At 70.8% G+C, this 57,671-nt stretch carries 41 protein-coding genes (1 of these 41 running past the window's edge); 22 read left to right on the top strand and 19 right to left on the bottom strand.

Annotated elements, in window-relative coordinates:
* From ACFFRH_RS08040 to ACFFRH_RS08020, 5 genes are all read left to right on the top strand, one after another.
* Window positions 1-1,037: the 3' portion of a sensor histidine kinase gene (locus tag ACFFRH_RS08040; protein ID WP_344749288.1), read on the top strand. Its footprint begins 91 nt before the window's first position; 1,037 of the gene's 1,128 nt are visible here — the last part of the coding sequence; its start codon lies off the left edge, out of view; its stop codon occupies window positions 1,035-1,037.
* Complete coding sequence (locus ACFFRH_RS08035) at window positions 1,034-1,681, top strand: response regulator transcription factor (RefSeq protein WP_344749287.1); 648 nt, start codon at window positions 1,034-1,036, stop codon at window positions 1,679-1,681. Before ACFFRH_RS08040 ends, ACFFRH_RS08035 begins: the two co-directional genes overlap by 4 nt.
* A gap of 102 nt (window positions 1,682-1,783) precedes the next feature.
* A complete protein-coding gene (locus tag ACFFRH_RS08030) occupies window positions 1,784-2,413 on the top strand; it encodes a Uma2 family endonuclease (protein WP_344749286.1) in 630 nt (209 codons plus the stop codon).
* Window positions 2,414-2,559: 146 nt separating this feature from the next.
* Entirely contained in the window at window positions 2,560-3,711 is a 1,152-nt protein-coding gene (locus ACFFRH_RS08025) for a sulfite exporter TauE/SafE family protein (protein WP_344749291.1), read from the top strand.
* Window positions 3,712-3,877: 166 nt separating this feature from the next.
* Window positions 3,878-5,290, top strand: coding sequence for a tetratricopeptide repeat protein (locus tag ACFFRH_RS08020; protein WP_386155330.1), 1,413 nt, complete (start codon window positions 3,878-3,880; stop codon window positions 5,288-5,290).
* A 68-nt stretch (window positions 5,291-5,358) separates the two neighbouring features.
* On the opposite strand, the gene ald is transcribed toward ACFFRH_RS08020, so the two are convergent.
* Together ald and ACFFRH_RS08010 are read right to left on the bottom strand one after the other, a co-directional pair.
* Complete coding sequence (ald, locus tag ACFFRH_RS08015) at window positions 5,359-6,474, bottom strand: alanine dehydrogenase (RefSeq protein WP_344749283.1); 1,116 nt, start codon at window positions 6,472-6,474, stop codon at window positions 5,359-5,361.
* A 313-nt stretch (window positions 6,475-6,787) separates the two neighbouring features.
* Window positions 6,788-8,182, bottom strand: a complete 1,395-nt coding sequence (locus ACFFRH_RS08010) for an aspartate aminotransferase family protein (RefSeq protein ID WP_386155327.1) — start codon at window positions 8,180-8,182, stop codon at window positions 6,788-6,790.
* A gap of 281 nt (window positions 8,183-8,463) precedes the next feature.
* On the opposite strand from ACFFRH_RS08010, the gene ACFFRH_RS08005 reads away from it, so the two are divergent.
* The 4 genes from ACFFRH_RS08005 (at window position 8,464) to ACFFRH_RS07990 (ending at window position 13,387) form a co-directional block, all read left to right on the top strand.
* Window positions 8,464-9,810, top strand: a complete 1,347-nt coding sequence (locus ACFFRH_RS08005; protein WP_344749282.1) for a M20/M25/M40 family metallo-hydrolase — start codon at window positions 8,464-8,466, stop codon at window positions 9,808-9,810.
* A gap of 257 nt (window positions 9,811-10,067) precedes the next feature.
* Entirely contained in the window at window positions 10,068-11,891 is a 1,824-nt protein-coding gene (locus tag ACFFRH_RS08000; protein WP_344749280.1) for an extracellular solute-binding protein, read from the top strand.
* On the top strand, window positions 11,891-12,631 hold the full coding sequence (locus tag ACFFRH_RS07995; protein ID WP_344749279.1) for a hypothetical protein: 741 nt from the start codon (window positions 11,891-11,893) through the stop codon (window positions 12,629-12,631). Before ACFFRH_RS08000 ends, ACFFRH_RS07995 begins: the two co-directional genes overlap by 1 nt.
* 9 nt (window positions 12,632-12,640) lie before the next feature.
* Window positions 12,641-13,387, top strand: a complete 747-nt coding sequence (locus ACFFRH_RS07990) for a PspA/IM30 family protein (RefSeq protein ID WP_344749278.1) — start codon at window positions 12,641-12,643, stop codon at window positions 13,385-13,387.
* Window positions 13,388-13,414: 27 nt separating this feature from the next.
* Here ACFFRH_RS07990 and ACFFRH_RS07985 read toward each other — a convergent pair whose 3' ends face one another.
* On the bottom strand, window positions 13,415-13,939 hold the full coding sequence (locus tag ACFFRH_RS07985) for a cysteine dioxygenase family protein (RefSeq protein ID WP_344749277.1): 525 nt from the start codon (window positions 13,937-13,939) through the stop codon (window positions 13,415-13,417).
* 75 nt (window positions 13,940-14,014) lie between these two features.
* Between ACFFRH_RS07985 and ACFFRH_RS07980 the strand changes: the two genes are divergently transcribed.
* The 4 genes from ACFFRH_RS07980 to ACFFRH_RS07965 all read left to right on the top strand — a co-directional run bounded on the left by ACFFRH_RS07980 (window position 14,015) and on the right by ACFFRH_RS07965 (window position 17,939).
* Entirely contained in the window at window positions 14,015-14,902 is an 888-nt protein-coding gene (locus tag ACFFRH_RS07980) for a LysR family transcriptional regulator (protein WP_344749276.1), read from the top strand.
* 89 nt (window positions 14,903-14,991) lie between these two features.
* Complete coding sequence (ccmA, locus tag ACFFRH_RS07975; RefSeq protein WP_344749275.1) at window positions 14,992-15,651, top strand: heme ABC exporter ATP-binding protein CcmA; 660 nt, start codon at window positions 14,992-14,994, stop codon at window positions 15,649-15,651.
* A gap of 55 nt (window positions 15,652-15,706) precedes the next feature.
* Window positions 15,707-17,251 (top strand): DUF6297 family protein, encoded by a 1,545-nt coding sequence (locus tag ACFFRH_RS07970; protein WP_344749274.1) that lies wholly within the window; start codon window positions 15,707-15,709, stop codon window positions 17,249-17,251.
* A 43-nt stretch (window positions 17,252-17,294) separates the two neighbouring features.
* Entirely contained in the window at window positions 17,295-17,939 is a 645-nt protein-coding gene (locus ACFFRH_RS07965; protein WP_344749273.1) for a LysE family translocator, read from the top strand.
* 216 nt (window positions 17,940-18,155) lie between these two features.
* Here ACFFRH_RS07965 and ACFFRH_RS07960 read toward each other — a convergent pair whose 3' ends face one another.
* Window positions 18,156-19,109, bottom strand: coding sequence for an aldose epimerase family protein (locus tag ACFFRH_RS07960; protein ID WP_344749272.1), 954 nt, complete (start codon window positions 19,107-19,109; stop codon window positions 18,156-18,158).
* Entirely contained in the window at window positions 19,106-20,077 is a 972-nt protein-coding gene (locus ACFFRH_RS07955; protein WP_344749271.1) for a LacI family DNA-binding transcriptional regulator, read from the bottom strand. The genes ACFFRH_RS07960 and ACFFRH_RS07955 overlap by 4 nt, the downstream gene beginning before the upstream one ends.
* A gap of 399 nt (window positions 20,078-20,476) precedes the next feature.
* Here ACFFRH_RS07955 and ACFFRH_RS07950 point away from each other — a divergent pair, with 399 nt between their 5' ends.
* Together ACFFRH_RS07950 and ACFFRH_RS07945 are read left to right on the top strand one after the other, a co-directional pair.
* Window positions 20,477-21,568 carry a Gfo/Idh/MocA family protein gene (locus tag ACFFRH_RS07950; protein WP_386155321.1) on the top strand — a complete coding sequence of 364 codons (1,092 nt, stop codon included), beginning with the start codon at window positions 20,477-20,479 and terminating at the stop codon, window positions 21,566-21,568.
* A 207-nt stretch (window positions 21,569-21,775) separates the two neighbouring features.
* Window positions 21,776-23,113, top strand: coding sequence for a pectate lyase family protein (locus ACFFRH_RS07945; protein ID WP_386155319.1), 1,338 nt, complete (start codon window positions 21,776-21,778; stop codon window positions 23,111-23,113).
* A 55-nt stretch (window positions 23,114-23,168) separates the two neighbouring features.
* Here the strand turns inward: ACFFRH_RS07945 and ACFFRH_RS07940 are convergent, their stop codons facing one another.
* From ACFFRH_RS07940 to ACFFRH_RS07930, 3 genes are all read right to left on the bottom strand, one after another.
* On the bottom strand, window positions 23,169-26,912 hold the full coding sequence (locus ACFFRH_RS07940) for a family 78 glycoside hydrolase catalytic domain (RefSeq protein ID WP_386155317.1): 3,744 nt from the start codon (window positions 26,910-26,912) through the stop codon (window positions 23,169-23,171).
* A 291-nt stretch (window positions 26,913-27,203) separates the two neighbouring features.
* Complete coding sequence (locus tag ACFFRH_RS07935) at window positions 27,204-28,691, bottom strand: FAD-dependent monooxygenase (RefSeq protein WP_344745284.1); 1,488 nt, start codon at window positions 28,689-28,691, stop codon at window positions 27,204-27,206.
* Between the two features lie 434 nt (window positions 28,692-29,125).
* A complete protein-coding gene (locus ACFFRH_RS07930) occupies window positions 29,126-30,592 on the bottom strand; it encodes an aldehyde dehydrogenase (NADP(+)) (RefSeq protein ID WP_386155315.1) in 1,467 nt (488 codons plus the stop codon).
* Between the two features lie 497 nt (window positions 30,593-31,089).
* Here ACFFRH_RS07930 and ACFFRH_RS07925 point away from each other — a divergent pair, with 497 nt between their 5' ends.
* On the top strand, window positions 31,090-31,644 hold the full coding sequence (locus ACFFRH_RS07925; protein WP_344745282.1) for a hypothetical protein: 555 nt from the start codon (window positions 31,090-31,092) through the stop codon (window positions 31,642-31,644).
* A 58-nt stretch (window positions 31,645-31,702) separates the two neighbouring features.
* On the opposite strand, the gene ACFFRH_RS07920 is transcribed toward ACFFRH_RS07925, so the two are convergent.
* Complete coding sequence (locus ACFFRH_RS07920; protein ID WP_386155312.1) at window positions 31,703-38,530, bottom strand: DNRLRE domain-containing protein; 6,828 nt, start codon at window positions 38,528-38,530, stop codon at window positions 31,703-31,705.
* A 316-nt stretch (window positions 38,531-38,846) separates the two neighbouring features.
* Between ACFFRH_RS07920 and ACFFRH_RS07915 the strand changes: the two genes are divergently transcribed.
* On the top strand, window positions 38,847-39,032 hold the full coding sequence (locus tag ACFFRH_RS07915; protein WP_344745280.1) for a hypothetical protein: 186 nt from the start codon (window positions 38,847-38,849) through the stop codon (window positions 39,030-39,032).
* Window positions 39,033-39,188: 156 nt separating this feature from the next.
* Here the strand turns inward: ACFFRH_RS07915 and ACFFRH_RS07910 are convergent, their stop codons facing one another.
* Window positions 39,189-40,490, bottom strand: coding sequence for a hypothetical protein (locus ACFFRH_RS07910; protein ID WP_386155310.1), 1,302 nt, complete (start codon window positions 40,488-40,490; stop codon window positions 39,189-39,191).
* 172 nt (window positions 40,491-40,662) lie between these two features.
* Between ACFFRH_RS07910 and ACFFRH_RS07905 the strand changes: the two genes are divergently transcribed.
* The 3 genes from ACFFRH_RS07905 (at window position 40,663) to ACFFRH_RS07895 (ending at window position 41,918) form a co-directional block, all read left to right on the top strand.
* The gene (locus ACFFRH_RS07905; protein WP_386155308.1) at window positions 40,663-41,097 is read left to right on the top strand and encodes a hypothetical protein; all 435 of its coding nucleotides are present in this window, start codon (window positions 40,663-40,665) and stop codon (window positions 41,095-41,097) included.
* Window positions 41,098-41,113: 16 nt separating this feature from the next.
* Complete coding sequence (locus tag ACFFRH_RS07900; RefSeq protein ID WP_344745277.1) at window positions 41,114-41,446, top strand: hypothetical protein; 333 nt, start codon at window positions 41,114-41,116, stop codon at window positions 41,444-41,446.
* 148 nt (window positions 41,447-41,594) lie between these two features.
* Window positions 41,595-41,918: a hypothetical protein gene (locus ACFFRH_RS07895; RefSeq protein WP_344745276.1), complete on the top strand. Its 324-nt coding sequence runs from the start codon at window positions 41,595-41,597 to the stop codon at window positions 41,916-41,918.
* 103 nt (window positions 41,919-42,021) lie between these two features.
* On the opposite strand, the gene ACFFRH_RS07890 is transcribed toward ACFFRH_RS07895, so the two are convergent.
* The 6 genes from ACFFRH_RS07890 to ACFFRH_RS07865 all read right to left on the bottom strand — a co-directional run bounded on the left by ACFFRH_RS07890 (window position 42,022) and on the right by ACFFRH_RS07865 (window position 49,175).
* On the bottom strand, window positions 42,022-42,753 hold the full coding sequence (locus ACFFRH_RS07890; RefSeq protein ID WP_344745275.1) for a hypothetical protein: 732 nt from the start codon (window positions 42,751-42,753) through the stop codon (window positions 42,022-42,024).
* 167 nt (window positions 42,754-42,920) lie between these two features.
* Window positions 42,921-44,507 (bottom strand): acyl-CoA synthetase, encoded by a 1,587-nt coding sequence (locus tag ACFFRH_RS07885; RefSeq protein WP_344745274.1) that lies wholly within the window; start codon window positions 44,505-44,507, stop codon window positions 42,921-42,923.
* A gap of 19 nt (window positions 44,508-44,526) precedes the next feature.
* Complete coding sequence (locus ACFFRH_RS07880; RefSeq protein WP_344745273.1) at window positions 44,527-45,678, bottom strand: thiolase family protein; 1,152 nt, start codon at window positions 45,676-45,678, stop codon at window positions 44,527-44,529.
* 1 nt (window position 45,679) lies between these two features.
* Window positions 45,680-46,699, bottom strand: a complete 1,020-nt coding sequence (locus ACFFRH_RS07875) for a thiolase family protein (protein ID WP_386155304.1) — start codon at window positions 46,697-46,699, stop codon at window positions 45,680-45,682.
* Window positions 46,700-47,611, bottom strand: coding sequence for a Zn-ribbon domain-containing OB-fold protein (locus tag ACFFRH_RS07870; protein WP_386155302.1), 912 nt, complete (start codon window positions 47,609-47,611; stop codon window positions 46,700-46,702).
* Window positions 47,601-49,175, bottom strand: coding sequence for an acyl-CoA synthetase (locus ACFFRH_RS07865; protein WP_344745271.1), 1,575 nt, complete (start codon window positions 49,173-49,175; stop codon window positions 47,601-47,603). The genes ACFFRH_RS07870 and ACFFRH_RS07865 overlap by 11 nt, the downstream gene beginning before the upstream one ends.
* A gap of 344 nt (window positions 49,176-49,519) precedes the next feature.
* Here ACFFRH_RS07865 and ACFFRH_RS07860 point away from each other — a divergent pair, with 344 nt between their 5' ends.
* A complete protein-coding gene (locus tag ACFFRH_RS07860) occupies window positions 49,520-50,335 on the top strand; it encodes a crotonase/enoyl-CoA hydratase family protein (protein WP_344745270.1) in 816 nt (271 codons plus the stop codon).
* Window positions 50,336-50,448: 113 nt separating this feature from the next.
* Here the strand turns inward: ACFFRH_RS07860 and ACFFRH_RS07855 are convergent, their stop codons facing one another.
* Together ACFFRH_RS07855 and ACFFRH_RS07850 are read right to left on the bottom strand one after the other, a co-directional pair.
* Window positions 50,449-51,291: a hypothetical protein gene (locus ACFFRH_RS07855; protein ID WP_344745269.1), complete on the bottom strand. Its 843-nt coding sequence runs from the start codon at window positions 51,289-51,291 to the stop codon at window positions 50,449-50,451.
* Entirely contained in the window at window positions 51,269-52,312 is a 1,044-nt protein-coding gene (locus ACFFRH_RS07850; protein WP_344745267.1) for a hypothetical protein, read from the bottom strand. Before ACFFRH_RS07850 ends, ACFFRH_RS07855 begins: the two co-directional genes overlap by 23 nt.
* A gap of 392 nt (window positions 52,313-52,704) precedes the next feature.
* On the opposite strand from ACFFRH_RS07850, the gene ACFFRH_RS07845 reads away from it, so the two are divergent.
* The gene (locus ACFFRH_RS07845) at window positions 52,705-53,916 is read left to right on the top strand and encodes a cysteine desulfurase-like protein (protein ID WP_344745266.1); all 1,212 of its coding nucleotides are present in this window, start codon (window positions 52,705-52,707) and stop codon (window positions 53,914-53,916) included.
* Between the two features lie 119 nt (window positions 53,917-54,035).
* Here ACFFRH_RS07845 and ACFFRH_RS07840 read toward each other — a convergent pair whose 3' ends face one another.
* Window positions 54,036-57,377, bottom strand: coding sequence for a 3-keto-alpha-glucoside-1,2-lyase-like domain-containing protein (locus tag ACFFRH_RS07840; RefSeq protein ID WP_344745265.1), 3,342 nt, complete (start codon window positions 57,375-57,377; stop codon window positions 54,036-54,038).
* Between the last annotated feature and the right edge of the window lie 294 nt (window positions 57,378-57,671).

Raw genomic sequence — 57,671 nt, 5'->3', positions numbered from 1 at the left:
AGGTCCACGACTCCGGCATGCTCAGGGTCCCGCTCGACCCGCTGGGCTGGGCGCTCGTGCTGGCCGGGCCCCTGGCCCTGATCGTACGCCGCCGCCATCCGGTGCTCTGCCTGGCGGTCGCGGTGGGCTCGACCTTGATCTTCATCGGCCTCGGCCACCCCTACGGCCCGGTCTTCCTCAGCCCGGTCGTCGCGCTGCACACCGCCGTGGTGAGCGGCCACCGGCGGGCGGCCTGGTCGATGTGGGGCCTGGCCTACGTGTTCCTCGGGGTCTACACGTCCTGGCTCGCCCCCGTCCGTACGCCCGGCTGGTTCCACGACCTCACGGTGGGCGCGCTGATGGGCCTGGTCGTGGTGGTGGCGGAGTTCTCGCGGGCGAGGAGGGAACGGCAGGCCGAGCGCGAACGGGTGGAGCAGGAGGAGCTGCGGCGGCAGGCCAGCGAGGAGCGGCTGACCATGGCGCAGGAGCTGCACGACGTGCTCGCGCACAACATCTCCCTCATCCACGTGCAGGCGTCCACCGCGCTGCACCTCATCGACGACCAGCCCGAGCAGGCGCGGACCGCGCTCACCACGATCAAGCAGGCGTCCAAGGACGTGCTGACCGAGATGCGGTCGGTGCTCAACGTCCTGCGCGACGGCGCCCCCCGCTCCCCCACCGCCGGGCTGGACCGGCTCGACGAGCTCATCGAGCGCAGCGGGCTGCCGGTCACCAAGGAGATCGTCGGCGCGGCCGGGCCGCTGCCTCCGGAGATCGACCGTGCCGGATACCGCATCGTGCAGGAGGCCCTCACCAACGTCACCCGGCACGCCCCCGGCGCGTCGGTCACCGTCGTGCTCGGCTACGATCCCCGAGCGCTGACCGTCCAGGTCACCGACACCGGCGGCGACGCCCCCGGGGAGAGCCTGGGCAGCGGGAACGGCGTCCCCGGCATGCGGGAGCGGGCCGTCGCCCTCGGGGGGGCGCTCACCGCCACGCACCACGGCCGGGGCTTCCGCGTCGAGGCCCGGCTGCCGATCCCGGAGGAATCCCGATGATCAAGATTGTCCTCGCCGACGACCAGGCCCTCGTCAGGGCCGGGTTCCGCGCCCTGCTGGACGCGCAGCCGGGGATGACCGTGGTGGCCGAGGCCGCCGACGGGGCGCAGGCCCTGCGGCTGGTCGCCGAGCACGAGCCGGACGTGGTCCTGATGGACATCCGCATGCCCGGCATGGACGGCCTGACCGCCACCCGCGAGATGCCCCCCGGGCCGAAGGTCATCATCCTGACGACCTTCGAGCTGGACGAGTACGTCTTCGAGGCCCTGCGCGGCGGCGCCAGCGGCTTCCTGGTCAAGGACACCGAACCGGCCGAGCTCATCCAGGCCGTCCGGGTGGTGGCCGAAGGCGACGCCCTGCTCTCCCCCGGCGTGACCCGCCGCCTGATCGCCGAGTACGCGAGCCGAGCCAAGGAGCCGCGCCACACCCGCGACCTCGGCCTGCTCACCGACCGCGAGCGCGAGGTCCTCGCCCTGGTCGGGACCGGCATGACCAACGACGAGATCGCGGGCGAGCTCTTCATGAGCCCCGCCACCGCCAAGACCCACGTCAGCCGGACCATGATGAAACTCCACGCCCGCGACCGCGCCCAGCTGGTCGTCATCGCCTACGAATCCGGCCTCGTCCGCCCCGGCTGGGTCTGACCTTCCCCTTTTTCCGTGAACACCTTTCCGTGAACATCGCGCGCTTCGACCTCTCCCCCGGGAAACTCTCCGTGTCCACACGCATACGAAGGGACGCAGGTCATGGAAACGGTGCCCCATCGACGCCACGCGGATCTGAGTCCCCCTCCCGGGACCGCCTCCTGGCGTCTGCCGCACACGCCACGCGAACTCTTCGACGCGCTTCCGCCCCTTCCGGGGCTCCGAGCCGAGGTGATCGACGGAAGGCTGGTCGTGAGCCCGCTGGGCACCCCGGAATACGCCCGGGCGGCGATGCTCCTCTTCGCCGCACTCCGTCAGCCGATCGCGGACGGCGACCTCAACGCGTACACCGGTAACGTCGTGGTCCGCGTCGACGGGTCCCGTGACCCGGTCGTTCCCGACTTCGTCCTGGCGCCCGCCGACTGCCCGCGCCGGGGCGCCCGCGAGTTGCCCTCCTCCGGCCTCCTCATGGTCGCCGAGATCGTGTCACCGGGGAGCACCGTCGACGACCGCGACCGCAAGCCCGCCATCTACGCCTCCGGCGGTGTCCCCGTGATGCTCCTGATCGACCCCGTGGCCGCGCCCGCCACCGTGACGGTCCTCAGCGACCCCAAGGAGGGCGGGTACCGGACCTCCGCCCGGGTCGAGATGGGGTCTCGCCTCCACCTCCCCGAGCCGGTCGGCTTCACCCTCGACACCTCGATCTTCGCGGGTATCCCGACCACTCCGTGACGGGCGACGAGCGAGGCAGCGTGCGGCCCGGAGCGCGACCCGGGCCCCGGGGCACCTGGACGTCCGGTAAGGACAGCGTGCGCGCTCGGTAAGGAAATATCACCTTCGGTCACCCTTCGATGAGATTACGTTAAGCCCGTGGGGATCTGGATGGTCACCGGGGACGTCCGCTGAGCGCGGGACCGGCCGCGCTGTTCGCCGGAGGACTCGCCGCGGGACTGGTCGCGGGTACGGCCTCGTGCACGGCCGTGCAGGGCGGCCTGCTCACCGGCCTCACCTCCCGCGCCGCCCCCCGCGACCGTCCGGCCCGCTCCGGCGGGCACGACGGGCACGACAGGGCCGACAGGACCGGGGCGGGGCCGTCGGGTCCCACGGTCGTCGCACTGTTCCTCGCCGGGCGCCTCGGCTCCCACATGGCGGCCGGAGCCCTGCTCGGGCTCGCCGGCTCCGCCGTGCGGCTGGGTCCTCAGGTCAGGGCCGCGCTGCTCGTCGCGGCCGGGATCGCGGTCGTGTGCTTCGGAATCCGCATGTTCGGGAGCGAGCCGGAGAGTGGATGCCACCCGGTTACCGCGTCGGGCGGGCGCACGTCCTGGCGTGGCCGCGTGTCCGGGATCGCCGCACCCGTGCCCAGGGCGCTGGCGCTCGGCGCCGTGACGGTCCTGCTGCCGTGCGGGGTGACGCTCAGCACCGAGATGGTGGCGGTCTCCAGCGGGTCGGCTCTGGGCGGGAGCGCGGTGATGGCGGGGTTCGTGGTGGGGACGGCGCCCGCGTTCGCGCTTCTCGGGCTGGTTCTGCGGCGGGCCGCGACCACCAGGCTGGCGGCGCTGGCGGGGGTCGTCGCACTGGCGGCGGGCCTGTGGACGATTTCCTCGGGGCTGAGCCTCGGAGGGTGGCTCCCCGGATCCGGCGGCCCCGCGATGGCGGCGGGCGGCCCGGCAGGGCCGATGGGCACCCCGGGGAACCCTGCGGGGAGGACCGCGGGGAGGACGGCGGACGGCCAGGGGGGCGGCACCACGACCGCTCCGGCGGGAGCCGCCGCACGTGCCGGCGGCGTCCAGCGGGTCGAGGTCTGGGCCACCGACCGGGGCTACCGGCCGGGCGTGGTGACCGTCCGCGCGGGAACTCCCATCGACCTCGTCTTCCACCTCGAGGGCATCCCCGGCTGCACCCGGACGCTCACGATCGACGGCCGCGACGTGACACTGCCCGCCACCGTACGGCTGGGCGCGCGGGAGGCCGGTTCCCTGCGCTACGTCTGCTCGATGGGCATGTACGTGGGGTTCGTGCGCTTCGTCTGAGCATCCGGCCGCCCGCCGGGATCCGGGCACCGGGACATCGGACCGGACACGACGAGCGGATCGACGAACAGACCGGCGGCCGTAAGTCATGATTACCCTCCGCGACAGAACCGTTACATGGCACCCTGTGGTCTGTCGGCTGCGCGACGTCGGCGAGGAGGGTGACATGGGGTGGTGGCCTGACGACCCGGAGGCGGTCCCGGGGCTGATACCCACCCCCCGGAGCACCGAGCACGAGAACGACACGGACGGCGAGACGGCGCTGCTGCTCGCCGCGCACGGCGGTGACGTGCAGGCCGCCCACCAATTGGGCCGCCACTTCGCGCAGCGGGGCGACCGCTCGGCGGCACGGCACTGGTGGGAGCGCGCGGCGGCCGCGGGAAACCTCGACAGCGCCTACAACCTGGGGATCTGGCACGAGAAGCACGGCACTCCCGCGGAGGCCGCGCGGTGGTACGAGCTGGCGGCGAACGCCGGGGACGTCGAGGCCGCGGTGAACCTGGCGACCCTCCTGCTGGACCAGCACGGCGACGTCCCCGCCGCCCGGCACTGGTTCGAGACGGCGGCCAGGGCGGGCTCCCGCACGGCGACCAGGCGGCTCGCGCTGCTCTGCGAGGACGGCGGCGAGGCGGAGGCGGCCGGGGAGTGGCACCGCAGGGCCGCGATGGACGGCGACCTGGCCTCGGCCCACGACCTCGGGTTCCTCGCCTACGCCTCCGGCGAGGAGGACGAGACGCTGCGCTGGTGGGAGCTGGCCGCCCGGAGCGGCCATGCCGACGCGGCCTACCACCTCGGGCTGTTCCTGCGGGCCAACCGCGATCCCGAGGGGGCGGAGGCGTTCTTCAGGCTCGCCGCCAGGAACGAGCACCCCGGCGCCGCGTCCCAGCTCGGCGGGATCGCGCTCTCCCTCGGCGACCTGCGGACCGCGCGCGCCTGGTTCGAGCGGGCGGCCTGCACCGGCAGGATCGACGACCAGCGGACGGCCGGGTTCGTGTGCGTGGAGATGAGCGACGCGCGGGGGGCCGGGCACTGGTTCAGCCGGGCCGCGGCGGGCGGCGACCCGGAGGCCGCGTTCAATTTCGGTCTGCTGCTCATCGCCGAGCACAGCGACCTGCGGGGCGGGCAGCACTGGTTCCGCCAGGCGGCACAGGCCGGGCACCACCGGGCCGCGGTCGAGCTGGCCGCGCTGCTGTCGGCCGCGGGATTCTCCCGCGAGGCGGAGCGGTGGCTTTCCGACCCGCCCATTCCCCCGTGGGACCGGACCACCGAGCCCGAGCTCGTCGCCCGCGCCGAACTCGCCGCGGCCGCCGTCGCCCGGCGGGGCGGCACCCCCCTGAGGGTCGCCGACCTGACCGAGATCCTCGGCACCTGGGACCTCGTCACCCGGCCGCTGCGTGACCACACCGACGTCACGGCGTGGCTGACCGAGCGGAGCGGGCTGTCGTCGGGCGCGATCGAGCACCTGGCGTCCGTACGGGCCACGCTGTTGCGTCCCGGCGGCGCCCCCTGGCCGACCCCGGTGGAGATCGAGCACGTCCTGGTCACCGCCCGCGCCCTGCGCTCCGGCCGGTCGTCGTGACCGGCACCGCCCGCCGGAAGCCGTCCGCGTCCCGCGCCGGCGGGGCGCGGGACGGGCGAAACCCCGGCTCAGGCCGCGATGACCTCGGAGACCGGCACGTACGGCAGGCTGAGGGCGATGGCGACCTGCTCGTTGGTGAGGCGTCCCGCGTGGGTGTTGAGGCCCAGCGCGAGGGAGGCGTCCCCCTGGAGGGCGGCCTTCCAGCCGAGGCCGGCCAGCTTGACCGCGTAGGGCAGCGTGGCGTTGGTCAGCGCGTAGGTGGAGGTGTTGGCGACGGACCCCGGCATGTTGGCCACGCAGTAGAAGATCGAGTTGTGGACCTGGTAGGTCGGCTCGGCGTGCGTGGTCGGGCGGGAGTCCTCGAAGCAGCCGCCCTGGTCGATCGCGATGTCGACGAGCACGGAGCCCGGCTTCATGCGGGAGACCAGCTCGTTGGAGACGAGGGTCGGGGCCTTCGCCCCGGGGATCAGCACGGCGCCGATGACCAGGTCGGCCTCCAGGACCTCCTTCTCGATCGCGTACGAGGTCGAGACGAGGGTCTTGAGACGGCCCTGGTAGATGGCGTCGACGAAGCGCAGGCGGTCGATGTTGAGGTCGAGGACGGTGACGTCCGCGCCCATGCCGACCGCGATCTGGGCGGCGTTGAGCCCGGAGACGCCCGCGCCGATGACGACGACCTTGGCGGGGGCCACGCCGGGCACGCCGCCGGGCAGCACGCCGCGCCCGCCGTTGAAGCGCATGAGGTTGTAGGCGCCGACCTGCGGGGCGAGCCGTCCGGCGACCTCGGACATCGGGGCGAGCAGCGGCAGGGTGTTGCCGACCTGGACGGTCTCGTACGCGATGCCGGTGACCCGGCGGTCGAGGAGGGCCTCGGTGCACTCGCGGCCGGCCGCGAGGTGCAGGTAGGTGAAGAGCACCTGGCCGGGGCGCATGCGGTGGTACTCCTCCGCGACGGGCTCCTTCACCTTGAGGATCATCTCGGCCTGGTCCCACACCTCGTCGGCGCTGTCGAGGATCTTGGCCCCGGCGAAGAGGTACTCCTCGTCGGTGAGGTGCGAGCCGAGGCCCGCGTCGCGCTGGATGTAGACGTCGTGGCCGTGACGGACGAGTTCGTGCACGCCCGCCGGGGTCGCGGCGACGCGGTACTCGTGGTTCTTGACCTCGGCAGGCACGCCGATCTTCATGGGATTTCCTTTCGTTGTTTCGACGGAGTGGCACGGCGAGGTTTTCGCGGGTGCGGCGCGGTCCCGCTTCGGGGGACACGGCGCCGGGAGGGCACGAGGGCGGGGGTACCGCGAGGGCGCGGCGAGGGACACGGTGCCGCGCCGGCCCGGTGGGCGGCCCGGTGGTGAACCGGCCGGTGGGCGGAGGCGCGGCGGCGGGAGGGCACGAGGGGCGCGGCGGGCCGGGAGGGCCCGGACGGCGCGATCGCCAGAGGGGGCGGCGCGTCTCTCCGGGCCGCGCGTGGCGGTCCGGAGGGGGCGCGGCCGTGCGCGCTCAGAGGCGGCTCCATGCCTCCGTCAGCACCGAGTGGAGGATGGACTCGATCTCGTCGAACTCCTTGGGGCCGCAGATGAGCGGCGGGGCGAGCTGGATGACCGGGTCGCCCCGGTCGTCGGCGCGGCAGTACAGGCCCGCCTCGTAGAGGGCTCCGGACAGGAAGCCCCTGATGAGGCGCTCGGACTCCTCGGTGTTGAAGGTCTCCTTGGTGACCTTGTCCTTGACGAGCTCGATGCCCCAGAAGTAGCCGGAGCCGCGCACGTCGCCGACGATCGGCAGGTCGCGGAGCCGCTCCAGGGTGGAGCGGAAGACCGGCTCGTTGCGGGTGACGTGGCCGAGCAGGTCCTCCCGCTCGAACAGGTCGAGGTTGGCCAGCGCGACGGCCGAGGACACCGGGTGGCCGCCGAAGGTGTAGCCGTGGGCGAACATCTCGGTGCCGTTCTTGAACGGCTCGAAGAGGCGCTCGGAGGCGATCATGGCGCCGATCGGCGAGTAGCCGCTGGTCATGCCCTTGGCACAGGTGATGATGTCGGGGACGTAGTCGAACTTCTGCCCGCCGAACATGGTGCCGAGGCGGCCGAAGGCGCAGATGACCTCGTCCGAGACGAGCAGGACGTCGTACTCGTCGCAGATCTCGCGCAGGCGCTTGAAGTATCCGGGGGGCGGCGGGAAGCAGCCGCCCGCGTTCTGCACCGGCTCGACGAAGACGGCGGCCACGGTGTCGGGGCCCTCCATCTCGATGGCGCGGGCGACGCGCTCGGCGGCCCAGTAGCCGTACTGCTCGGGCGTCATGCCGGGCACGCCGGTGATCTCGTCGGCGCGGTAGTGGTTGGTGTTGGGCACCCTGACGGAACCCGGGACCAGCGGCTCGAACATCTGCTTGAAGGCCGGGATGCCGGTGATCGACAGGGCGCCCTGCGGGGTGCCGTGGTAGGCGATCTGGCGGCTGATGACCTTGTGCTTGAGCGGCCTGCCGGTGATCTTGAAGTACTGCTTGGCGAGTTTCCACGCGCTCTCGACGGCCTCGCCGCCGCCGGTGGTGAAGAAGACGCGGTTGAGGTCGCCGGGGGTCTCGGCGGCGAGACGCTGGGCCAGCTCGACGGCCTTGGGGTGCGCGTACGACCACAGCGGGAAGAACGCCAGCTCCTGGGCCTGCTTGGCGGCGGCCTCGGCCAGCTCGCTGCGGCCGTGACCCGCCTGGACCACGAAGAGCCCGGCGAGGCCGTCGAGGTAGCGCTTGCCGTGCACGTCGTAGATGTAGGAGCCCTCACCCCGCACGATCATCGGCACCTCGGCACCCTCGTACGAGCTGTGCCGGGTGAAGTGCATCCACAGGTTGTCCTGCGCGGCCTTCATGAGCGAGGTCACGTCGGTGTTTTCAGGGTGCGTCATCGCGATCTTCCCTCGTTGAGCTGAGCTTCCAACAGTCTGCCTGCCAGAACAGCTCTTGCCAAGTGAAAACGTGGCATTAAAGTGCGAGAACCTCGGAATCCGCAAAACGCCTATGTAACAACGACGAAATCCGCGATCAGACGAGAAGAGTGTCGGATCATTGCCCAAACCCCGGTTCCACTTGGCGGAACCCTGGTGTGCGGGAACCGTGCGCGAGAGCGGCCGTACCTGCGGTTGTGATCCAATAGGACGCACCAGATATTGAGATGCGAGGGAAAGTCGTGACTCCTGACGAGATCGAGAACGCCGTCACCGCCGGCATGCCCCAGGCGATAGCGGACCTCAAAAGGCTCGTCGCCATCCCGTCGGTGGCCTTCCCCGGCCACCCCGTGGAGCCCGTGCACGCGGCCGCCGCGACGGTCGAGGAGCTGCTGCGGAGCACCGGCCTGCCGAGCGTCCGGCAGATCCCCGTCGAGGGCAGTTTCCCCGCCGTCTACGCCGAGGCCCCCGCCCCGCCCGGCACGCCGACCGTCCTCCTGTACGCGCACTACGACGTGCAGCCCACCGGCGACCTCGCGCTCTGGCGCACCCCGCCCTTCGAGCCGACGGAGATCGACGGCGCGATCCACGGCCGCGGCGCGGCCGACGACAAGTCGGGCGTCATCTCCCACGTCGCGGCGCTCCGCGCCTTCCAGGGGCGCTTCCCGGTCGGCGTCAAGGTCATCGTCGAGGGCCAGGAGGAGTACGCGGGCGAGCGCCTGGAGTCCTTCGTCGAGCACAACCCCGAGCTGTTCCGCGCCGACGCGATCGTGGTCGCCGACACCGGCAACCCCCGGGTGGGCGACCCGGCGGTGACGACCTCGCTGCGCGGCATGGGCGCCTTCACCATCGAGGTGCGCACCCTCAAGGAGTCGCTGCACAGCGGCTCGTTCGGCGGCGCCGCCCCCGACGCCCTCGCGGCGCTGATCCGGATGCTCGCCGCCCTGCACGACGACCACGGCGACATCCGCGTCCCCGGCCTGCCGCGCGGCAGCTTCCTCGGCTCCGGCCCGTCGGAGGAGGACTTCCGCTCCACCGCGGGCATACTCGACGGCGTCTCCACGGTCGGCTCCGGCTCGCTGGCCGACCGCCTGTGGGCCTCGTACGCGATCACGGTCACCGGCCTGGACGTGCCGACGGTCTCCGGCGCGATCAACGCCGTCCAGGCCGTCGCCAGGGCCCGGGTGACCGTGCGGGTGCCCCCGGCCGGCGACCCGAAGACCACCGTCGAGGCCGTCGTCGACTTCCTGCGGCAGGTCGCCCCCTGGGGCGTCCAGGTGGACGTCGGCGACTACACCATGGGGTCCGGCTACCTCGCCGACACCGGCGGCGCGGCCCGCTCCGCGCTGAACCGGGCGATGGAACGCGCGTTCGGCCGTCCGCCGCGCGACGTCGGCGCCGGCGGCTCGATCCCGCTCGTCTCCACCTTCGTCCGGCAGTTCCCCGCCGCCACGATCCTGCTCTTCGGCGCCGAGGACGACGACGCGGCGATCCACGCCCCCAACGAGCGGGTGAACATCGAGGAGCTCCGCCGCACCGCCACCGCCGAGGCGCTCTTCCTCCAGGAGTACGGCTCAGCGGCGTTCTGACGCCCGAGGTCCGGCACCGGGCCCTTCCCGCGGTCGCGGGGAGGGCCCTTCGCGTGCGCTCACCCGAGACGCTCACCGGGCCGTGTAACCGCGAGGCGGACGACAGGAACGCCCGGGGCGCCGGGGCGCCGCGAGGCGGGTTACGGGAAGGCCTTGGAGCACGCCGGTTCCGACACCCGAGACGATCTCCGGTCGCGGAGAACTCTCGGGGCGATTCGTTCGTCGGATAAGTACAGACATCCCCCCGGGAGGCAGGGTTGTACCAGCAACCACAGCGACGACGGAGAAACTTCGCCCCGTTCATCGTCGCCATCATTCTCGCCGGAGCCCTGATCGTCGCCCTGCGGATCCTCGTCGGCGCGGGTGAGCCCGGAACCGGGGCCGCGCAGAAGGCCACCGGACAGACCAAGGTCTGCGAGGGAGGCGTCACCCTGACCATCGCCGCCTCCTCGGAGAAGGCCGAGCTGCTCAGGACGATCGCCTCCGGCTACAACGGCAGGCAGGTGGACGGGCACTGCGCCGACGTCATCGTCGAGACCAAGGCGAGCGGCGGCGCGATGCAGGCGCTGGCCAGGGGCTGGGACGAGCGCCAGGACGGCCCCCGCCCCGACGTGTGGTCACCCGCCAGCAGCGGCTGGATCACCCTCCTCCAGCAGCGCGCCTCGGCGAACGACTCCGCCTCCCTGGTCGCCGCCGACAACCCGTCGATCGCCAAGACTCCGCTCGTCGTCGCGATGCCGCTGCCGATGGCCCAGGCACTGGGCTGGCCGGGCAAGAAGCTCGGCTGGTCCGACGTGCTCGCCGTGTCGGCCGGGTCGTGGGCGAAGTACGGGCACCCCGAATGGGGACGGTTCAAACTCGGCAAGACCAACCCCAACTTCTCCACCAGCGGCCTGAACGCCACCGTCGGCACCTACTTCGCGGCGACCGGCCTGTCCGGCGACCTGTCGGAGAAGAACGTGGCCGACGCGAAGGCCAGGGACTTCGTGCGGGGCGTGGAACGTTCGATCGTGCACTACGGCGACACCACGCTGACGTTCCTGTCGAACCTCCAGCGGGCCGACGACGCGGGCGCGGGCCTGAGCTACATCTCCGCGGTGGCCGTGGAGGAGAAGTCGGTCTGGGACTACAACCAGGGCAACCCGACCGGCGACCCCGCGACGCTGGGCAAGCACGCCAAGCCCAAGGTGCCGCTCGCGGCGATCTATCCCAAAGAGGGCACGCTCATGTCCGACAACCCGTACGCGGTGCTGACCGCCCCGTGGGTCGACGACGCGAAGCGGGCGGTGGCGGCCGACTTCCTGGCGCACCTCCAGGCTCCCGAGCAGCAGGCCAGGTTCGCCGAGTTCGCGTTCCGCTCGTACGAGGGCAAGGCCGGCGAGCTGATCACCCAGGCGAACGGGCTGCTGCCCGCCGAGCCGAAGACGACGCTGAGCCCGCCCGCCCCGAACGTGCTCGACAAGATACTCACCGGCTGGGCCGACCTGCGCAAACCCGCGAACGTCCTCCTGGTCCTCGACGTCTCCGGCTCGATGGGCGCCCCCGTGCCCGACACCGGCAAGAGCAAGCTCGACCTGGCCAAGCAGGCCGCGATCAACGCGCTGCCCCAGTTCGGCCCGCACGACAGGGTCGGGCTGTGGATGTTCTCCACCAAGCGCGACGGCGCGAAGGACCACCTGGAACTGGCCCCGCTGGCCACCGTCGACGCCGCCCAGCGCGAGAAGCTGCGCGCCAGGCTCGACGGCCTCACCCCCGACGGCGGCACCGGCCTGTACGACACCGCGCTCGCGGCCCACGAGCAGGTGCGCAGGCTGCGGAACGATGACTCGATCAACGCGGTGGTCTTCCTGACCGACGGCAAGAACGAGGACCCCGACAGCCTCTCCCTGGAGAACCTGCTGCCCGACCTGCGTACCGAACCCGGCCAGGAGACGGTGCGGATGTTCACGATCGCCTACGGCCAGGACGCCGACCTCGGCGTGCTGAGGCAGATCTCCGAGGCGACCACCGCCGCCGCGTACGACTCTCGCGAATCCGGAAGTATCGACCAGGTGTTCACCGCGGTGGTATCCAACTTCTGATGGCCCGCCTCGCCGACGAACTCAGGGACCCGTGGGGCCTGCTGCTGGGCGCGACCGCCGGCGGCGCCGCGTGGGCCGTCAGCGTGCACCCGGCGGCCGCCGCGTTCGTGGGCGTGGTCGTCTGGCTGTCCAAGGCGGGCGTCGCGACCTTGCAGGACCGCGACCGGCACGGGTACCACGACGGGCTCGTCGTCACCCCCGGCAGCCGGGAGGAGTACTGGCTCGAACGGGCCGGATCCGCCGCGTACGGCTTCGGCGAGCTGAGCGCCTCGATGGAGCGCGGCCCGCTGGCGGAGCGGATCGCGCTGATGCGGCCCCGGATCGACGACTCGACGGCCACGCTGCGGCGGCTCGCCGAGCAGGCCTCGCTCACCGGCGTCGCGCTGGCCAGGTTCGACCTCGGCGCCCTCGGGAACGAGCAGGCCAGGCTGGCGCGGGCCCGCGAGGAGGCGGGGCAGGCCCTGACCCAGGACATCGACCGCGCCCTCGCCTCGCTCGCCTCCCAGCGGGCCGTGGTCGAGCGGCTCTCCGCGACCCGGGAGCGGGTGCTCGCCCGGATGGAGTCGAGCGCCATCGGCATCGAAGGGCTCCTCGCCCGCCTGGTGGAGCTGTCGGCGGTGTCGGCGAACGGCCCGCTGGAGCCGGTCCGGGCGCTGGACGAGCTCGCCGACATCCTCGAAGGGGTCCGCCAGGGCCTCCACGAAACCGAGCAGATCACGCGCGACGCGCTGGATCGATAAGGAGTCCTCATGTTCAAGGTCATCCGTCGGGCCTGGCGCTATCTGGTCTTCGCCCTCTCCGGGCGGCTGGACGAGCTGTCGGACCCCCGGGTCCAGATCGAGCAGGCCATCGAGGAGGCGAAGGAACGACACCGGCGGCTGAGCCGGCAGGCCGCGGCGGTGATCGGCAACGAGCGCGAGCTGGAGATGAGGCTCGCCCGCTCCGTGGAGGAGACAGAGAGGCTCCAGGCCAACGCCCGCCAGGCCCTCCTGCTGGCCGAGCGGAGCCGGGCCGCGGGTGACGAGCGCAAGGCCCTGTCGTACGAGGACTCGGCCCGCGCCTTCGCCTCGCGTCTGGTGGCGGCGGAGAGCGCGCAGCAGGAGTCGCGGCTGGCGCACGAGCGGGCCGCGCAGGCCTCGGCCCAGGCGCGGGCCGCGGTCGAGACCAACGCGATGGCCCTGCAGAAGAAGATCGCCGAGCGGATGCGCCTGCTCTCCCAGCTCGACCAGGCCAAGGTGCAGGAGGAGCTCAACCGGGCGATGAGCGACCTGTCCGGCCTCACCCCCGCCGGCGAGACGCCCACCATGGACGAGGTCCGCGACAAGATCGAGAAGCGCTACGCCCGCGCCCTGGGCGAGGCCGAGCTGACCTCCGGTTCCGTCGAGGCCCGGATGATCGAGGTCGAGCGCGCCGCCGTCGACGCCGAGGGCGCCGCCCGCCTGGAGGCCATCAGGGAGAGCCTGAACGCGGACAGGAAACCCGAAGTGGAGAAGTAGCGAGCTTCGGCGGAGCGGGACGATCCTTCAGCGGACGGGCAGCTCGTAGACGCGGCGGACGCTGGTGGGGGCGGCGCTGAGGTCGGCCCCGTAGATGTGCAGCGAGATGGCCGTCTCGTCGCCCGTGTTGTGGACGCGGTGGATGTCACCGGGCGGGGCGAACCCGCTCACCTCACCGGTCTGGTTGGCGGCCCTGCCGATCTCGGTCAGGTGGTCGCCGTGGTCGCGGTAGAGGGTCTCGTACTCGACACCCTGCAGCACGCCGAACACGCACCACGCGATGTGGTCGTGGATCACGGTCTTCTGTCCGGGCCGCCAGACCACGGCCACGATCGAGAAGCTCTCCTCGGCGTGGAGGGTGTGGCCGACATAGTGGTCGGGGTCGCCGAGGCGCTCCTCCTCGGTGAGGATCTCGGGCGACGGCAGCCGTTCACGCAGCAGCCCGGCCACGGCGAAGGCCGTGGTCCGAGCGTCGGCGGACGGGTCGACGAGGTCCCGGACCCCGGCGACCAGCTCGGCCAGGCCCGGGCGGGTGAGCGTCAAGGTTGTCATGTCTCAAGAATGCGACGAGGAGATCCATAGCGTCCAATGCCTATCTTCCCGCTCATCCATAGATAAAGTTAATACATGCTCGATATCGTGCGTCTTCGCGTCCTCGCCTCGGTGTCCCGGCACGGCTCGGTGACCGCGGCGGCCAGGGAGCTGCACTACTCCCAGCCCTCGGTGAGCCACCATCTCGCGAAGCTGGAGGCCGAGACCGGGGCCAAGCTGATCCAGCGGGTCGGCCGGGGCATCCGGCTGACCGAGGCGGGCCGGCTGCTCGCCGAGCGGGCCACCGAGATCATCGGCCGCCTCGACTCCGCGTCCGCGGAACTGTCGGCGCACGTGGGCCTGCGCGCCGGGCGGGTCAGGCTGGCCGCCTTCCCCTCGGCCCTGGGGACGTTCGTGCCGGAGGCCGCCGCCGTCCTCGCCGAGGGGCACCCCGGCCTGGAGCTGCGGCTGACCGAGACGGAGCCCCCCGACGCGCTGCGCATGCTCAAGGCCGGTTACGTGGACGTGGCGGTCATCTTCCGCTACGACGAAACCGCTCCCGAGGCCGACGGGATCCGGCTGCTCCACCTGCTGGACGACCCCAGCTACCTGGTCACCTCCGGCCCGGTCGGCGAGCTGACCTCGTACCGCGACTCCCGGTGGATCGGCGGCTGCGACCGGTGCCGGACCCACCTGCTGGAGCTGTGCGCCAAGGCCGGCTTCGAGCCGGAGATCGCCTTCACCACCGATGACGTCGTCGCCGTCCAGGCCCTCGTCGCCGCCGGGGTGGGAGTGAGTGCCCTGCCGGGGCTCGCCCTGCACGCCCACCGGCATCCGAAGGTCAACACGACCGAGCTGCCCCACTCGACCCGCCACGTCTACGCCGCCACCTACGGCGAGCCGCCCGACCCGCCGGCCACCACCGCCCTGCTGAGCGCCCTGACCTCGGTGACGGCCCAGCGGATCCCGGTGGGACACCCGTGATCGGTCCCCGTCGAACGTCCAGGCAGGCAGACGTCTGCCAGGGCGACCGCCATGGTCCGGGCCGGGTCGACGGTGGTTAGGCTCGAACGGTGTCCACAGCGATCATCACGGTCAGCGGTCTCAGCGTGGAGCTCGGCGGCAACCCCGTGCTCCGCGACGTCGGCCTGACGGCGGACCCCGGCGAGATCGTCGCCGTGGTCGGCGCGAACGGCGCGGGAAAATCGACGCTGTTGCGCTGCCTGGCCGGACTGCACCCCCCGCGCTCCGGCGCGTTGCGCGTCCTGGACGGTCCTCCGAGGGACGACGCCGGCTTCTGGCGTGATGTCGCCCTGGTCGGGGACGAACCGGCCTGGTATCCGGGTCTGACGGCACGCGAGCACCTGGAACTGACGCACGCCGTCCACGCTCCGGCCCGGCTGGAGGTCGGGGCGGCGCTGGAGTCGTTCGACCTCCTGGAGCGCGCCGACGCGTCGCCGCAGGCACTCTCCACCGGCCAGCGGCAGCGGCTCTCGCTCGCGGCCGCTCTGCTCAGGCCGAGCAGGCTGCTGCTCCTGGACGAGCCGGAGCGCGGGCTCGACGAGATGTTCCGCGAGCGCCTGGCCACGATTCTCACCGGCTACGCGGACGCCGGCGGCACGGTGGTCATGGCGACCCACGACCACCGGCTCGCCGAGAGCACCCGTGCCCGCCAGGTCGTGCTGGAGGCCGGGCAGGCGACGAGCCGATCACGAACGCGGAACGGGGCGTGAACACGGTTGTGAACGTCGTTGTGAACGCGGCACCGGAGACGGGCACGAAGCGGGCATGGGCACGGTGGTGAACACCGAGCCGGGTGCGAACGTGGAGCAGGGCGTGGACACGGTCCGGAGCGTCCGCGCCTTCGTCGGAGCGCGCCGCGGCGTCCCCGCGAGCTGGCTGGACCGCTACGTGTGGCTGTTCGGGCTCGCGATGCTGCTCGTGGTGCTGGCCCAACCGGTCTCCTCCGCGCTCGCCTCGCTCTCCCGGCCGGTGGACCCGTGGCGAACGGGAGCCGGCCTCGCCCTGGTCATGCTCGCCTACGCCGGCCTTCTCCTCGCCGCCCGCGCGATCGGTCCCGTCGCGCTGCCGGCCGCCGACGCCGCCTGGCTGCTGCTGTCCCCGTTGCGTCGCCGTGGCGTGCTGGGCCGGACGGCGACGGTTCTCCTGGCGGGGTCCGTCCTGGCGGGAGCGGCGCTCGGGGTGGGTGCGCTCGCCGTCCTCGGCGCGCCGGACCTGCCGGCGCTGCGGCTGGCCACCGCCGTGATCCTGGGTGTCTCGGTGAGTGTGGGCGGCATGGCGCTCACCGTTCTCGCCCAGTCGTCGCAGAGCTGGCAACCGTGGCTGAACGCGGCCGTCGTCGTGACCGCCCTGCTGGCCGTGGTGGCGGCGCTGTCGACGGCGAGCGGCCCGGCGCGGCGCTTCGCGGCCGAGATCGCGAACGCGCCCGCGTCGCACGGCGCGCCGGTGGCCGCCCTCGCCGCCGCGGCGGCCTCCCTGCTCGGGTGGAGGGCGTGGTCGGCCCTGGCCGGGATTCCGGCGCGGACCGTGCTCTCCGCCTCCACCCGGGCGGGCCGCGTGGGCACCGCCGCCGTCGGCATGGACCCGGCGGCCCTGACCTGGATCGCCGAGGACAACCACTGGCGGGGGCGCACCCTGCGCTCGCGCCCCTGGCCGTCGCTGCCCGCACCGCTCGCCCTGGCCTGGCAGGACTGGCGTCGCCTGGGACGGCGCCCAGGCCGCCTGGCCGCCCTGCTCGGGGGCGCGGCGCTGCCCGCGCTGGCGGCGCTCGCGGCCGGCGGGGTCGGCGCGGTCGTGACGGGAGTCGTGTTCGCCGGGGCGCTGACCGCCGCGACGGCGGGCATCTCGGGCGCGCGCCGCGACGCCGACAACCCGGCTCTGGCCCGGCTCCTCGGGGTCGGCGCCCGCGCGGCGCTGGCCGCCAGATCGCTGCTGCCGACGCTGCTGGGCGGTGCCTGGCTGGCCGTCGCCCTCGCCTTCATGTCCCTGACGGGCGTGCTCGGGACGGGCCCGTGGTGGCTGTTCGGACCGCTCGCCGCCCCCGCACTGGCCGCCGGAGGGTTGCGGATGGCCCGCCGGAACCCGATCGACCACTCCATGCCGATCATCGAGACGATGGGAGGGTCGATACCGACGGGCCCGCTCATCTGGGGTTCGACCGGTGTGGATCTCGCGGTGCTCGGATGCCTCCCGCTGGCGCTCGCCCTGGGCCTCCGGCCGCCCTCCCTCACCGCCTTCCTCGCCGTCCAGGCTCTGGCCGGTACGACCGTCCTGCTGGGCTACCTGCTCCGGGCGGGAGCCGTACGGCGGTGAAAATGTGAGGCGCCGGGGAGAGCGGTGACCCTACGATCCGGACATGCCAGATCTGCCCACGCTCGCGCTCTTCGCCGCCGCGACCCTCGCCCTGCTGCTCGTCCCGGGGCCCGCGGTCCTCTACATCGTGACCCGCAGCGTCGCCCAGGGCCGCTCCGCCGGGCTGGTGTCGGTGCTCGGCATCCACCTCGGTTCGCTGGTCCACGTGGCCGCCGCCGCCCTGGGCATCAGCGCCCTGCTCGCGGCCTCGGCGACCGGATTCACGATCGTGAAGTATCTCGGCGCCGCCTACCTGGTCTGGCTGGGCGTGCGCAAGCTCATGACCCGCTCCGACGGGGGCGGCTCCTTCGAGCCGCGGATCGCGACCAGATCCCGGATGTTCTGGGAGGGCTTCGTGGTCAACGTGCTCAACCCGAAGACCGCGATCTTCTTCCTCGCCTTCCTGCCGCAGTTCGCCGATCCGGAGGCCGGGCCGATCGCCCCGCAGATCGTGCTGCTCGGCCTGATCTGGACGGCGCTCGGGATGGCCAGCGACGGCGCCTTCGCCCTGCTCGCCTCGGCCCTGGCGGGCCGCCTGCGCCGCTCGGCCCGCGCCCGCCGCCGCCTGGACGTCACCAGCGGTGTCGTCTATCTCGGCCTGGGAGCCGTCGCGGCCTTCGGCGGCGAGAACTCCACGGTCAGGGCCTGAGGCGGATCAGGCCCCGCGTCGCGAGCCTCGGCACCTCCGCCCCCCTCCCCTCCCCTCCCCTTTCCGGGCCGCGGGGAGCCTGACCGGACGCGAGAGCCGGAACCTCCGGGGAGCCTGACCGGACATGACCCCGAAACCTTCGGGAGGGCCTCCCCGCCGGCGGGACCTCCGGGAGACCTCTGGGGAAGGTGGGCTCCCCGGAGGTCCCGGTGCCCGTCAGGTGAAGCGGTAGGTGGTGGTGGAGGCGAACCGCTCGCCGGGACGCAGGGTGACCGAGGGGAAGTGCGGCTGGTTCGGCGAGTCGGGGAAGTGCTGGGTCTCCAGGCACAGGCCCGCGTGCTTGCCGTACGCGGTGGCGACGCCGTCCAGGAAGTTGCCCGTGTAGAACTGCACGCCCGGCTCGGTGGTGGTGACCTCCATGGTGAGCCCTCCGGCCGGCTCGCGGACCTCGATGCCGCCGCGCAGGACGTAGCAGTGGTCGTAGCCGCCCCCCAGCGCGGGGTCGGCGATCCGCTCGCCGATCTCGTGCGGCGCGGTGAAGTCGAACGGGGTGCCGGCGACCGGGGCGATCTCCCCGGTGGGGATCTGCGTGGCGTCGACCGGCAGATAGTGGTCGGCGTCGATGCGGACCACGTGCTTGAGGACGTCGCCGCCCCCGGCGAGGTTGAAGTAGGAGTGGTTGGTGAGGTTCAGCACGGTCGGCGCGTCGGTGACCGCGTGGTAGTCGAGCCGGATCGCGTCGCCGGTCAGCGTGTAGGTGACCGACGCGGTGAGCGTGCCGGGGTAGCCCTGCTCGCCGTCCCGGCTCACGTACTCCAGGGTCACGGCGGTGTCGGAGGCGTCGGTGATCCGCCAGACCCGGGTGTCGAAGCCCTGCGGCCCGCCGTGCAGGCTGTTGGGGCCGTTGTTGACCGGCAGTTCGTGGTCGCGGCCGTCGAGGGTGAACCGCCCGCCCGCGACGCGGTTGCCGTACCGGCCGACCACGGCGCCGAAGTAGCGGCTGCGCGTCAGATAGTCGCCGAGGTTGTCGTAGCCGAGGACCACGTCGACGCCGGAGACCTCCAGCGACTGCAGGATCGCCCCGTAGCTGAGGACCGCGGCGCGCATCCGCCCGTTCGACAGCACGTGCCGTTCGACCTGCTCGCCCGACGGGGTGGTTCCGAAGCTCATGTGCGCACCTCTCCGGTGGATTCACGGACGACCAGGCTGGTGTCCAGGGTGGCGAGGGTGGGGGTGGCACCCTCGCCGAACGACTGCAGCAGCAGGTCCACCGCCATTCTCCCGGCGGCGGCCGTGGGCATGGCCACGGTGGTCAGCTTGGGCCGGTTCAGCCGTCCCGACACGATGTCGTCGACGCCGACCACGCTGATGTCGTCGGGGACGCGCACGCCGCGCTCGTACAGGCCCTCGATGAGCCCGATGGCCACCAGGTCGTTGTAGGCGAGCACGCCCGTCACCCCGGAGGCGACCACCTCGCCGGCGACGGCGAGGCCGCCCTGCTCGGTGGGCGCGTTCGGGCCGAGGATGACCAGCTCGACGCCGTCCGTCGCGGTGGCGGCGGCGCGCATCTCGCCGCTGGTCCACGAGCCGACCGGACCGGAGAGCAGGGCGATCCTGCGGTGGCCGAGACCGGTGAGGTGCTCGATCGCGAGGCGGGCGCCCTCGCCGACGTCCATCAGTATCGTCGGCAGGCCCTTCATCCGCCGGTTGACCACCACGAACGGCACGTCGGCGTGGAGGCGCTCGATGGCCCGGTTGGACAGCCGGGGGCTGCAGAGCAGGACCCCGTCGACCTGCTTGGCGAGGGTCTGGATCAGCTCCTCCTCGACCTGCGGGTCCTCGTCGGTGTCGGCCACGAACACGTGGTAGTCGCGGGCCCTGGCGTGCGCCTGGGCGGCCTTGATCAGCGGCGGGAAGAACGGGTTGGAGATGTCGGCGACGATGAGGCCGATGTTGTGGGTCCTGCCGGTGGTGAGGGCCCGCGCGGCGCGGTTGGGGCGGTAGCCGAGGTCCTCGGCGACGGCGAGCACCCGGTTGCGGGTCTCGGTGTTCACCAGGTGGGGCGCGGAGAAGGTGCGGGACACCGTCGAGACGTGCACTCCCGACGCCCGCGCCACATCTCTGATCGTCGCTGCCACCGTGCTCCTTCGCCCTGACCCCATATCGGGCCCTGAAGCACATTAGTGCAAGCGGTTGCGTCACTGTCAACGCCGGAACCGGATGCTTTGCGAAGCGGTACGAGATCGGTTGTGTACCCCTGGCTATCAGAAATACCGAAAAATCCGCAGATGGCGAGTGGTTTACCAAATTGGGCCCTTGACGTTGCCGGTAGATGTCCTCAATGTTTCTTGCAACCGGTTGCAGCCCGTGACACCGATTCGGAGGGAGTTACCGGCGATGGCGATCACCACGGCCGATCCCCGGACACGCCGTCGGCCAGGTCGCGCCGCGCCGCCCGGCCCCGGCCGGGCCGGACGGCCGACGACGGTACGGCGAGCCCGGCCCGGTGAGCGGGGACCGCGATGGGAGGTGGCGTGATGGAACCGGTTCGCGTGGTGCTCGCCGGGGCGCACGGTCACGGCTGGTGGCACCTGTCGAACGTCCGGCGGCTGGCCGAGGCCGGGCTGGTGGACCTGGTCGGGGTGTGCGACGTGCGGCCCGTCGACGACCTGCCGGAGGGACCTGAGTTCTCCGGCGACCTGGTCGAGCTGGTCGGGCGCACCGGCGCCGAGGTGACGATCCTGTGCACGCCCATCCACACCCACGCCGAGATGGCGGAGAAGGCGCTGCGCGCCGGCTCGCACGTACTGCTGGAGAAGCCGCCCGCCGCCACGTACGCGGACTACCTCCGGATCGTCGCGGCGGCCGGGGAGACGGGGCTCGCCTGCCAGGTGGGGTTCCAGAGCCTGGGCTCGGAGGCGATCCCGGCCGTCCGGCGGATGGTCGCCGAAGGGGCGATCGGCCGGGTCACCGGGATCGGCGCGGCGGGCGCCTGGGAGCGCCCCTACTCCTACTACGGCCGGGTGCCGTGGGCCGGAAGGCGCGAGGTCGACGGCGTTCCCGTGATGGACGGCGTCCTCACCAACCCGCTCGCGCACGCGACCGCGACCGCGCTGGCCGTCTCCGGCGCGGGGGTCGAGGACGTCGAGGTCGAGCTCTACCGGGCCAACGTGATCGAGGCGGACGACACCTCGTGCGTGCGGGCGCGGATGGACGACGGGACGGTGGTGACGGTCGCGGTCTCGCTGTGCGCGGACCGGCGGCACGAGCCGTACCTGATCGTGCACGGCGAGAGCGGGCGGATCCGGCTGACCTACACCGAGGACCGGGTCGAGTTCGACGGGACCTCGGTCGTCCACCCCAGGACCGACCTGCTGGAGAACCTCGTCGCGCACATCCGCGACGGCGCCGGCCTGCTCGTGCCGCTGGAGAGGACCGCCGGTTTCATGCGCGTCCTGGACGCGGTGCGGCTGGCGCCCGAACCCCTCGCCATACCGGACGTGTTCCAGGAGGTCGGCGACGAGCGCCGGGTGCTGCCCAGGATCGCCGAGGTGACGGCGACGAGCGCGGAACGGCTCGCGCTCTACTCGGAACTCCGGGTGCCCTGGAGCGGACGTGCCCGCCCCTGACCCGCGCACACCCGCCTCCGCCCGGAACCCCGGATGCCCTGGAGCGGGCGCGCCCACCCCTGACCCGCGCACACCCATCTCCGCCCGGAACCCCGGATGCCCTGGAGCGGGCGCGCCCACCCCTGACCTGCGCACGCCCGCTCCAGTATCCGGAAGGCCCCGGGGGCCGTACGAGCTCCCTCTCACCTGACCCCGCGAAGGAATCCCATGAAACGAGCCGTCGCGCTCACCGCACTGCTGTCCCTGGCGGTCCTCGCCGCCCCCGCCGCGTCCGCCACCGCTCTGAGAGCCGGCGTCCCGGAGACCACCGGCCCGGAGAGCACCGCGTCGGAGACCTTCGGGCGCGGGCCCGACCTGGGCCGGCAGACCCTGCCCGCGAACGACGGCTGGGCCGCCGAGGGCACCGGCACCACCGGCGGCGCCGCCGCGCCCGCGTCGAACGTGCACACCGTCTCCACCCGCACCGAGCTGGCCACCGCGCTCGCCGCCCCCTCACCGAAGATCATCTACGTGAAGGGGACGATCGACACCGACAGGACCTGCGCCGACTACGCGACCGGCGGCTACACGCTGGAGGCCTACCTCGCCGCGTACGACCCGGCGGTGTGGGGCAGGGAGACCGTGCCCTCGGGCCCGCTGGAGCAGGCGCGGGTCGCCTCGGCCGCCAGGCAGACCGCCAACGTCAAGCTCAAGGTCGGCTCGAACACCACCATCGTCGGCCTCGGCGCGAACGCGCGTGTCCGGGGCGTCAACCTGCACGTCGACAAGGCCGACAACGTCATCATCCGCAACGTCCTCTTCGAGGACACCGCCGACTGCTTCCCGAAGTGGGACCCGACCGACGGCGCCGAGGGCAACTGGAACTCCCTCTACGACAACATCACGGTGACCGGCTCGACGCACGTGTGGGTGGACCACAACACCTTCACCGACGGCGACAACCCGGACTCCGAGCAGCCGCTGTACTTCGGCAGGCCCTACCAGGTGCACGACGGGCAGCTCGACATCACCAACGCCGCCAACTTCGTCACGGCCTCCTGGAACCGGTTCTCCGGCCACGACAAGACGATGCTGATCGGCTCGACCAACAACCCGGCGAACGACACGGGCAAGCTGAAGGTCACCGTCCACCACAACCACTTCGACAACGTGCTCCAGCGGCTCCCGCGCGTGCGCTTCGGCCAGGTGCACGTCTACAACAACTACTACGAGATCCCCGACGCCTCCACCTTCCAGTACGCCCTCGGCGTGGGCGTGCAGTCGCAGATCTTCGCGGAGAACAACTTCTTCCGGCTGGGCCGGGCGGTCGCCCCGGCGGAGCTCCTCTACAACTGGGGCGGCACCACCCTCACCGCCAGGGAGAACGTGCTCCGCGTCGGCGGCAGGGTCACCCCGATCGACCTCGTCGCCGTCCACAACGCCGCCCACGACCCCGACCTCGGCACGGACGCGGGCTGGACCCCCGTCCTGCACACGGCGATCGAACCGGCCCGCGCGGTGGACCGCTCGGTCTCCCGGCACGCGGGCGTGGGCGAGATCCGCTGAGGACCGACCCTGTCGGGCCCCGGCTCCCCGGGGGCCCGACAGGTGTTCCCGCGTGTCAGGCGGGCGCCGTGAAGGTGTACGAGCCGGCGCCGAGCCGGAAGACGGCCGCGCCGCCCTCGTATCCCATGGGCACCGCCTCCGGCGGGCCGGTGACCGCCGTGGCCGAGGCCGCAGGGACCCGGACGGTCGCCGTGGCGTTCGCCGGGATCTCCACCCGCAGCGTCAGCGTCCCGCCGCCGATCGACCAGTCGCTGAGCGCCCTGCCGTACGGCGTCCGCAGGTCGGCCTTGCCCGAGGTGAGCCCGCCGCCTGGGCGCGGCGCGATCGTGATCCGGCGGTAGCCGGGGTCGCGGGTGTCCGGGCCGAGGCCGCCCACCGTCCGGTACAGCCAGTCGCCCACCGAACCGAGACCGTAGTGGTTGAAGGAGTTCATCCCCGGGTCCTGGAAGGAGCCGTCGGTGCGGATGCCGTCCCAGCGCTCCCAGATGGTGGTGGCCCCGCGGCCGCTCATGTATCCCCAGCCGGGATAGCCGGGCTGCAGCAGGATCTGGTACGCGGTGCCCAGGTGACCGTGGTCGGCCAGTACGGGCAGCAGGTTCTCCACGCCCAGGAAGCCCACGCTGAGGTGGCCGTCACGCGACGCCACCTTCGCGGCGAGCTTGTCCGCGACCGCCTGGGCCCGGCTCTCCGGCACCATCCCGAACGACAGCGCCAGCACGTACCCGGTCTGGGTGTTGCCCGACACGGTGCCGTCGGCGGCGACGAACCTGGCGGTGAACGCCTGGGCCACCTGGTCGGCCAGGGTGCCGTAGGAGGCGGCGTCGGCGGTCCGGCCGGTGGCCGCCGCCATCCTCGACAGCAGCCGGGCGCTGTAGCCGAAGTACGCGGTGGAGATCAGGTCGTTCGCCGTGTTGTCGTCGACGTTCAGCCAGTCGCCGTAGGTCTCCTGGTTGCGGATCAGGTCGGATCCCGAGGTGGCGCGCGAGTAGTCGACCCAGCGCTTCATCCCGGCGTAGTGCTCGTCGACGACGCGCAGGTCACCGTAGCGCTGCCACAGCGTGTACGGCACGATGACGCCCGCGTCCGCCCAGCCCGCCTTGCCCGCGCCGCAGCAGACGTCGGGGGCCACGTCGGTGAAGGCGCCGTCCGCGCGCTGCGCGTCGGTCAGGTCGTCGGAGAACTTGTCCAGCAGGCCGTGGACGTCGAAGTTGAACGTCGAGGTCTGCGCGAAGATCGCGATGTCCCCGGTCCAGCCGAGCCGCTCGTCGCGCTGCGGGCAGTCGGTGGGCACCGACAGCATGTTGGAGCGGGCGCCCCACAGGATGTTGTGCTGGAGCCGGTCGACCAGCGCGCTGGAGGAGTCGAAGGTGCCGGTCGGCGCGCCGCCGGTCCAGGCGGCCCGGCCGGTGAGGCTCGCGGTGGTCGGCGTGCCGGGGAAGCCGGTCAGCTCCACGTACCGGTAGCCGTGCACGGTGAACCTCGGCTCGTACACCTCGTCCGCGCCGGTGCCCGCGAGGGTGAACCTGTCGGTCTGCCGGGCGCTGCGCAGGTTGGCGGTGTAGATCGTGCCGTCGGCGTTGAGCACCTCGGCGTGCCGCATGGTCACCGTGGTGCCCGCCGGTCCGCGCACCCGCAGCCGGTTCCAGCCGGTGAAGTTCTGCCCCAGGTCGACCACCCACACGCCGGGCTTCGGCTGGGTCACCGACTGCGCGGCGATGTCCTGCTGCGCGACCACACCCGGGTCGACGGCCGACACGAGGGTGGGCTTCGCCTCCGCGCGTACCCTCACCGCGCTCCACGCGGAGTCGTCGAAACCGGAGGTGTCCCAGCCGGTGCGGGTGGCGCGGGCGTCGTAGTCCTCGCCGTGGTAGAGGTCGTCGGCGGTGATCGGCCCCGGCGCGGTGCGCCACGAAGAGTCGGTCAGCACGGTGGTCTCGGTGCCGTCGGTGAAGCGGACCCGGAGCTGCGCCGAGTACCAGGGCTGGGTGCCGTACTTCTGGCTTCCGGCGAAGCCGAGCGATCCGGCGTACCAGCCCCGGCCGAGCTGCGCGCCGACGGCGTTGTCACCCTGGCGGACCAGCGAGGTCACGTCGAAGGCGCGGTAGGTCAGGCGCTTGTTGTAGTCGGTCCAGCCCGGGGCGAGGACCTCCTGGCCGACCCTCGTGCCGTTGATCCGGGTCTCGTGCAGGCCCAGCGCGGTGACCAGCAACCGCGCCTCGGCCACCGGCTTGCCGAGCGAGAACCCCTTCCGCAGGTACGGGGCCGCCTCGGCGGCCGAGACGTTCGAGGCCCACGGCCCGGAGCCGTAGGCCGCGACGGCGCGGGCCGCCGGCCAGGAGGCGTCGGCGAAGCCCGGCTGCTCCCAGCCGGACGGGCCGCTCTGCGAGGCCTTCCACCCGGCGTCGGTGACGATCCGCGTGGTGGCTCCGGCGACGACGACCTCCAGCGCGGCGATCATCCCGGCCGGGGAGACGGTGGTGTTCTGGGCGGAGACGGCCAGTGTGTTGGTCCCGGCCTGGAGCCGGGAGGCGACGTCGACGACCGCCGCGGACTTCCAGGAGTCGGTGGCGCGGGGCGAGGTGCTGACCTGGACGCCGTTGACCCACACGTCGGCGGTGTCGTCGCCGGTGACGGTGAGCCTGGCGCGGGTGATCGCCCCCGACGGCAGCGTGAACTGGCGGCGCAGGAACCGGGTGGCCTGCGGCGCGCTCACCGCCGGGTCGCCCTCCGGGTACCAGATCCAGCTCGCGCCGGACAGGCTGGGAGCCGTGGCGGGCGCCCCGACGAAGGCCGCCCGCCACTCCGTCGCCGGGGCGAGCAGGCCGGTCTCGAACCAGTGCGCCGGACCCCATCCGCCGGCGCGGCCCTGGGTGTCCCAGACCCGCACCCGCCAGTGGTAGCGGGTCTGGGAGGCCAGCGCGCCGCCCCCGTAGACCGCGTCCACCGACTTCCCGGACACGACGCGCCCGCTGTCCCACACGTCGCCGGTACCGGCCTGCGCGCGGGCCTCCGTCGAGGCGACGATGATCTGGTACGCCGCCTGGATCTGCCCGGGGGCGGCGGAGGTGAGCTGCCAGCCGAACCGGGGCCTGGCGGTGTCGACGCCGATCGGGGCGACGCGGCGCTCGGTGACGGGCGCGGTGACCGTGAGCGGCGAGGCGGCGGCGAGGTCGGGGGCGGTGACGTCGCTGTTCCAGGGGGTGATCCCGTACGCCCCGGAGACGGCCGCGGCGGGCCAGGAGGAGTCGGCGAACCCGGGCTCGGTCCAGCCGGGGGTGACCGTCTCGGCGGCCTTCCACGCGCCGTCGGTGACCAGCTCCACCGTGCCGCCCGCGGTGACGACCCGCAGCCTGCCGATCACCCCGGCCGCTCCGGCCGTGGTGTTGCGGGCCGCCACGGCGAGGGTGTTGGCACCGGAGCGGACGGCCGCGGCGAGGTCGACGTAGAGCGCCCGCCGCCAGGAGTGCTCGGCCCGGGGCGAGGTCGCGAGCGGGACCCCGTTGAGCCAGACGTCGAGGGTGTCGTCCCCGGTCGCGACGAGCTGCGCCTCGGTGACGGCGCCCACCGGGACGGTGAACGTACGCCGCAGGTAGCGGGTGCCCGCGGGGACGGACTGCCGCGCGTCCCCGCCGGGGGACCAGATCCAGTTGGCCCCGGCGAGCCCGACCGGGGCGGCGGCCCGCGCCGGGGCGGCGACGGCGGGCAGCAGCCCCGCCACCAGCGCGCAGAGGGCCAGTGTCCACAGGGCTGTCCATAGGGCCGTGCGTGACCGGCCGGGGTGTAGGGAGGGGAATGGCATGCCGTCTCCTTGCGATCCGTGGGGGGCGAAAAGGCAGGGCGAACCAAGACGGAGTAAATCGATTTAAAGCTGACTGGACAGTAGATCAGCATTTCGTGACCGTCAATGGTCGATTAACGCGACATTTCCGACAGAACCACACCCAGGTAAGACTCTTTTTGTTATTACGTTTTAATAGGGAGTTTGGGGCAAGCCGAAACAGCCCCGGCGCCGGAGAGGCGCGGGGGTGACGGGCCGGGTCCCCCATGGCGTGTTCGGGCCGTACCGCCGGCCGGGCCGCCCGGCGACGTCCTATCGCGGGGAAGGCCGACGGCTGTGGACCGAGCCCGTGCCGCACCAGTCGGCCAGTGCTCGCCGGATCTCGTCGGCGCGGTACCGCGGGCGCCGCTCGGACGTGGCCCACGCAATGTAGGCGTCCGGCCTGACCAGGACGGCCTTATCGGTCAGGCCTGAGGGGGTCACGAACTCCACCTCCTCGGCCCAGCCGTCGGTCACCGAGGCGGGGAGCGGCGAGTCCGCGGGGGTGGCGAGGACGAACCGCCGGGCGCGCAGCGCCTCGTAGAGCCGCCGCCCGTCGGTCAGTGGCAGGTCGGGAGCCCGCCTGCCGGTGAGCGGGTGCGCGCCGGCCGCGGCCGGGTAGGCGATGTCGATACCGGAGATCGCCCGGGCCAGCCGCGTGGCGAGCGGCGGGAAGCGCAGTACCGTGCGGGCGAGGAGGTCGCGGACACCGCACAGCGCCCGCGGCGTGGTCAGCACCCCGCGCAGCAGCGCACCGCTCATCCGCAGCACCCTGCGTCCCACCGGATACCGTTCGGCCTGGTAGGTGTCGAGCAGAGCGTCCGGGGCCCGGCCGCGCAGGACGGCCGCGAGTTTCCAGCCGAGGTTGGCCGAGTCCTGGAGGGCGGTGTTCATGCCCATCCCACCGGCGGGAGAGTGCACGTGGGCGGCGTCCCCGACGAGGAACACCCGGCCCACGCGGTAGCGCGGGCACTGCCGTTCGTCGCTGTGGAAGCGGGACAGCCAGCGCGGATCGCGCATGCCGAAGTCGCCGCCGAGCGCGCGGCGGGCGACCTCGCGGACCTCCTCCAGGCCGACCGGCGCGTTGTCGGGCATCCGGTGGTGGCGGTTCCAGGCGATGACGCGGAACCAGCCGTCGCCGAAGGGCACGAGGAGTGCGAAGGCGTCCCCCACCGCCCCCATGGCCGCGGGCTTTCGCGGCGGTTCGGCCAGCCGCACGTCGGCGAGCATCATCGACCGCACCGCCGAGCGGCCGGGGAAGGGCAGGCCGAGGAACCCGCGCACCTTGCTGTTCCTTCCGTCGGCGCCCACCGCGTAGGCCGCGCGCAGGGTCCGCGCGGCGCCGTCGGCGGCCCGCACCTCCACCTCGACGCCGGTGGCGTCCTGCCGGAGCCCGGTCACCTCGCAGCCTTCCCGGATCTCGGCGCCATGGGCCAGGGCGCGCGCTCGAAGCACCCGCTCGGTGTTGTACTGCGGCGTCACCAGGACGTGGGGGTAGCGGCTCGGCAGCCGCGACAGATCGATCCGCAGGAACTGCAGGACCGGGCTGCGAAGGCCGGTCGAGAGCAGTTCGTCGGCGATGCCGCGGGCGTCCAGTTGCTCCATCGTCCGGGCATGGACGGCGAACGCGCGGGTGAGCTCCGACTCCCGTTCACGCCGCTCGATCACGGTGCAGTCGACACCGGCCTCGGCCAGATCACCGGCGAGCAGGAGCCCAGCCGGGCCCGCACCCACGATCAGCACATCTTTGTCGAGGCGCATGTCTCCTCCTCCGCGTCGACCGGCACGGAGGCCGGCGGCGAGCCGCTCGGATGGATCCCCCCGGCGATCTGCCGCATCCCGCGGCGCGGCCGCGAAGCCGGAGGCGCCGATGCCCCGCCCGATGCCCCGGCGACGCGTGGTCCTCCGACCACTCCCGGCGTCCACATCGGCACGTGACCTCGGCCTTTCCCTCATCGTACTGACCGCTCATGCCGAGGTGAGCGCGGGTGCCGACCGTCGGGGACCGGGGCTGTCCGCCCATGCGGCCGAGACCCGGCGGGAGCGGAACGGTGAACCCGGATCGGTGCCCCATCCGCCGGGGCGCCGTCGAGCCGATCTCCGGGCACCCGGAGATCGGCGGGGACGTCACGCCAGGGATGTCAGACGGCGGGAGTGGCGACGGCAGGGGTGCCAGGCGTCAGGCCGCGGAAACGTCAGGCGCGTCCCGCGACGAGGACCCCGTCGACCCGGCGCGGGATGCCCGGCGGGTTGTCGTCGCGCAGCTCGGGCGGCAGGAGCTCGGCCGGCCAGTCCTGGTAGGCGGTCGGCACCAGCCACCTGCGGATCGCCGCGGCGCCGACCGAGGTGTGGGCGGCGGCCGTGCTGGCGGGCCAGGGACCGCCGTGGTGCATCGCCCAGCGGACCGCCACCCCGGTCGGCCAGCCGTTCCAGATCAGCCGTCCGGCCTTCTTGAGCAGCACCTCGGCGCTCCCGCGCGCCTCGGCGGGGTCGGTCGCGTGGATCGTCGCGGTCAGCGAGCCGTCCAGCCTCTCCAGTACGGGGGGCAGGTCCGCGGGGTCGTCGTAGACCACCACGACGGCGGCCGGGCCGAAGCACTCCTCCACGAGATCGGGCAGGTCGGCGGCGAACGTCGCGAGGTCGGTGACGAACACCTGCGGGGTCACCGCGAACGCCCCCTCCCCCGGCTGTCCTTCGGCCAGTGGGGTGAGCTTGCCGAGCCTGGCCAGCCCGCGCAGGTAGCCGCCCTGCATCCGCTCGGTGAGCATCGGCCCGCCCACGGTCGCGGAGACGGCCTCGGAGACCGACACCAGGAGCTCGGTGTCGTCGGGGACGAACACCAGCCCGGGGTTGGTGCAGAACTGGCCGACGCCGAGGGTGAGCGAGGCGGCGAACCCCTCGGCGAGGCCCTCGCGGGCGGCCGAGGGCAGCACGACGACGGGGTTGACGCTGCCCAGCTCGCCGTAGAACGGGATGGGGTCGGGACGCTCGGCGATGAGCGCCTGGATGGCCTTGCCCCCAGGAATGGAGCCGGTGAACCCGACGGCCGCCACGGACGGGTGCACGGCCAGCCGCTTCCCCGCGTCGAGCCCGCGGACCAGGCCGAGCAGGTCCGGGTCGGGCAGGGCGTGCCGGATGACCTGCCACGACAGCTCCGACGTGGCCGGGTGCCCGTCGTGGGCCTTGACCACCACCGGGCATCCGGCGGCGAGCGCCGAGGCCGTGTCACCGCCCGCGACCGAGAAGGCGAACGGGAAGTTGCTCGCCGCGAAGACCCCGGCCACACCGGGCAGCGGGTGGTTCATCCGCCGCAGGTCGGGGACGGGCGGCTGGGCCGTCGCGTGGTCGATCACCGCCTCCACGTGCCCGCCGTCGCGCAGCACCTGGGCGAAGAGCCGGAACTGGCCGGCGGCCCGCCCCACCTCCCCGCGCAGCCGGGTCTCCCCGAGCGCGGTCTCCGCGTCGGCCGCCCGCCAGAGCTCCTCGACGTTCGCCTCCAGCGCCGCCGCGACCGCCTCCAGCGCCGCCGCCCGGTCCGCGGAACGCCAGGCGGGCCCGGCGGCGAGAGCCGCCCCGACGATCGCGTCCACCTCGTCGTCCGAGGTCAGGGGGAAGGGATCGCCGACGGACTCGCCGGTCCTGGGGTCGATTGAGTGGATCAAAACGAAAGCCTTTCCTCAACGGATCCTGCCACGCCGGACCATCCTCCTAAGGTAAGCGCTTTCCTTACCAGGGGCCAACCAGCGCGACTCCATTCGCATCCGGTCCGGGATGCGCTCGACGCCCCATCGGCGAGGCAGGGCGGCGAACCCGCGTAGGGGCCCCGGTTTGAGCCGCGGTCGGGGTAGGCCGGGCTTCCCTCCGCACCGCGGGCGCGACTATCGGCGCCGGGGCATTGATCGCTGCGAACACGCCGGCGACATCGTCAGCGCTGAAGGCTCGCTGGTAGATCTGAACCTCGCCCAGATCGCCCACCATCCTGCTGCCCAATGTTATGGCGGTGTTCGCGTTCCAGCGAGCTTCCCCCGTAACGGTCAGCGCTGGCGATGATTCGTGTTTTTGAGCCCCACACGATCGCCGTCGCCCTGCTCGGCGAGCTGCTGCGGCCATCACGAGAACCAGGTGCTCCGCCGTCAAGTCGCTTTCTATACTCGCCTGCATGGACAGAGAAGAGCCGTTCGCCGTCGATACCAGCCGTTTAATAGTCAAGGTGTGGTACGGGCGGGTCTACCTTGCGGACGAACTACTGGACGGAGATGTGTCAGGCGATTCCGAAGACTCGCCCACCTCTTCAGTGGGCGTCATCCGCGTGACACCCGGCCTTGCCACCCTGAACATGGGCATCGACATGGGGGAAGTGCCCATCACGGTGGTCGTGGCCGATCGAGATCCGGGCGCCGACCTCGAAAGCCATGAAGACGCCGTGGAGATCAGTTTCGAGTCCCTGTCGGGCCGGATCGTTCTGCTCGAGTGGGACTGGGATGAGCCCAGGACCCACGACCTCACCCCACTACCGGCCGGTCCTGGACCATACCGCATCAGGTTCCATGTCACAGGCCTGGACGATCACGCGGGAGCACTGGTTCACCACCTACAGATCTGGCCTGAGCCCTTTCATGACCCCGCTGTGCTCAAAATTACGAGCAGGAATTTTCAGTACCTTCTGGATCCTGACGGGTTCGCCCCTGACGAGCACGCTTCGGGCACTGTCTGAGCGATGAAGAGAGGGGCCATGGGCACCCTCCCTTCATCATGGTCACTATGAAAAGCGGCTAGTCTACGATCGCCACCCAGAAGGGGTTGTTCGAGCCTACGCGGTAATGCGCGTAGAAGGCCCCCAGGGCATCCCCATGGGCGCGGTTCTGTTTGGCGCTCACCGCACGCAGGGAGTAGTGGCCGTTCGCGGAGGCTGCTCCTTGCTTGGTCGTGGCGAAGGGGTACTCGTCGCAATTCATCCAGATTGCCGGCGCAGGATAGTCGGGATGGGTCTGCGCCGGATATTTCTCGGAGAAGTAGTATTTACAGTAATTCGTTCCCCTGTCTTTGAGCCAATGCTTATAGCGATTCGTGCCCACGTCCATGAACAGCTCGCGGTTGGACCACTCTCCCCGATTGACGTCATCGATGTCCTTGGGCCCCCTGACCAGCGGGTCGCTTCCTGCGACCGCCCAGTTCCCTGGTATGTCCTTCGCTATTCGGGTTCCTATCTCGATCTTGGCGGGGGGATAGGATGGCTCGTCCCAGTCGTGTTCTTCTTCTCTCATGGGCGGGAACGAATACTTATTCGTCGCCGGATACAATGCGTCCTGGATGTGCTGGGTGATTTCAGTAAAGGCCGTGTCCTTGCTCATGGACATCTCGAAGATGCGGCTCGCCGTGGGGTTAATGCAGCCTCCCGTACGCCACCCCGCCTTCGATTTGAACGTTTTGAAGTCGCATCTGAAGTACGGCGCGTAAACCTCTTCTCTCCGGTTGACCGTGTCGCCCTTCCGCCGGACGCCGCGTTCCAGGCCCTGCTCGTCTATGACGGCCTGGCTCCACAGGTAGAACCAGGATGGCTCTATCGGGTCATCCCAGACGGTCGCCATCGGCTTGATGATGCAGTTCGGGGTGAGGTCGGCGTTGGAGGCGGCGGCTCGAATGATGAACACGTCGTCAGGATCGGTGTGCCATGCAGAAACGTCTTTTATCTGGGCGTCTCCGCTGCGCACCGTGCAGCTCTCGTTCGACTCCTCCGCCTTCGCTTCTACGCCTATTCCCATGTTCAGCCCTGTGAGCTGGGACGAAGACAGCTTGACCCGGCCCGTGGAGTCCTCCACCGCGATCTCGTCGAGACGGGTGAAGACCTTGATGTCCTGCGGCCTCAGGTCACCTGATGGTGTCGGGTGAATGGCGTTGCCGGTCTTGTCGCCCAGATAGCTGTGCATCACCCAGGTGGCCCGGAACCTAAACTGGTCGTCATCCTCGAAGATCGCGGTGCCGAACTCTTTGATCAGGTACGAGTAGATGTTGGATCTCGTCGCGGCCTTCTGCATGGTCCTGCTGATCGGGTCTTCTTCGAAGTCCTGGACGTAGAGATAGGCAGACCAGCAGGAGACATAGGGCTTCTGCTGGATACGCGCCTGGAAGTATTTGTAGTCGAATCCCCCGGTGTCCTTGCAGTTCTGCAGATTAATGTGCTCGTAATTGAAGTTGTAGTTGAGCGCCGCCGCCGACGTGGGCGCCGCCGAGGACTCCTTCCGAGCGGCCGGGGCCGTCGGCAGAGCGGCGATCTCGGCGGCGTCGAATGACCGCTGATAGATCTGAGCTTCGTCGAGGTCGCCCCGCATCCTGCTGCCGAGCGTCATGGCGGTGTCCGCATTCCACGTCGTGAAGCCAACAGGGGCGGTCTTGACGAGGGTTCCGTTGAGGTACAGCGAGGCGGTCTTGGCCGTGGCGTCGTACACGCCCGCTAGGTGGAACCATTCGCCGACGGGTGGTTCGACGTCGGACAGAACACCCTCGGCCGTCGCATCGGCAGTGTCGGTGTTGGTGAGAGTGAACACCAGGCCGTGGTCGGCAGTGTTGCCGAGCCGGAAGGGCGCCTGGTGGGCGCCTCGCTGCTCGGCTACGGTGTAGTCGCCGTCCTTGTCGCTCCATCGCAGCCAGGCGGCGACGGTGAAGCTCTGGTCGGTGCGAATCACCGGTCGGGCCGTCTGCGCCAGGGGCTCCTCTCCGGGCTGGGTGACGTCGACGGTGACCTGCTGCCAGTCCGACCAGGCCGAGGAGGCGTCACCGGCGACCGCGCGCAGGCGCCAACGCACCTTCCACCCGTCGGCCAGCTTCCCGTCGGGAACGATGAGGCTCGCCTGGGTGCCCGAGGCGATGTTGTCCGCGTTTCCGGTCCAGATCTGGCCGCTGCCCTGTCCGGTGGCGGTCGGGTCGTGCTCGATCTCGGCTTCGGCGCGCAGTGCCTGGCCGGTCGGGTGTGTAAGGGTGGCCTGCAGAGTGGGAGTGAGCTTGGTGCTCACCGTCACGCCGTCCACCACCTTGGACGGGGTGACGGTCAGGCCGGTCGCGGTGGGCTTGGGCAATACGACAGTCAGCGACTGCCAGTTCGACCAGGCGGAGGCGGTGGTGGCGGAGACCGCGCGGGCGCGCCAGCGCACCTTCCACCTGTCGATCAGCGTGTCCGCCGGGACGGTGATGCTCGCTTGGGTGCCTGCTGGCACGTTGTCGGCGCTGCCGGTCCAGATCTGGCCGCTGCCCTGTCCGGTGGCGGCCGGGTCGTGCTCGATCTCGGCCTCGGCCCGCAGCGGCTTGCCTGCCGGGTCGATCACCTGCGCCAGCAGTGCCGGGGTGCGGGTGGGGGTGACGGTGGTGCCGGCCACCTGCTCGGACGGGGTGACCTGGAGCGCGCCCACGGCCGGTTCGGAGACCGGGTCCGGCACGTCCACGGTCAGGTTCTGCCAATCCGACCACGGCGAGCCGACGGTGGTGGCCGTGTTGACCGCGCGGACCCGCCAGCGCACCTTCCACCCGTCGGTCAGCTTCCCGCCGGGGACGGTGGCCGAGGCTTGGGTGCCGGAGGTGACGCTGCCCACACCGCCGGCCCAGATCTGGCCGGTGCCCTGCCCGGTCGCGGCCGGGTCGTGCTCGAGTTCGAAGTCCGCCCGTACCGGCTGGGCGGCCGGGTCGGTGACCGCGGTGTGCAGGGCCGGGGTCAGGCTGGTGGTCACGGTCGTGCCGTTCACCTGCTGGGAGGGGGTGACCTGGAAGGCGCCGACCGTCGGATTGGGCACGTCGACCGTGGCTGTCTGCCAGTCCGTCCAGGCCGAGGTGGTCGAGGCGGTGGCGTTGGCCCCGCGGACGCGCCAGCGGATCTTCCAGCCGTCGGTCAGCTTCCCGGCCGGGACGCTGGTGGTGGCCTGGCCGCCGGAGGCGACCGCCGGTGAGGTGCCGGTCCAGATCTGGCCGCTGCCCTGCCCTGTCGCGGCCGGGTCGTGCTCGACCTCGAACTGGCCAGTGAGGTTGCCGCCCGCGGAGTCGGTGACCGTCGCGGCTAACCGCGGGGTGAGCGAGCTGGTCACGGTGGTGCCGTCCGCCGTGTGCGCCGGTGTGACGGCCGGGGCGGAGACGGCCGGTTTCGAGGCCGGGCCACTGGTGGTGATGGTCAGCTTGGGCGGCAGGTTGAAGTCGGTGTCTTCTGAGGAGGTGAACACCCGGTAGTTGTTGATGTTCGTCTCGCCGGGTGACTTGAGCACCAGCCCGTGGTTGGCGGCGCCGGCGGCCCAGTCCTGGGCGATGCCGGTGACGTTCCAGTCCATGATGTCCGGATAGATGGCGCAGGTCTGGTCGACGCCCTTGAAGTTGGTGGAGGCGTCCTCGGTGGTGAGGGCGGGCTTGTTGGCCCAGTACAGGTTGTCCGGGTCCCACGCGCCGGTGAGGCGGGCGACCTGGATGCCGTTGGCGAGTGCGGCGCCGCAGTTGTGGCTGTCGATGGTGTTCATCGACAGCTTGGCGTCGGTCACCGTGCTGCCCTGCAGGCCCATAGTGTCGAATCGCAGATGGACCCGGGTCTTCAATCCGCCCGTCGCCGTGCCGGCCATCATGACCGGAATGTCTGGCAGGGCGGGCGAGCCGTCGGAGTCATTCGTGCTGGTATCGACGTCGGCGCTGAGCGGCAACGTCACCGCCGCGGCCACCCGCACCGGGTAGACGGTGCCGGCGTCTGCCAGGAACGCCTGGTCCGGCTTGACCACCAGTTCCGTACGGCCGCCCTTGGAGACCATGTCACCGGCGGCCTTCCCGCGCTTGGCCGGCGAGAGCTTGCCCTGGGCGGTGCCATCCGCGACGATCGGCCGCGTCCCGGCAGCGACCAGCTTGTTGTCCTTGCCCTTCAGCAGCAGCCGGCCGTCCTTGCCCTCGGACAAGGTCAGCCCCTCGTCCTCGACGCCGATCCGCAGCTCCACCGGCTTGGCGGGCCGATGGCGCAGCACCACCTCATGCCGGAACCCGCTCGGCAACGCCGTCACCACCAGATCCGCCCCGGCCCCCGCCGCGTCGGTGTAGGTGGCCACACTGCCCTTGACCGTCGGTTTGGGCAGCGGTGTCGGCCAGCGCAGCGCGTACGATTTGCCATCGGCGGACATTTTCACGAACGGATCCGTGCCGCCGGCGGAGATGTCCACGACCGCGCCCTCGGCGAGGGTCTTGGGCCGCAGCTTGCCGCCCTGTTCGACCAGGGTGGTGTCGATCGGCACCCAGCCGCCGCCGTGTCTGGCCCGTACCGGACCGGCCGTGACCTCGGTCTTGAACGTCTTCCCGTCCGGCTGCGCGTGGGTGATGCCGGTCGAGGTCGTCTCGTCGGCGACCTCGACGGCCTTGCCCTGCTGGGCCGCTGCCCGGGAGGCGGCGATCCGCGCCTGCGACGGCGTGTTGGAGATCGCGTTCCCGTTCTTGCCGACGATCCACGCCGCTGTGTCGTTCAAGCTCGCATCGTGATCATTCCCGGAGGAGTCGGCGGTCGTTCGGCCGTCTCCTTCGTCGAAGGTCCAGTGGCCCGCCGCTTGCTGCAGCGTGGTGAAGGACCAGGTGTAGGGGTCCATCGCGTTTTCCGACGAATCGATCGCCTCTGAGACCTCGACCGTGTACGTCAAGCCCGGCTTCAGCGGATCCTGCGGACTGAACGTCACGATCTTCTCGGTACTGTCGCGCGCCGTCGTGCCGGTAATCGCCGTGCCCTGTGCCGTTTTCACAGATACCACCGCGCCGCCGACCGGTTCGGAGAACGTGACCTGCACCTTGGCGTCGAGAGGCACATCTGTGGCGTCGGCCGCGGGCTCATGGCCGACCACGCGGGGCACAAGAGTGTCCTCTCCGTCCGGGTCCGTGGGCTCGTCCGCTTCCACGGGTTGCTCTGGGAGGTCCAGCTTGTCCGTCCCGACGAAATATGGCTGCCCGTTACGCTGCGTCTCGGCCTTGGCCGCGATCTCCGGGCTGAGTCCTATCGACGCGACCTCGTCGAAGCTGTCCGGCGTGTACGTCGACCGCTCGATCGCCTCCTCGTACTCGGGAAACGTGCCCAGGAGCTCGGGGGTCGCGATGACGACTGTCTCGCGCCGGCGAGGGGCCGGGGGCTCGAAGTCGACCGTGAGCCGGGGACCGTGGGCGGGATAGCCACTGGTCTGTTCCCGGGTGCGGTAGCGGCGCCAGTTTCGCAGTTCGGATTCGTTACCCGCGGTGAGCTGGAATCCGTAGTTCGTCTCTCCGTTTGCCCACTCCTGGACGATGGTGTCGACCGAGTGGATGAGGTCGTGCTCATAGTTCATCGAACCGGAGCAGTCGGGACTGTAGGCCCCGGGCTCGTTGTCCGCACCCACGCTGGTGACCGACGGCTGGGCGGACCACCGCAGGGTCAGCTGGTCCCAGTCGGAGGTGACCCGTCGGGCGGTGATTCCAGATCCGACGAATTCGCCGCAGTCGTTGGACAGGTAGTTCCACAGCTCCAGGTCGGCGTTCTGGATTTCGGAGCCCCAGAAGGGGTCGCTTGCTCCGGGAAGCGGGAACTGGATGTAGGCGCGCCAGCGCTTGGCGATGTTGCTGGAGTAGGACTTGCCGACCCACATCTGGTCGCGGTAGTGCATGTCCCAGCTGTCGGTGAGGTCCACGTCGTTGATGTACGTGTCCATCGGATCGCCGGGAGGACAGGGCTCGACGGTGTCGCCCAGGGTGCATTCGTACCAGTCGTCGTCGACGGCGGCCATGGTCACCGGATAGGTCGTTGCCGGGTCGGCGAGGAAGGACTGATCGGGGCTGTAGACCAGCGCCGAGCCGTCCAGGCCCACCTGTGCCCTGCCGACCCGGACGGCGCCGAGGTCGGCGTTCGCGTCGGCCGCGGCCGCGTCCAGCAGCGCCGCGGGCCGGATGTCGAGGCTGTGCTTGCCGTCGTCGCTCTTCAGCGTCGGCTGCCCCTTGGCGTTCTTAGTAAAGGAGATGCCCTTGGGCAGATCCACCGGGACGCGGAAGGTCACCGGTCCAGTGGGGCGTTCCCGGATGACGATCTGCTGGCGGAACCCGGTCGCGGTGGCGGTGACGACCAGATCGACGCCCTTGCCGTAGGCGGAGGGGTAGGTGGCGGTGCTGCCGTTGAGCGTGGGCTTGGGCAGGGTGCGCGGAGCGTCGATCCGGGCGGAGATGTCACCGCTCTTGCTCTTGATCGCTTCAATGTTGCCGCCGGCGGACAGCGTCAGACCGCCTTCGGCCGCCTTGGGCTTGATGACTCCATCTGCCTCGACGAGGGTGGTGTCGACCGGGGTGAAGCCGCCGCCGCCCGCGTTCTTGACCCGGATGGGCTCCAGGTACTGCTCCATCCGCAAGGTCTTGCCGTCGGGGTTGGCGTAGTAGGTGGCCGTCTCCGAGCGCAGTGACTCGATCTCGATGCGCCGGTTGTCCTTCTTGGCCTGCGCCAGCGCTTTGCCGGTGGGCGTGGCGGGGGCGCTCGGCGGGGTCGTGGGGGCAGGAGTGGCGGGGGCGGGAGTAGTGGGGGGTGGTGGCGTGGGGCCCTGGGCGATCGCGGGCACGCTCATCAGCGAGAGCGGCATGGTCAGGGCCGCGATCAAGGCAGCGCGACGGCGCGTCCGGCTGGATAAGCCGGACACTGTGTGTGATGGATTCACTCGATCCTTTCGAACATATGTATCAAAACAGAGTGATCATCACACGTGTCGCGATCATATGTAAAGGTCCTTTTCAGTAACGGGAAAGATAGATTCCGTCACCGCCGGATCTGCGAAGCGAACAGGGGTTTTGCGGCGCGGTCACCAACCTGAGGTCGGCGTATCGTCCATCAGCGCGGTCGAGGTGCAGCGGGGTACGTCTGCTAAAGCGCGGACCCGTCTGGCCATGACGGTCCGATGAGGATCCGGCCCACATTTCATGATGGATGCGGCTCCAGATTCATCCGCGCTGGGTGGTGAGCAGAATTCGTTTCCGCAGAATATGCAGGTCAGCCCGTCCGAGCACCTGCCTTTTGATCATTTTGATGTGTTTGACGCAGCCATCAACGGGGCCAGAATTCCACGAGTTGGTCAGCCCCTGGATGACGGCGGTGCGTCTGGGTGAGCCCGGCGGTCCAGTGCGAGGCTGCGCATGCTGGTCTGTCGGCGCAGTTCCGGCACTCGGCCACTATGAGTCACGGCCACGATCGCATGCCGACCATTACGACGTCGCCCAGCCTCGTACCGGCTGGACAAAGTGCTGCGCTCTCGCGGCCGGAAACTACGTCGTGGCCTCGATGGCCAGCACTTCACGAAGCTCGCCGATGGCCGGGCGGTCCTGCTGATCGAGCGGGACGGCGCGCAGCAGCATTCGGCCGGTCTCGATGATGTGATTACTGCGGTAGGCGACCGGGAGAGGATCTATCACCGCCGCCGCCCGACGGACCCCCTCGTCAACGGCGCCCTGGACGACCGTGCAGAGCGCCTCGTGCAGAGCGACATTGGCCTTGTACTGGTAGTCGCCGGTCAGCCTGAGCACGTTCTCCCGGGCCGCGCCCGCCCTGGCCTCATCGCCCGCACCGGCATAGACCCAGCTCTGCGCGAAGTAGATCTGGTTTTCTTTCCAGAAGCCGAGCGAATCCCCGCGGACCCCCTTCTCCGTCAGCCCGACAAGAACGTCCAACGTCTCACGCGCCTCGGCGTGTTTGCCGAGCAGGGAGAGGGCCTTCGCCCGGGTGGTCATCAAGTCGACGGAGGGGCCGCCGGCGATCTGCTCCGCGTTGTTGACGAGGCGCATGACCGTCTCCGGGGCGCGCTGCCCGTAGAGCCCGTGGCCTGCCTCCTCGGCACGAACCAGCAAACGCAGCTCCCGATCCCCGGAGGCGTCGGCCGCGCTCCGTCCGGTACGCCACCACCGAACGGCGGCCCCATGGTCACCCAGGCGGGTCAGCGCGTTGGCGTGAATGCTGGCCAGCATGGCCAGGGTCCGCTGCAGCTCGGTCACCTCGGCTGGAGACGACGCCTCCATCTGCCGCCGCACCGTGAGCAGGTCGATGATCAGATCGGCCGCCACCTGCGCGGGAGGCCGGGTCCGAAGCGCATACAAGTGGTCAGCGGCGGACATCTCCCACTCCTCGCCGCTTCGGAAACCATGGTCGAGAGATAGGTCGAGGAGTTGGCGAACCGGCTCACCGGAAGCGCCGAGTATCCCGATCCCGGCACTGGCGGCGGCAAGCTGCAAAAGTCGTCGGCGTTCCATGTCGTCGTCTCCATCTGACGCCTTCCGAATGAGACTACCCTCGGACACTTCCCCCGAGTCGGCGGCATCCGGCGGGTCGGCGAACAACTCCCCCTCGGTGACCTCGAAGATCTGCGCAAGCAGCTGCGGGTAAGGTTCGCTCGGCCGATGCTTGGCGGCCTCCCATGTGCGGACCATGCGGGCCAACGATTCGTGAGTCGGCATGTGTGCCCGGGTACGGCCGCTTGCCGCACCGATCAGCTGCCGGGACACCTCCTTCGGGGACCATTTCCGCGACCGCCGCTCTTCGCGCAACCGCACGGCCCACACAGGAAGATCATTCATGCGCGCACCTCAAGGACACAGGGGATGCAGGGGGGTATCCGCCCCATCCAAAGTGTCCCCTGTTGTGAAGCAATCACGCAGCGTTCTCATGGAGTCGCCATGAAAAGACGAAGCCCGTCCATGGCATTGCACGCCAGGACGGGCCCCTTGATCAGGAAGGTCCTCCTGACCCGTGAACAACCCTAATGCTCCGGTTCTCGACCAGACTGCAGTGAGCGGCTGTGGCCGCTTCGCCGCCACGCCTCCCGTCACCGAACGGTCGCCCGCCGTTCGCCGCGCCGAGGAACTCGCCGCCATCCTGGATGATGTCCACGGCATTTCGGCCGACGTCCACGAGCTGCGCTCCGGCAACGCCATCGTGTCCGTCTTTCTCGGGCTCCTGGCCTACACCGACGGCGAGACGTTCTGGTGGACCGGCCCCGAACTCAGTAATTCCGGCAGCCCGCTGCTCAGTTCCGAACTGACGCTGCCCCTCGCCGCCGAACAGCTCGCCAAGCACTACCGGATCCTGCGCGCCCGCCCCGCCGCCGGCGTGCTGGGAAGCGAGCTGCCGCTACTGGCCGACGCGCTCCTGCCCGACGATGCCGGCGATGTCGCCCCACGCTGACCGGAAGGAAGCAGACATGATCCCGTCCTACGGCACACCGGCAGGCGACCGGCTCGGCGCGGCCACCTGGCGGCCCGGCGCCATCTCCGCACTCCAGCACCTACGAACCGAGTTGCACGACCACCGGATCTATCCCGCCATCGCCTACGACGAGGGCCAGCCCCGCCTGGTGATCGGCTCCGGCACGCTGACCGTCTGGGCCGATCGCGAGGGCATGTTCTTCTGCTGGGGCACCGTCCACCTGGAGGAGCCCGCCGACCACGCTCCGGCCGACGACGTGCCGCAGGTCGCACGCCGGATCGCCCAGCGACTCGGCGAGCACGACACCGAGCCGACCACGGCTTCATGAGCAGCGCGGCGGCACGGCGACCAGCCTCCTGTGCCGTCGCGCTCACACTCCCCGCAAGCGGTGGTGCATGACCAGGGGTCGCGGCGGGGTGAGGCGCGGGGGCCGGGAGTCGTCGCCCGGCCCTTCGCACCTCAGAGGGGAGCACGCGATGACGACCACCCCCGACACCCCAAGCGGCGATCTGGACGCCCGTAACGAATGGCCCTGCCCCGGTATCAGCCCGCACCCGGTACGTGTCACCTCGGAGTGCCGGGCGCTCGACTGGGATGCGGTACCGCAGGGGCGTTACCGCGTCGTGGAGCACACGTGCTCCTGCCGGACGGTCTTCTACGAGCTGATCTCGTGCTGTGGCCTCTACATGATCCACAGGGTGATCCGGAACAGGCCGCCAGAGCACGCTTTCACCGGGCGGTGGACGCTCCGCGAGGCGCGGGAGATCTGGCGGCAGGTGCTGACCGGGCAAGTACGGTAGCCGAACGCGAAAGTCGACGACGCCTGTCCCGGTATCCGGCACCGGCTCCCCCCTGAACACAATCCGTCACGTCACGGGGCCGGTACGCGGGTTTCACTCGAAATCACGGGAGCACCGCCTCCCAGCGGGCGATCAGGGTCTTGCCCCCGGCGGTCACCGTCACGTTGTCCCCCGCCCTGCCCAGGGCGGCGCGCAGCGTCGTCGCCTCGTCTCCCCGGTAGGTCAGGGTGCCGAAGTTGCCGCCGGTCGCGGCCTCGATCGGCGTCTTGATGCCTTCAGGCCAGGTCGCCTGACGGATGGGCCGGGTGCTCGGGTCCTCGTACATCGTCACCGTGATCGGCGCGGTGACGTCGGGCGTGCCGGTGGAGCGGATCCGGGCGGTCAGCTTCGAGAGGCGCCCGGTCGCGGCGACGATCGGCTCGTCCTCCGCCGTCGGCGTCCCCTCCAGCCGGGTCTCGTGCTTCTTCCCGCCGGAGTCGACCACGGTGACGACCGCGAAGGGCTGGTCGGTGGCCCCCTCGGTACGGTCGAGCGTGCCCTCCCGCCCCTCCAGGGACGTGACGAGCCCGGCCCGCAGGTCGCGCAGTTCGGCCTCCGGGAGCGGGACGACGACCAGCTCCCCGTCGCGCAGCGAGACGGCCCGCCCGTCGGCGGTGACGCTCATGCTGTCACTGCCCTCGCAGGTCATCCCGCCGCAGCTGACGTACCGGACGACGACGTCACCCGGCTTCTCCCCGGCGGGCGGGGCGGTCTCGACGGCGGCGGTGGTGCCGTTCCCCGAGCAGCCGGCCACGAGGAGGAACGGGAGCAGGACGACGGTCCGCAGAAAACGCATCACACCTCAGGAACGGATCGGCCACCCGGGCGGTTCACGCCTCACCGGGCCACGGGCCCTCCCCCGCGCGCCCTCCCCTCTGCCCTCGCGGCTGCGGCCCTTTCCGGCTCCGGCCCCTTTTCCGACCGGGACCGGCGAAACCTTTCCGACCGGGACCGGCGAAACCGTCAGGAACGGGCGGCCTCGGCGGTCGTCCTCGCCCAGCGGTAGTCGGCCTTGCCCGCCGGGGAGCGGACCATCTCGTCGACGAAGGCGAAGACCCTGGGCACCTTGTAGCCGGAGATCTTCCCCCGGCAGTGGGCCTGGAGTTCCTCGGCGGTCGGCGCCGCGCCGGGACGCGGCTCGATCACCGCCGCCACCCGGTTGCCCCAGCGCTCGTCCGGGATGCCGGTCACGACCGCGTCGAAGACCGCCGGGTGGCCCTTGAGCACCGCCTCGACCTCCTCGGGGAAGACCTTCTCCCCGCCGGTGTTGATGCAGGCGGAGCCCCGGCCGAAGATCGCGATGGTGCCGTCCTCCTCGACCTTCGCGATGTCGCCGGTGAGCAGCCAGCGGACCCCGTCCTTGTCCGTCACGAAGGTGCGGGCCGTCTTGGCCTCGTCCTTGTAGTAGCCGGAGGCGATGCGACCGCTCCGCGCGACGGTGCCCAGCTCGTCCGAGCCGGGCTTGACCGGTTCGAGGACCTCGTTGAGCACGGCCATCGTGGCCTGGGGGTTCGCCTGGTAGCGCAGCCCGGACTCGGGAGAGGAGCCCGGAACGGCCGAGGCGGTGTAGCCGGACTCGGTGGAGCCGAAGCTGTCGATGATCATCTTGCCGGGCAGCAGCTCCTCCAGCCGCTCGCGCACCGAACCGCTGAGAATCGCGCCGGTGGAGCTCAGCGCGAACAGCGAGGACAGGTCGTAGGCGCCGGTGGCGATCTCCTCGACCAGCGGCCGGGCCATCGCGTCCCCGGTGATGTTGAGCGTGAGGACCCTCTCCCGCTCGATCGTCCGCAGCACCTCGGCCGCGTCGAACTTTCGGACGTACGCGATCGTGCCGCCCATGCACCAGGTGATGAACGTGCCCATCTGGGCGGCGCCGTGCATCAGCGGGGCCGCGGCCAGCATCGTCATCTCGCCCGAGGCGGCGGCCGCCTCGATCACCTCGCCCGGGGTGGCGCGCGGCTCGCCGTAGGGGTTGCCGCCGCCGAAGGCGAAGAACAGGTCCTCGGTGCGCCACATCACGCCCTTGGGCATGCCGGTCGTGCCGCCGGTGTAGATGATGTAGAGGTCGTCGCCCGACCGCTCGGGGAACCCGCGCGTCTCCGGCTGCCCGGCCAGCGCCTCCTCGTACGGCACCGCGCCCTCGATCCGGGACGGTCCCCCCACCGCGATCAGGTGCTCCAGGAGTGGTGCGTCCGGGGCCGTGGCCGCCACCCGGGCGTCGAACTCCACGTCGAACAGCAGGGCCACGATGTCGGAGTCCCGGTAGAGATAGAGCAGTTCCGCCTCGACGTAGCGGTAGTTCACGTTGACCGGCACCGCCCGGATCTTGAGGGTGGCGAGCAGCCCGGCCACGTACTCGATGCCGTTGCACAGGTGGATCCCGACGTGCTGCCCGGGGCGCACGCCCCTGCTCTGGAGGAAGTGGGCGAGTCGGTTGGCGTGCGCGTCCAGCTCGGCGTAGGTCGCGCGGCGGTCGCCGCAGACGACGGCCGTGCGGTTCCCGACCGCGTCGGCGATCCCTTCGAACAGATCCGCGTGGTTGAACTCCATTCGCACCCCTCCTGGGGGATCAGGGTTTGTCGCTGCCGACCATCCACATCGCGAAGAACTGCGCGCCTCCCCCGTACGCGTGCCCGAGGGCCCGCCTGGCGCCGTCCACCTGGTGCTCCCCAGCCATCCCCCGCACCTGGAGCGCCGCTTCGGCGAACCGGATCAGCCCGGAGGCGCCGATCGGGTTGCTCGACAGCACGCCGCCCGAGGCGTTCCACGGGATGTCGCCGTCCAGGGCGGTGGCCCCGGACTCGGTGAGCTTCCAGCCCTCCCCCTCGGCGGCGAAGCCGAGGTTCTCCAGCCACATCGGCTCGTACCAGGAGAAGGGCACGTACACCTCCGCCACGTCGATCTCCCGGCGCGGGTCGGTGATCCCGGCCTGCCGGTAGACGTCGGCCGCGCAGTCCTTGCCGCCCTGCGGGTTCACCGTGTCGCGGCCCGCGCGGAAGATCGGCTCGGAGCGCGACGCCGCGCCGAGCACCCAGGCGGGGGTGCTCCCGGTGAGCTTGTCCTCAGCGGCGAGAACCATCGCGCAGGCGCCGTCGGAGGACGGGCAGGTGTCGAGGTAGCGGATCGGCTCCCAGAGCATCGGGGTCGACTCGACCATCTTCCGGTCGATGCCGGGGATCCTCAGGTGGGCGTACGGGTTCTTCAGGGCGTTGCGCCGGTCCTTGACGGCCACCAGGTGGCCGATGTGCTCGGGGGCGCCGGAGCGGCGGATGTACTCGCGGATGTGCGGGGCGAAGTAGCCGCCCGCGCCGACGACCAGCGAGGCGCTGAACGGCAGGTGGGTGGAGAGCGCCCAGGTCGCGTTGGACTCCGACTGCTTCTCGAAGGCCACCACCAGCACCCGGTCGTGCACGCCGCCCTGGATGAGCGAGGCGCCGACGAGCGCGGTGGACCCGCCGACCGAGCCGGCCGTGTGGACCCGCATCATCGGCTTGCCCGCGGCGCCCAGCGCGTCGGCGAGGTAGGCCTCGGGCATCATCACGCCCTCGAACAGGTCGGGCGCCTTGCCGATGACGACCGCGTCGATGTCCTTCCAGGTCAGGCCCGCGTCCTCCAGCGCGCGCAGGGCCGCCTCGCGGACCAGCCCGGCGAGCGAGACGTCGCGGCGCTTGGTCGTGTAGCGGGTCTGGCCGACACCGATGACAGCGCAGGGGTTGCCCATCTCAAGCCTCCATCACGGTGACGAGGTTGTGCTGGAGGCAGGGGCCGCTCGTGGCGTGCCCGAGGGCGCGGCCCGCGGTGCCGTCCATGACGCGCCGGGCCGCCTCGCCGATCCTGATGAGACCGGTGGCCATGACCGGGTTCGCGGCGAGGGGTCCGCCGCTCGGGTTGACGTGGGTGTCCTCCGGGAGCTCCAGCGCCTCGCGCAGGATGAGCTCCTCGTGGCTGAACTGGACGTGCAGCTCGGCCACGTCGACGTCACCCTTGCCGACCCCCGCCGCGCGTGCGGCGTCGGCGGCGGAGGCCGACCGGGCGAGGTCCCTCATGCCCAGGTAGTGCGGCTCTATGCGGTGGGCGATCCCCGTTATCCACGCGGGGCGCTCGCACAGCTCCCTGGCCAGGTCACCGGCCGCCAGCACCACCGCGGCGGCGCCGTCGGTGATCGGGGCGATGTCGTACGGCCGCAGCGGCGCGACCTCCGCGTCCTCCCCGGCGGGGTCCGGCAGGTCGAGGGCGAACGGGTTGGCCCGGCCGTCGGCGCGGCTGCGCCGCACGATCTCGTCCAGCTCGGCCCGGTCGGCCCCGGTGGCCGACGCCTGCAGCGCGGCGAAGGAGACCTGGTCCAGCCCGAGGGGGGCGAGGTAGTACGGGTCCAGCTGGAGCGTCATGATCTCCCGCAGGTCCCCCTGGGACGACTTGCCGAAGCCGTAGACCAGGGCCGAGTCGACGTCGCCGTGCTGGAGCCTGACCCAGGCCTCGTACAGCGCCCAGGCCCCGTCCATCTCGACGTGGCTCTCCGAGATCGGCGGCCAGGCGCCGAGCGCGTCGAGCGCGGAGACGAACGAGAACGGCGCGCCGGCCAGGTAGTCGCACGACCCCGAGCAGGTGAAGCCGAACCTCCGCAGCCCGGTGGCCGCCCTCACCTCCTCCAGCGGGGGCAGGATGAGCTCGGCCTCGCTCTGTCCCTCGTCGACGGCACTGTGCCGGGTCTGCGCGAACGCGACGACCGCTATCTCCCGCATCTACAGCTCCGCGTCCGGCTCGCCGGTGGGGGCGAACCACTTGATGTTCGACATGGACGTCGTCCGCTCCTCCTCGGGCACCCACACGGCCCGCACCCGCATGCCCTGGCGCACCTCGTGGGCCGGGATCCCGCCGACCAGGGCGATCATCGGGATGTCGGTGCCGTCGAGCTGGATGTACGCCGAGACGAACGGCACCTCGGGGGCCCGCGGGTCGGGCAGGTTGTTGATGGCGAAGGTGGTGATCGTGCCGGTGTCCGGGACGACCACCTCCTCGGTGACCGCCACCCCGCACTCGGGGCAGGACAGCCGGTAGGGCACGTAGACCTTGTGGCAGGTGCCGCACCGGCAGCCGACGAGGACGCCCTCGGCGACGCCCTGGAGGAAGCGGGTCAGCGCCAGGCCGGGCGTCACGGAGTACTCGACGCTCACCTCGGAGACGATCCTGGTCACCTCGGGGACGAAGCTCTCGATGTCGGTGATGTGCCCGGTGCGCCCGGCCCGCCAGCGGGGGCGCACCCGCAGCCCGGGGCGCATCGCCCTGACGTCCCCGGCGTCCACCGCGTGCACCAGCGAGGTGTCGGCGCCGTCCAGCCGGATCAGGGCCCAGGCGAACGGCCGGTCCAGCGGGTGGTTCTTCCTGGGGGTGGTCACCCACGCCCAGCTCTCCACGGTGCCCGCGGGGCCGACCTCGACGAACTCGCCGGTCACGGCGTCGCCGGTCTCCGGGTCGTACTCCAGCGGCGGCACCAGCGTGCGCCCGCCCGCCGTGCGGACCCCGACGAGCCGCCCGTCGCGGAGCTCTGTGAGGAAGCGCCCGATCACCGGTCCCGTCGTGCGCGTGTATCCGCCGGGGAACTCCAGCACGTGCCGCGCCCGTAGCGGCGCCTGGGTGTCTTCGCTAGATGGCACGTTCGTGTCCCTTCCAGTACGGGTCACGCAGCTTGCGTTTGAGGAGCTTGCCGTTGGGTTCGCGGGGCATCTCCGCGATGAAGTCGACGGACTTGGGCCACTTCATCCTCGACAGGCGGCCCCGCAGCGACTCGATGAGCTCGTCCGCCAGCTCGGGCGAGGGGACGACACCGGCCGCGGGCTCGACCACGGCCTTGATCTGCTCGCCCCACTCCTCGTCGGGGATGCCGAACACGGCCACGTCGGCGATCTTGGGGTGGACCATCAGCTCGTTCTCGATCTCGGCCGGGTAGATGTTGGTCCCACCGGAGATGATCATGTCGGCCTTGCGGTCGCAGAGGAAGAGGTAGCCGTCCTCGTCCAGGTAGCCGATGTCGCCGACGGTGAAGTGGTCGCGCAGCCGGTTGGCCGCGGTCTTCGCCGGGTCGCCCTTGTACTCGAACCGGACGCCCAGCATCTTCATGTAGATGGTGCCGGGGGTCCCAGTCGGGACGGGCTCGAGGTTCTCGTCCACGATGAGCAGCTCGCTGATCGGCCAGGCGGTGCCGACGGTGCCGGGATGACTCCTCCAGCCCTCCGGGGTGGCGATGGTGCCGCCGCCCTCGGTGGCCGCGTAGTACTCGTAGATGCAGTCGCCCCACCACTCCAACATCGCCCACTTGACGGGGACCGGGCAGGGGGCCGCGGCGTGGATCATCCACCTGAGCGAGGAGAGGTCGTACTTGGACCGCACGTCGGCGGGGAGCGCGAGCAGGCGCTTGAAGTGGGTGGGGACCATGTGCGAGTTGGTCACCCGGTACCTCTCGCAGAGCCGGAGCGTCTCCTCGGCGTCCCACTTGTCCATGTAGACGAGGGTGTGCCCCATCTGCAAGGCCGTCCCGCCGAACTGGGTGACGGCGGTGTGGTAGTTCGGCGAGGTGACCAGGTGGACGTTCTCCTTGCCCGGGGTGATGCCGAACAGGGTGAGCAGGAACGTCATCAGCCCGGCGGCCTCGTCCGGGTCCAGGCCGCTGAGCGGGCGGCGCACGCCCTTGGGCTTGCCGGTGGTGCCGGAGGTGTAGTGCATGGTGGCGCCCGCCGTGCGGTCGGCGGGGGCGGTGTCCGGCTGCCCCTCGGTCAGCTCCGCGACGGACCGTGCTCCCTCGCCTGCTCCATCGACTGCTCCCTCGACCCGCCCGAACGTGAAGACGCGCTCGGCGGGGATGCCCGACTCGGCGGCGCCGCGCATGCCCTCCTCGGCGTAGCGCTCGTGGACGAAGAAGGCGCGCGCCTCGCTGTCGGCGACGATGTAGCCGATCTCGGGGCCGGTGAGGTGCCAGTTGATCGGCGTGTAGTACCAGCCGGCCTGCAGGGCGGCGAGATAGAGGACGAGCCCGTCGGAGCCGTTGGGCACGAGCCCGCAGATGCCGTCGCCCGCCTTGAGACCGAGTCCCCTCAGGGCGTGGACGAGGCGGTTGGCACGGGCGAGCAGGTCTCCGGCGCGGTGTTCGGTGCCGTCCGGGTCGACGGCGGCCACCCACTCGGGGTCCGCCTGCGCCAATCTCCAGAAACCGAGCGTACCCATCGGAAATCCTCTCGGTGGAAAGGCCCCGGCACGCCGGAGTGAATCACGTTCTCTTTATCGCGACAAGCCCTGGCGGAACGGGGTGTTTAGAACAAGAATCTGTTCTTGTACGCATGGGCAGACTAACTCCGCGAGGTACGCCTAGCAAGCGCTTGACTCAGCACGGGCCCCACCCGTTCAATGCAGGATCGGCACCCCGGGAGGCGCCTCGCCCGGCGGTGCCGGAACCCCGCTCCCACCCCGCGCGGGAGCGAACGGCCCCCGGGGCCGCCAAACCGCGCGGGAGCCGACACGCGTCCAGAATTTCCCACCAGGCACCTGGTTGAACCAACGGAGGTCGTCCCGTGGAACTCCTGCCGATCAGCACACCGCACTGCCGGGTCGAGCGTGACGGTCACGTCGTGGTCGTCACCATGGACCGGCCCGAGGCGAGGAACGCGCTCTCCACCGACATGCTGGTCGGCCTGGCCGACGCCTGGGCGTACGTCTCGGAGGAGCCCGGGGTCCGCGTCGCCGTGCTGACCGGCGCGCACGGGACGTTCTGCGCGGGCGCCGACCTGAAGGCGATGGGCAGCCCGTCGCAGGACGCCCGGGTCAGGGAGCGGGCCGCGGCCATCCCCGACTTCCACTGGAAGGGCCTGCTCCGCGACTCCGGCGCGCTGCCGACGAAGCCGATCGTCTGCGCGGTCGAGGGGTACGCCGTGGCCGGAGGCACCGAACTGCTCGTCGGCACCGACATGCGGGTGGTCGCCGAGTCCGCCACCCTCGGCCTGTTCGAGGCCCGCCGCGCCCTCTTCCCCATGGGCGGCTCCGCGATCCGCCTGCCCCGCCAGATCCCGTACGCCTTCGCCATGGACATCCTGCTCACCGGCCGCGCCGTCACCGCCCGGGAGGCGCTGGCCATGGGCCTGGTCAACCGGGTCGTCCCCGACGGCGAGGCGCTGACGACCGCCCTGGAGATCGCCGCCCAGATCGCCGAGTGCGGCCCCCTCGCCGTCCAGGCCATCCTCCGCGCCTACCGCGAGACCCTGGGCCTGCCCGAGGCCGAGGCCCTGAAGGTCTCCGACGCCATCGGCTGGCCGGTCATCGGCTCGGAGGACGCCAAGGAGGGCTCCCGGGCCTTCCGCGAGAAGCGCCCGGCCGTCTACCGGGGCGAATGATCCCTCGCACTCTTCCCGCGTGGCGCGGCACCGGGCCACCTCCCGGAACTATGTGTCAGAAACGTCCTGCGTACCACCGGGACCATCTCCGAACGACGCGCCGTGACCGAGCCTCAGCCCTGCCTGAATGCCTGAACGAGATCAGCAGCCAGAAGGGACGCCGACAAGGCGACGGTTTCAGGTTCGCCGATCCCCTCCTCGGCGCGTCCGGCCATGCTCGCGCCGAGCGCACCCGGCCCAGACGCGAACAGGCCGGTCAGATACTCGACCGCCTGGTTCGTTGTCTCGCTGCTGACGGAGTCTTGGCACAGAGTCCCAAAAGCCGAGGCCAACTCGGCCGTGTCGACGTCGATCAGAATCCGGTATACGTCGTGGGCGTCCTTGTCGTTCAGTCGATGTGGAACGGTGGCGCGTTCAGCGATCTTGTGGAGCTTGGCGACCAGCAGCGCCGCCGGTCCTGCCACTCTGACCGGATATGTGCGGGCGTCGGTCTCGTCAAGAGCGCCGACCCTCATGATCGTGTTGTCGACAAGGCAGGCTTCGAGACCGCGTGCCCGGCGTGCCGTCCTGCGATCGTGCGGTGGTATGCGAGCTCCGCGCCTGTCTTTCGAACCCGGCCCGGCCAAGGCTTCGGGCACCATCAGGTCGACGGGAATCCCCTCAGGATTCAGCCACGCACCAGGCTGCCCATCGACGGGGTCACGGTGGAAGCCCGCGCTGCTCATGGATTTCTCCACGAGCGGATCGTCGTCGAGCCTTCTGGGGTCCAGCGCGAGATCACTGTCCTTGGTCGTTTCGGCGAGCGCGACGGGACTTCCCGCGGTGCGCAGGTAAATCGCCTGCGCGCCGATCACGATCACCGCGTCCCGGTGAGCGTCCAGTGCCCCCAAGGCGTCAAGGAGAGCGCGACGAGACCTGATGAGAAGGTCGTCTTTATCGTCGCCAGAAGGATTCATGCTGGGTCATCCATTTGAGAAGCTCCTCGGCTTCGGATGGGCTGCGTCCAGGTCCGGTCATCAGGTCGACGGCGACCTGGGCGGGTGCCGCGATCGTGAGATCGGAATCAGTGGCAAGGGTGCGGGTAAAGACAATGTCTATGTCAGGTTCTGCCAACATCACGTTCGCTCCGGCGTCGGCGGAACGAAGATCCCACAGTCGCGCGGCCTGGTCGGCATCTGCCGTATAGATCATCGCTGAGCGTGCGGGCGCGTAGGCGGCCCACTCGGAAGCGGCCAGGGTCCCTGTCACCGCGTACTCGACGGGGCTGCCCGCGGCGCGCCTCACCAGATCCGGCAGGCCTCTCGGCGCTATCCACCGCGTGACGCGGTTGCTCCTGACGAACCCGTAGTCACCGCTCCAACGACGCAGCAGCGCACTCCAGTCAGGCACGGTCACCATGCCCGAGGCGTCTCGTGTCGCCAGGTCCTCACTCTCCAGGAACTCGATCACCCGATAGGTCGCCCCGATGGAAGCACCGGTGACGTCGACCAGCCCGCGAACCGTCCATGACCTGTCGTAATCGAGCAGTGCGCGCACGGTCTTCGCGGCAGGAGCACCCTTCAGGGACCCCCGCGGCCTGCCGGGGCCTCGCCACGGGTCACGATCGGCCCCCCGGTCCGCGACGTACAGTCCGGGCCTGGGCACGTTCAAAAGCATGTTCCCCGTCGCGTCGACATAGGAAAGACCCGCGTCGGAGAGGCGCTTGCGCACCGGTGCCGACAGGTATCTGGCGACCACCACACCGCGACTGCCGGGAATCTCGTGCGTGAAGTGCGTCAGCCGCTCTCGTATCGCGGCGATGTCGCGTCCCTCCACCAGAGTTTTGACCTCCATCACCAAAGTGACCGAAGCTCCGTCCGGCGCCGTCACCGTCAGAAGCGCGTCCAGAAGCGCGTCGCCCTCACGATCAATGCCCGTCCTGCCTTCCGGTTGCCGCGCCACCCATCCAGCGGGCAGCCGGTCGGCCAGGGCGCCCATCCCTGCTCGCAGAACATCCGTCTCGCTCGGGGGCCGCGGTGATGTCGGCATGACCTCCCACCTTTCACATGTTCGGGAAATAATACATCTCCGCTGGCAGCGGAAACGGGTAATTTCCCGAACAGAGTGGCGTGCTGTGGTGCGCCCCTCGTCCTGGCACCGCGAGTCCGCGGTACGGCCCCAGCCCCGAGCCTGGTCCGGGAACGGCCCGCCCTGGGAGCCGGAAGGCGTCGCTTCAGCGGGGTGAACCTGTTGGACGGCCAGAAGGGGAACAGCCACGGCGTACGCCCAGCACCGACAGATCAGGCCGTGACTTCCTCCTCGTACTCTGAAGGTCCGCCCCAGGGAACCACTCGGGCCAAGCCGATGATCACCGTAACTCTGGAGAATTCGTGGCATACGACGTAGCGGCTGTACGGGCGTGTTTTCCCGCGTTGCACGAGGGTGCGGCGCACTTCGACGGGCCGGGGGGCTCGCAGGTGCCCGAGGCGGTCGCGGAGGCCGTGGCCGGGGCGCTGCGGGCCGCGGTCTCCAACCGGGGGGCCGAGACCGCCGCCGAGCGGCGGGCCGACGGGATCGTGACCGAGGCGCGCCGGGCGATGGCCGACCTGCTCGGCGCCACACCGGGCGGCGTCGTGTTCGGCCGGAGCATGACGCAGCTCACCTACGACATGTCCCGCGCGCTCGCCAAGGAGTGGGGCCCCGGTGACGAGGTCGTGGTCACCACGCTGGACCACGACGCGAACATCCGGCCCTGGACGCAGGCCGCCGAGGCGCGCGGGGCCACGGTGCGCCGGGCCGACTTCGACCCGGAGAGCGGCGAGCTGGCCGTCGACGCGATCGCGAGCCTGCTCACCGAGCGCACGAGGCTGGTGGCCGTCACGGCCGCGTCGAACCTGCTGGGCACCCGCCCGGACGTCCCGGCGATCGCCGAGCGGGTGCACGGGGCCGGGGCGCTGCTCTACGTCGACGGCGTGCACCTGACGCCGCACAGCCTGGTCGACGTCGGGCGGCTGGGCGCCGACTTCTACGCCTGCTCGCCGTACAAGTTCCTCGGGCCGCACCTGGGCGTGCTCGCCGCCGACCCCGGCCTGCTGGAGACCGTCCGCCCCGACAAGCTGCTCCCCTCCAGCGACGCGGTGCCCGAACGCTTCGAGCTGGGCACGCTGCCGTACGAGCTGCTCGCCGGTACGACGGCGGCGGTCGACTTCCTCGCCGGTCTCGTGCCCGGTGAGGGGACCCGGCGCGAACGCCTGACCGGTTCGATGGCCGCGCTGGAGGAGCACGAGAGGGTGATGCTCGACCGGCTCGAGGCCGGGCTGGCCGAGATCGACGGGGTGACCTTCTACGGCGCGGCGTCGCGCCGCCGCACCCCCACGACGCTTTTCTCCGTCGACCGGGTCAGGCCGGCCGACGCCTACCGCTTCCTGGCCGAACGCGGCGTCAACGCGCCCGCGAGCAGCTTCTACGCGCTGGAGTGCTCCCGCCGCCTGGGTCTCGGCGACACCGGGGCGATCCGGGCCGGGATCGCGCCCTACACCGACGAGTCCGACGTGGACAGGCTCCTCAAGGGCGTCCGGGAGCTGGCCGGGCAGGTGCCGTAGCCCGGGCGGCGGCCGGGAGCGGCACGCTCATGGCCCGGCAGGCCGGCCACGCGTGGAGGGCGGGACGGCCTGCCGGGCCATGAGGTCAGCAGGATCAGCAGGATCAGGGGATCAGCGGGTCAGGAGACGGGTTCGATCCACACGTTGCGGAAACGGGGGTTCGCGCCGGCGTCGCCGTGGTCCTGAAGACGGATCCCGCCCGACGCCGCGCTCTCCGGGATGTGGTCGCCCGTGCCGCCGTCGATGGCCACGTCGTTGTGCACCACCACGCCGTTCCAGACGACCGTGACCCGCGCGTTGTCGGTCTTCACTCCCGCGCTGGTGTAGCGGGCCGCGCGGAAGGTGATGTCGTAGGTCTGCCACGTTCCCGAGGCGGTGGCCATGTTGCGGTCGGGCGCGCGCTTGTTGTAGATCGCGCCCGCCTCGTTGGCGGCGAGTGTGGTGTCACCGAACGACTCCAGGACCTGGACCTCGTAGCGTTCCTGGAGGAAGATGCCGCTGTTGCCGCGCTGCTGCCCGGTCACATCCGGCGGGTAGTCCGGCTCGTACCACTCGGCGTGGAGCTTGAAGTCGCCGAACGTCCGCCGGGTACGGATGTCGCCGCCGTAGGACTCCACGGCGCCGTTCGCGATCGGCCAGGTGGCCGTCCCGCCGGCCCGCTTCTCCCACGCCGCCAGGCTGGTCCCGTCGAACAGCGTGATCCGCTCCGCCCTCGACACGGAGATGTGGTCGAGGTTGACGTTGCCCGTGTCGCCCGAGTCGTACTTGTAGGCGATCGTGTTCGTGCCCCGGGTCAGGTTGAGCGCCTCCGTCTGGACGGCCCAGGCGTCCCAGCCGCCGGTGGCGGCCAGCCGCACCCGCCTGACCTTCTCGCCGTTGACGTACACGCTCACCGACCTGCCGGTGTCGGCCGCGTAGCGGAGCCCCACGTTGTGCGGGCCGGTCGAGTCCGACCAGACGGAGAACGACGTGCTCGCGCCCTCGTTCCAGTAGCCGTCGACGAAGCCCTTGTAGGTGTAGCCCTCGTGGTTCTGGTTCGCCTTCGCGCCACCGCCCAGCGTGGCGTTCTCCGCCTCGAACACCCGCTGCGCGGCCACGGTGATGGAGTCCAGGTTGACGTTGCCCTTGTCGCCGCTGTCGAACCTGTAGGCGATGGTGTTGGCGCCTTCCCGCAAGGTGAGCGGTTCGACCCGGGTGGCCCACAGGTCCCAGGTCTCCGTGGTGGGCAGCGGCACCTGCCTGACCTTGGTCCCGTTGACGTACACGCTCATGGATTTGGTGCCGGGCGCGGGGTTCGGGCCGTTGGAGTAGCGCAGGCCCACGTGGTACGTGCCCTCCCTGGGCACGCGCACGGCGAACTGCGTGGCCGCTCCCTCGGTCTGGATGCCGTCGACGAAGCCGCTTCCCGAGTAGCCCAGATGGTCGGTGTTCATCTTCGCGCCGCCGCTGTGCGAGGCGCTCTCCGCCTCGTACAGGGTGTCCGTCTCCGGGCCGTTGACCAAGGTGTTGAGCGTGTACCAGGCCTCGGTGCTCCACAGCGGCTGCCCCGACGCCGAGCCGAACGGGCGCGGCGACCGCAGGTACACCACGCGGCCCGCCTTGAGACCCGCGATCTTCAGCGTGACCTTCTTCCCGTCGGAGCTCAGGTCCGCGGAGGTGACGGTCAGCGGCTCCTCGTCCACCTTGGGGCCGCCGTAGGTGGAGGCCGCGGCGTACCGCCACTGGGTGGCCTGGTACCTGGCCGCCAGCGACGCGGCGGTCTCGGCCGACAGCGGCTGGGTGTACTCCAGCTCGAAGCCGCCCTCGATCGCGCGCATCTTGAGGATGTCGAAGGCCTTGTCGCCGCTGGGGGTCAGCTTCTGCAGCCCGTAGGTGAGCTTGCCCTCCTGGCCCCAGTTTCCGCCGGCGCCGAGACCTCCGGCGTAGATGGCGCCGTCGGGCCCCAGGCTGATCCGGTTGACCCCCGCCTCAAGGCCCTGGGTGAGGCGGAAGACCGCGCCCTGGTACTCGCCGTTGACCTTCTCCAGGAAGCCGCGCTGGATCCCGCCGTAGGTGACGTCGCCGAACAACATCTGCCCCGCGAACCTGCCCTGCTTCATGAGCAGTGGCGTGCTGGGGGAGTTGGCGATCTCGTTGTGCGGCAGCCAGAGTACGGGCTCGCTCACCGGGTTGTTGTCGAACGGGCCGTCAGGGTTGGTGTAGTGGTTGAAGAACCGGTCCTGCTTGACGTGCACCAGTTTCGAGGCGGGCAGCCAGCCGCCCTGGTTGTCCATGACGAACAGATCGTCGTTCGGACCCCAGCCGAGCCCGTTGGGCGTGCGCAGACCGCCGGCGATGTACTCGACCGCGCCGGTGGCCTTGTCGACCTTGATGGTCGTGCCCCTGTTCCGCGCCGGCTGCGGGTCGGTGGTGGCACCGCCGTAGTTGATGGCGACGGAGAGGTTGATGTAGAAGTGGCCGTCACGGTAGAGCATCCCGAACGCGAACTCGTGGAAGTTGCCGCCGAACGGCCAGCTCGCCACGGTCCTGAGGTTGTCGGCGACATCGTCGCCATTGGTGTCGTTCAGCTCCACCAGCCGGGACTTCTCCGACACGTAGAGCTTGCCGTCCACGTACTTGATGCCCATGGGCTCCTGGAGCCCACTGGCGATCTTCTTGGTGGTCACCTGCGCGGCCGAGGTCTTGCCCGTGACGTTGTCGAGCAGGTAGACCTCGCCGAGCTTGTTATTCGAGCCGCCCCACGTGGCGATCGCCAACCGGCCGTCGGGCAGCCAGTCCATCGCGGTCACCTGCGGCTGGAAACCCTCCGGCCGCAGGTCGGTGAGCGTGAAGTCGGGGTGCACCGACTGCAGCGGCAGCCCGTCGCCCGGAGAGTCGGCGCCGCTCTCGCACTCCTTGCGCCCGGGGGCGGTGACCCGCACCACGTCCGCGTCCGTGCTCAGCACCGAGTTCGGTACGAGGGTGAACCCCGAGGAGCCGGGGGGCTTCCACTCCAGCTTGAGCCGCTGGCCGTACAGGTGCTCGAAGTGGTCGACGCGCAGCGCGTGGTAGCCGGTGGTCAGGGTGATCGTGCCGTCCACGGCGATCGCCCCGTGCCGCCCGTCGTTGGTGATCACGACGGTGTCGTCGATGCGCAGCCGGGAGCCGTCGTCGCTGGTGAGCCGGAACTCGTACGCGCCCGCGGTGGCGATGGAGATGTTGCCGATGGCCTCGGTGACGAACATGTCGGTCAGGCCGAAGTCCGCGTCGGAGGTCCAGTCGATCGTGGGCATCAGCTTGTCCACGTTGGGCGTCTGACCGGGCTTGAGCGTGCAGAGCTTGGACAGTTCGACCTGGACGTCATAGGCGCGCAGGGTGACGCCCGGCTCCTGCGGCGGCACCGCCGCGTGCGCTTGAGCAGGTACGACGAGCCATGAGAGCGCGGTGAGCAGTGAGACGGATAACAGGGGTAATTTCCGCATGGCCAGTCCCATCTCGGTGAAGTTGCCGCGTTCAGCGCGGCGTGGGGGGTGTGCGGCACCGCCGATACGGTCGATCGAATGGCGGATGCCGGGGTCTGATTTGTTGTGACACTGAAGGGGGTAATGCCGCTCTTCGCCGTAATCTAAAGCAAGATCTGCAGCTTGCCCATACCTTTATGTCACAAATCGACGAAAGTCGTGCTCGTCTCGACAGAAGCGGGCGACGCCGCGCTCTGGCGCGGCCGCACCACCGACCGGCTCGTCTACCCGGTCACCGACCGGCTCGTCACCTGG

Origin of the sequence: Streptosporangium vulgare (assembly GCF_042428775.1) — a bacterium.
Lineage (GTDB): Bacteria > Actinomycetota > Actinomycetes > Streptosporangiales > Streptosporangiaceae > Streptosporangium > Streptosporangium vulgare.
This window is presented reverse-complemented; position numbering and strand designations above follow the sequence as displayed.

Coding starts and splice junctions, on each gene's coding strand:
- ACFFRH_RS07985 (WP_344749277.1), bottom strand. CDS start 13,939: ATGACAACCTTGACGCTCACCCGCCCGGGCCTGGCCGAGCTGGTCGCC.
- ACFFRH_RS07970 (WP_344749274.1), top strand. CDS start 15,707: ATGGGCACGGTGGTGAACACCGAGCCGGGTGCGAACGTGGAGCAGGGC.
- ACFFRH_RS07840 (WP_344745265.1), bottom strand. CDS start 57,377: ATGCGGAAATTACCCCTGTTATCCGTCTCACTGCTCACCGCGCTCTCA.
- ACFFRH_RS07900 (WP_344745277.1), top strand. CDS start 41,114: ATGATCCCGTCCTACGGCACACCGGCAGGCGACCGGCTCGGCGCGGCC.
- ACFFRH_RS07875 (WP_386155304.1), bottom strand. CDS start 46,699: ATGCGGGAGATAGCGGTCGTCGCGTTCGCGCAGACCCGGCACAGTGCC.
- ACFFRH_RS07945 (WP_386155319.1), top strand. CDS start 21,776: ATGAAACGAGCCGTCGCGCTCACCGCACTGCTGTCCCTGGCGGTCCTC.
- ACFFRH_RS07865 (WP_344745271.1), bottom strand. CDS start 49,175: ATGGGTACGCTCGGTTTCTGGAGATTGGCGCAGGCGGACCCCGAGTGG.
- ACFFRH_RS07885 (WP_344745274.1), bottom strand. CDS start 44,507: ATGGAGTTCAACCACGCGGATCTGTTCGAAGGGATCGCCGACGCGGTC.
- ACFFRH_RS07950 (WP_386155321.1), top strand. CDS start 20,477: ATGGAACCGGTTCGCGTGGTGCTCGCCGGGGCGCACGGTCACGGCTGG.
- ACFFRH_RS07850 (WP_344745267.1), bottom strand. CDS start 52,312: ATGGGCGCCCTGGCCGACCGGCTGCCCGCTGGATGGGTGGCGCGGCAA.
- ACFFRH_RS07990 (WP_344749278.1), top strand. CDS start 12,641: ATGTTCAAGGTCATCCGTCGGGCCTGGCGCTATCTGGTCTTCGCCCTC.
- ACFFRH_RS07910 (WP_386155310.1), bottom strand. CDS start 40,490: ATGAATGATCTTCCTGTGTGGGCCGTGCGGTTGCGCGAAGAGCGGCGG.
- ACFFRH_RS07925 (WP_344745282.1), top strand. CDS start 31,090: ATGGACAGAGAAGAGCCGTTCGCCGTCGATACCAGCCGTTTAATAGTC.
- ACFFRH_RS08035 (WP_344749287.1), top strand. CDS start 1,034: ATGATCAAGATTGTCCTCGCCGACGACCAGGCCCTCGTCAGGGCCGGG.
- ACFFRH_RS07895 (WP_344745276.1), top strand. CDS start 41,595: ATGACGACCACCCCCGACACCCCAAGCGGCGATCTGGACGCCCGTAAC.
- ACFFRH_RS07965 (WP_344749273.1), top strand. CDS start 17,295: ATGCCAGATCTGCCCACGCTCGCGCTCTTCGCCGCCGCGACCCTCGCC.
- ACFFRH_RS07995 (WP_344749279.1), top strand. CDS start 11,891: ATGGCCCGCCTCGCCGACGAACTCAGGGACCCGTGGGGCCTGCTGCTG.
- ACFFRH_RS07940 (WP_386155317.1), bottom strand. CDS start 26,912: ATGCCATTCCCCTCCCTACACCCCGGCCGGTCACGCACGGCCCTATGG.
- ACFFRH_RS07890 (WP_344745275.1), bottom strand. CDS start 42,753: ATGCGTTTTCTGCGGACCGTCGTCCTGCTCCCGTTCCTCCTCGTGGCC.
- ACFFRH_RS08010 (WP_386155327.1), bottom strand. CDS start 8,182: ATGACGCACCCTGAAAACACCGACGTGACCTCGCTCATGAAGGCCGCG.
- ald (WP_344749283.1), bottom strand. CDS start 6,474: ATGAAGATCGGCGTGCCTGCCGAGGTCAAGAACCACGAGTACCGCGTC.
- ACFFRH_RS07855 (WP_344745269.1), bottom strand. CDS start 51,291: ATGAATCCTTCTGGCGACGATAAAGACGACCTTCTCATCAGGTCTCGT.
- ACFFRH_RS07880 (WP_344745273.1), bottom strand. CDS start 45,678: ATGGGCAACCCCTGCGCTGTCATCGGTGTCGGCCAGACCCGCTACACG.
- ACFFRH_RS07960 (WP_344749272.1), bottom strand. CDS start 19,109: ATGAGCTTCGGAACCACCCCGTCGGGCGAGCAGGTCGAACGGCACGTG.
- ACFFRH_RS08030 (WP_344749286.1), top strand. CDS start 1,784: ATGGAAACGGTGCCCCATCGACGCCACGCGGATCTGAGTCCCCCTCCC.
- ACFFRH_RS07915 (WP_344745280.1), top strand. CDS start 38,847: ATGATGGATGCGGCTCCAGATTCATCCGCGCTGGGTGGTGAGCAGAAT.
- ACFFRH_RS08020 (WP_386155330.1), top strand. CDS start 3,878: ATGGGGTGGTGGCCTGACGACCCGGAGGCGGTCCCGGGGCTGATACCC.
- ACFFRH_RS07980 (WP_344749276.1), top strand. CDS start 14,015: ATGCTCGATATCGTGCGTCTTCGCGTCCTCGCCTCGGTGTCCCGGCAC.
- ACFFRH_RS07935 (WP_344745284.1), bottom strand. CDS start 28,691: ATGCGCCTCGACAAAGATGTGCTGATCGTGGGTGCGGGCCCGGCTGGG.